The following is a 52,890-nucleotide window of genomic DNA, read 5'->3' as shown; positions in this document are numbered from 1 at the left end:
TGGATATTTTAATAGTTTGATACTGGTGTTGTGGATGTTTGCGTTTTTATTCATCAGAATGGAGTGATACAATGCACAAGAAACAAATGTATTTATATGTTGGGGTTGAAACTCACCGTTTGACCCATACTGCTGTAATTATGAATTGTTGGCATGAGATTATTAAATCTATTACCATTAAGAATAAACCTTCAGGATTTGGGGAATTAATGGATTTAGTTCGTACATATGAGATTGTTTATTCTGTTACAGCTATTTATGGTCTTGAAGATACTAACGGTGTTGGTAGAGCCTTATGTCATTTTCTTATTGATAATAATAAACAGGTGAAATTTGTTAATTCTAGTCTTAGTTCACAAGAAGCCAAGAAAAACACTACTATTCATAAGACAGATGAATATGACGCATTCTGTGTTGCAAAGGTTTTACTTGATGAATTGGACAAACTAAAAGATGTGACAAAAGATAATGGAATTTACTACAGAATTAGTCAACTGGTTACAAGACGTAATAAATTAGTAGCCCAAAGAACATCAGTCATTAATCAATTACATATGCAGTTATCCTATCATTATTAAGTTATAGCAAGTTCTTTAATGATATTTCGGGTAAGACAGCTTTATCCTTTTGGTATTCTTATCCTAGCAGTAAATATTTAGATAATGTGTCTATAGAAGAATTAGGGGAATTTCTTAGAAAAGATAGTCATAATTATTTTACTGATAGCAAAGCAGAGACATTATTAGATTTTATCAAAGTAGATAAAGACATTATTTCTCATGATGATACTAGGTGCTTCCTTATTAAAAGCTATGTTGAAGATATACGTTATAAGCAAAGGGAAATATCTACTATTGATGAATTATTACAGCAATCCATTGACGAATTAAGGGTAAATCTACAATCATTTAATGGTATAGACCTTATTACATCAGCACAGTTACTATCTGAAATAGGTGATATCAATAGATTTAAAAATTCTGCAAAACTTGCTCGTTATTCAGGTATTGCCCCAGTTACCTATAGTTCTGGCAGTAAAGAAAAGAGCTTTCGTAACCAACGAGGAAATAGGAAATTAAACAGTATATTATTTTATATAGCACTTAGGCAGATATCCGTTAATAAAAATACTGATACACCTAAGAATCCTATATTATATGAGTATTACCATAGAAAAGTATCAGAGGGTAAAACAAAGTCACAGGCTTTAGTTTGTGTATCTAGGCGACGTGTAAATAATCTGGTATACAATATACATATAGTGGCATATCATTTTTATTATCCATCTTAGACCATTAGGCATAAATAGAAAACCTCTGTGTCCAACTTCTATACCAATAGCCATTAAGTAAAAACACTAGGGTCAAAGCCTGCGATGCACTTCCTTCGGGGGAAAAGCTTTTCAGGGTATTTCTCTGGGGTTAATAAACCACGAGCCATCCGAACAAAGGAAACGAGTAATCTTTAATTACCATATGAATAATCTCAAGCTCATTCTCCCACCCATTTAACGATTAACCATATCTTATTATTAAAGGCTCTTAGGTGATAGCACGAACTATTTCCAAGAAAAAATATGCTCAACTCATAAGAAAGTACCCCTTATATATGTGGTAAATTTATATAATAATAAGAGTGTGCTTTTTATGTATTGAAGTTTGTTATGTGATATAAAATGCCACAAGCCCATCTATATAGCCCTTGTCTTTATAAGCACTATTAATTAATAGTATTTTTTTAAAATTACTTTGAGTAATTTTCATTAAGAAAAATTTTCATGCGTATGCCGTGATGGTAGGTATTTTATTTCTTTACAAAGTTGATGTTTAGGTTTATAATAATGTAATATGTAGTGGTAGACGTTAAAAAGCCCTTCATCGTAACTTGATGTAAGGGCTTGAATATAATATACCGTTTATTATGTTTATATTTTATATAAGAAAAAATGAAGAAAACATATAATTACTTAGGAGGTATAAAGGTGTACAAGAAAGTATCCACTGATCTTAATTTTAGAGATCGTGAAAAAGAAGTTCTTAATTTTTGGAATGAAAATGATATTTTTAAGAAGAGTATAGAATTAAGAAAGGACGGACCAACTTATACTTTTTATGATGGACCACCAACAGCTAATGGTAAACCTCATATTGGACACGTTCTAACAAGGGTTATCAAAGACTTGATACCTAGATATAGGACTATGAAAGGTTACAAAGTACTTAGAAAAGCTGGTTGGGATACTCATGGATTACCAGTAGAATTAGAGGTAGAAAAACTATTAGGTCTTGATGGAAAAGAGCAGATAGAAGAATATGGTCTTGAGCCTTTTATTGAAAAATGTAAAGAAAGTGTTTGGAAATACAAAGGCATGTGGGAAGATTTCAGTGGAACCGTTGGATTCTGGGCTGATATGGATGACCCATATGTAACTTATCACAATGAGTATATTGAATCTGTATGGTGGATTCTAAAACAAATCTGGGAAAAAGATCTATTATACAAAGGACATAAGATAGTTCCTTATTGTCCACGTTGTGGAACACCACTTTCAAGTCATGAAGTGGCACAAGGCTACAAAGATGTAAAAGAAAAATCTGTTATAGCTAAGTTCAAAGTTAAAGGTGAAGACAATGTATATATACTAGCATGGACAACTACACCTTGGACATTACCTTCTAACGTAGCTTTATCAGTAAATCCTATAGAAACATATATCAAGGCAAAAGTAAAAGATGAGTATTATATCTTAGCAGAAGCATTAGCAACAAAAGTACTTGGAGAAGAATATGAAGTAGTTGAAACTTACAAAGGTAAGAATCTTGAATACACAGAGTATGTACCACTATTTGATTTTGCTACACCTGATAAAAAAGCTCATTATGTAGCTTGTGCAGACTATGTTACATTAACTGATGGTACTGGTGTTGTTCATACTGCTCCAGCTTTTGGTGAAGACGATGCTGTCGTTGGTAGAAATTATGACTTGCCATTCGTACAATTAGTTGATGAGCAAGGTGAATTTGTTGAAGCTGTTACTCCTTGGAAAGGTATGTTTGTCAAGAAAGCAGACCCATTAATCATTGATTATCTAGAAGAAAAAGGTCTATTATTTGCTGCACTTGATTTTGAACATTCATATCCTTACTGTTGGAGATGTGACACTCCACTTCTATACTATGCTAGAGATACATGGTTCATCAAAATGACAGAAGTGAGAGATAGATTAATCAAGAACAATGACCAGATTAATTGGTTACCAGAATCAATTGGAACCAAGAGATTTGGAAACTGGTTAGAAAATGTTATGGACTGGGGATTAAGTCGTGACAGATATTGGGGAACTCCACTTAATATCTGGGAATGTGAATGTGGTCACCGTCATGCAATAGGAAGTATAGAAGAACTTAAGAGCATGAGTGACAATTGTCCAGATGATATAGAGCTTCACAGACCATATATTGATGATGTACTTATCAATTGTCCAGAATGTAATAAAAAAATGAAGAGAGTTACACCAGTAATTGACTGTTGGTTTGACTCAGGATCAATGCCTTATGCTCAATGGCATTACCCATTTGAGAATAAAGAGATATTTGAAGATAACTTCCCAGCTAACTTTATTAGTGAAGCTGTTGACCAAACAAGAGGCTGGTTCTATTCATTGCTAGCAATATCAACATTACTATTTGATAAGCCAGCATTCAAGAATGTAATAGTACTTGGACTTGTTCAAGATGAAAATGGACAAAAAATGTCCAAATCCAAAGGAAACGCTGTAGACCCATTTCAAGCTTTAGACAAGCACGGTGCTGATGCAGTAAGATGGTATTTCTATAACAACAGTGCTCCTTGGTTACCTAACAAATTCTATGATAATGCGGTTATAGAAGGTCAAAGAAAATTCATGGGAACATTCTGGAATACTTATGCATTCTATGTGTTGTACGCTAACATTGATGAATTTGACCCTACCAAGTATGAACTTGAATATGATAAATTATCATTAATGGATAAATGGTTGTTATCAAAATTAAATACACTTATCAAGACAGTAGATACTAACCTTAATAATTACTTAATCACAGAATCCTCAAGAGCATTGATGGAATTTGTTGACGACCTTAGTAACTGGTATGTAAGAAGAAGTAGAGAAAGATTCTGGCAGAAAGATATGCCACAAGATAAAATCAATGCCTATATGACATTATATACTGCTCTTACAACCTTAGCTAAGATTTCTGCTCCATTCGTACCATTTATGGCAGAAGAAATCTATAGAAACCTTGAGTACAATTTCAATAAGAAAGCTCCTGAAAGTGTACATTTATGTAACTTCCCAGTTGCTAATGAAGAAATCATTGATTTGGAACTTGAGAAAAACATGGAATTAGTATTAAAAATAGTTGTAAGCGGAAGAGCTTGTAGAAACAGTGCTAACATCAAGAATAGACAACCTATAGGTAAGATGTATGTAAAATCTTCATTCAACCTACCAAAGTTATATAAAAACATTGTTTCAGAAGAGCTTAATATAAAAGAAGTATTATTTACTGATGATGTAAGAGAATTTACAACTTATAACTTCAAACCACAGCTTAAGACAGTAGGTCCAAAATACGGTAGACTATTAAACCAAATCAGAACATTACTTCAAGATGGTGACGGTAATAAGATGATGGATGAATTAAAAGCAGAAGGTGCTTTGAAATTCCATATAGATGGTACTGTTGTAGAACTTGCTGAAGAAGATTTATTAATCAAATCAACTAAAAAACCAGGTTATGAATCTAATACAGATAAAGATGTAACAGTTGTTATTGATACTAACTTATCTGAAGAACTTATTGAAGAAGGTCTTGTGAGAGAAATAATAAGTAAGGTTCAAACTATGAGAAAAGAAGCTGATTTTGAAGTTACAGACCATATTAAGATATATGTTGATGATAATGATAAATTAATTGATATTATAAATAAGAACAAAGAAGAAATCTTATCAGAAACATTAGCAGATGTTCTTAATGTAGGTAAAAATGATTCATACTCAAAAGAATGGAAAATAAATAGGGAACAAATCTATTTAGCTGTTGAAAGAGTATAGAATAAATAATGATTAACAAATAAGCTGATATTAATTTATCAGCTTTTTTTATTGAAAATATTGAGGTGGGGAAATAAGAAGCAAGGACTAACAAATTTCATTTTTTTATTAAATTATAAGTAAAAAAACACAATATTAGGCATAATATGTAAAAGAAGATATGACATATTGCTGAAAGGATTGATGTTAATGAATAGATTAGATGTTACTGTAGAAGAATTAAAAGAAGCTGTCCTTGAAAATATAAAAAATCAATTTAGAAAAACAATTGAACAGGCGTCAAAAGAACAGATATTTACAGCTCTAGCTTTTGCAGTAAGAGATATTATTATAGACCAATGGATTAAAACCCATATAACTTATGATGAGAAAGACCCTAAGACCGTATATTATCTATCCATGGAGTTTCTTATGGGAAGAGCACTTGGAAATAACATAATCAATATGAAAGTAGATGATGTTGTAAAAAAAGTATGTGATGAATTAGAACTTGACCTTAATGTCATAGAAGATATGGAGCCTGACCCAGGACTTGGGAATGGAGGACTTGGAAGATTAGCTGCATGCTTTTTAGATTCTTTATCCACTTTGGAATATCCTGCATATGGTTGTGGTATTCGTTATCGTTATGGGATATTCGAGCAAAAAATAATAGATGGATATCAAGTTGAAAGACCAGATGAATGGCTTAAGAATGGTAATCCATTTGAAGTTAGAAGAGATGAGTATGGTGTAGAAGTCAAATTTCTTGGAAGTGTAAGAGTATTAAAAACAGCTAATGGAAGAGATAAATTCGTACAAGAAAATTATCAATCAGTAAAAGCCATACCTTATGATATACCCATAGTAGGTTATGACAATAATACAGTCAATACCTTAAGATTATGGGATGCAGAAGCGATTGTAGGGTTTGACTTAGAATCTTTTGATAGAGGAGAATACCACAAGGCTGTAGAACAACAGAACCTAGCCAAATCAATAGTTGAAGTATTATATCCTAATGACAATCATTATATGGGTAAAGAACTTAGATTGAAACAACAGTACTTTTTTATTTCAGCTACAGTTCAACAAGTCATTAATAAATTCAAACAAAAGCATAAGGATATAAGGGAGTTACCAGAAAAAATAGCATTTCATATAAATGACACACACCCATCTTTGACTATACCCGAATTAATGCGAGTTTTGTTAGATGAAGAAGAATTGGAATGGGAAGAAGCTTGGGATATTACAACAAAAACTTGTGCGTATACGAATCATACAATAATGAGTGAAGCACTTGAAAAATGGCCTATAGAATTATTAAGTAGATTATTACCTAGGATATATATGATTATTGAAGAGATTAACAGGAGATTCTGTCTAAAACTTGTTGATGAATTTCACCTAAATAAGGAACGCATTCATAATATGTCAATAATTATGGACGGGCAGATTAAAATGGCTTGGATGTGTATTGTTGGAAGTCACTCTGTCAATGGTGTTGCTATGCTTCATACAAAAATATTGAAAAATGAAGAGTTAAAAGATTTCTATGAAATCTATCCAGATAAATTCAATAATAAAACTAATGGTATAACCCAAAGAAGATTTTTACTAGAAGCAAATTCAAAATTAGCAGATTTTGTTACAGGTCTTATAGGAGATAAATGGATAACATATTTACCACATATCAAAAAACTGGAAGAATATGTTGATAGTGAACAAGAACAAAAAGAATTCATGAAAATAAAATATGAAAATAAAATGCGTCTAGCTGAGTATATAAAAGAGCATAATAATATTGAGATAGATCCTAGATCCATATTTGATGTGCAGATTAAGAGATTACATGAATATAAACGACAGTTAATGAATATTTTACACATAATGCATCTGTACAATAAATTATTGGAAAATCCAGAAATTGATATGATACCTAGAACATTTATATTTGGAGCAAAAGCAGCACCTGGATATTCAAGAGCAAAACTAATAATAAAACTAATAAATAATGTAGCTGATGTTATTAATAATGATATAAATATAAAAAATAAGATTAAGGTAGTTTTTATAGAAAATTATAATGTTTCTAATGCCGAAATAATTATTGCTGCAGCAGATGTTAGTGAACAGATATCCACAGCTAGTAAAGAAGCCTCAGGTACAGGAAATATGAAGCTTATGCTTAATGGGGCTGTAACTCTAGGAACTATGGATGGAGCAAATATAGAAATAGTAGAAGAAGTGGGTAGAGATAATTGCTTCATATTTGGATTATCTTCAGAAGAAGTCATTAAACTTCAACAATATGATTCCTATAATCCCTGGGATTTATATAATAATAATGCTGACATAAGGAAAGTTGTTACTCAGCTGATTAATGGATTTTATGCGCCTGATGACCCGGATTTGTTCAGAGAAATATATGATTCTCTCCTTAATGGAGATGGAGGCAGACCTGATCCATATTTCATACTAAAAGATTTTGATAGCTACCAAGAAGCTCATAAGAAAATTGATATCGCTTATGCTAATCAAAGACAGTGGGCTAAGATGGTAATGCTTAATACAGCTAACAGTGGTAAGTTTTCATCAGATAGAACTATTGAACAATATGCTAAGGAAATATGGGATCTTGAAAAAACTACTGTTGTAATGAAGACTAATTAATTTCCCCTCATAATAATTAAATAATTAGCATATAAATGTTATTGAGATTGATTAAATGAAAAACAAAAAATAGCTGAATCTCATACAAGATATTGTAATTAAAATGTTGATTACAATATCTTGTATAGAATTAAGTATACAACTTTTAATTAAATATCTCATTATAAATACTTGATGTTTTCATTTTAATTGAGTAAATACATATTGAAAGTTGGGACAAGAGGAATATAAACGCTTTGGAAGGAAAGGGTTAAGATGAGGGAAAAAATAATATCAATACTATTAATAATCCTTATAATTTGTTTTATTCCAATATTTATTACTACGCTAATCAAAGGTATACCAAGGGAAAAACAAAATGTAGAGATTAAAGAGAGTATAAAAGTTCTAGTAAAAGAAAAACAGGAAAATATGAACTTGAATGATTACCTTATTGGTGTAGTGGCAGCAGAAATGCCAGTCAATTTTTATGATGAGGCTTTGAAAGCTCAAGCAGTTGCAGCTAGAACATTTACTTTGAAAAAAATACAAAATGATTCAAATCATATATTTAATAAGAAAGAACAGGCTTATTTGACCAAGGAAGATATGGAAGCAAACTGGGGAGCAGAAAATTTTGCTAAGAATTATAATAAAATAAGAAATGCTGTTGTTAATACAAATAATGAAGTTATTGTTTATAAAGGAGATCTAATTGAAGCTGTATTCCATTCAACAAGTTCAGGTATGACTCAATCAGCAAAAGATGTATGGGGTGAAGAAATCCCATATTTAGTTAGTGTTGACAGCTTAGAAGATATTAATTCACCTGAATACTTACATAAGAAGACTTTTACTCAACAAGAATTTATTGCCAAGATCGAAGAACATATAAATGATTTTAGTACATATACTGATGAAATAATTAATGAAATCCAGATTGTAAGTAGAACCAAAGAAGGATATGTAGCTCAGATTCAAATAGGTAATAAAATATTAAATGGAGAAGTTGTTAGAAGTTATTTAGGTCTAGAATCTAGTAATTTTACTATTGATAAGATGGATGGGAACATTGAAGTATCCTGTAAGGGGTATGGGCATGGAGTTGGCATGAGTCAATATGGAGCGGATTCATTAGCACAGAAAGGATATACCTATAAAGAGATATTAGAACATTATTATACAGATACAGCAGTAAATGTGATTTCACGTTAAATACATATAGTCTAATTATATATCTTATAACTGCAAAAGAGCTATTTAAGAGCTTTTTGACAGTTTAAGATATATTTTTTTTTGTATGAATATAATATCCAATCTCTGGTAATAATATAGTTGTAACAAAAGTATAGAAATCTTTTCTAGTAATACTAACATTTTTTAATAGAAATAAGAGGTGATTTGGATGAAATTAAAGAATATAATTGCATACATAAAAAGAAAGCAATTCTATTTTGCTTTGTTTACATGTTGTGTAACACTCTTTTTAATTGCAATTTTAGTATGGGTTAGACCTAAAGAAGAAGAACAAGAAATCGCTAATCTAAATAGTGATGTGGTTAGTAATGAATCTACTGATGAGTTAACAGCTAATCTTGTAGAAAATGAAGGAACAGATAATGAGGAACTAGAATCAAATGAAGATTTTACAGAGAATGATTATGACGAAGCAGATGTCTTAGAAGCTATTAATCCTATTACTATAAATACCGAAGAGGTCGTTGGTGAGGGAGATTATGGTGCCCCAGATACTTATGAAGAACAACTTGCCCCAGAACTTGTACCACAAGAAAAACCAGTAATGGTAGAGATAGCACCAGTAGTTAAACCTAATATAAGTTATAACGCTGATAAAGAAAAGATGATATGGCCTGTTGAAGGAGATATATTAATACCTTTTAGTATGGATACACCAGTTTATTTCAAAACGCTTGATCAATATAAGATTAATCCAGCATTATTTATAGCCGCAAATGTTGGAAATGATGTTAAGGTTGCAGCTGAGGGAGTAGTTGAAACTATAAAAACTGAACCTGAATCAGGATTGACAGTAACAATCTATCATGGAAATGGATATAAAACAACTTATGGACAACTTAATAAACAGATATCAGTAAAAGAAGGGGATATTGTCAAAAAAGGACAGGTACTTGGTCAAGTAGAAAAACCTTCTAAATACCATGTATTATTAGCTCCGCATTTATACTTTAAAGTAACCAACAATGAAAAACCAATAGATCCTACAAAATTAATTAAATAATATTAATCTAGTCTCCTGAAAAGGAAATAATTTAAGGGACTGTATCATATAATATACGTTTTCTTGTGAAGTGGACGTTATAATATGGGACAGTTCCTTAATTATGTCATTAATCTTGTTAATTCAATAAACTATGTTATAATTGTACATATTAAAATCCAAAAAGCACGAATAGAAAGGATACTCAATGAAAAAACAAATCATATTATTTATAGTCTTTATATTAATTGTACTTGTTGGATGCAATAATACCATCACTCAAAAAAATAAAAAAATGTCAGATGAAACATTCTTACTTGGTACACTTGTAAAAGTTACTATATATGGTGAAAATGTTAACGAAAAAGATTTTGATGGGATATTTAAGATTATTTCTGATATAGAAAGTAAAGTAAGTAGAAATATTTCCACAAGTGAAATCAGTAAAATTAACAACAATGAAATAGAAGAAATCAAGTTATCAAAAGACACATTTAATATAATAAAAAAAGGTCTATACTACTCAAAATTATCAGAAGGAAGATTTGATATAACAATAGCTCCTCTAGTAAGCCTATGGGGGATTGACACAGAAGATGCCAGAGTACCAGCTCAAAAAGAGATCAAAGAAGTACTGAAGAAAGTTAATTATAAAAATCTATTTCTCGATGAAGAGAATTTAACATTACATATAAAAAAGGATACTCAGATAGACTTAGGTGGAATTGCAAAAGGTTATATAGCAGATAAAGTGTCAAAATATCTAAAACAAAGCAAAATGGAAAATGCAATTATTAATCTAGGCGGTAACATATTAACTGTAGGGAATAAACCTAACGGAGATTCTTGGAAAATAGGAGTTAGGAACCCTTTTAATAAAAGAGGTAGAGAAATAGGAGTCGTAGCAATAGGACAAAAATCTTTGGTTACCTCTGGTATATATGAAAGATACTTAGAAGAGGATGGAGTTAAGTATCACCATATTTTAGACCCATATACAGGGTATCCAGTTGAAAATGATTTGGCAGGTGTTACTATTATATCCGATTATTCTGTAGATGGAGATGGTTTATCAACTGTTATTTTCTCTATGGGTTTAGAAGAAGGATATAAATTAGTAGACAATATTAATAATGTTGATGCTATATTCATTACTAAAAATAAAGAAGTATATGTAACAAAAGAAGCTGGCAAAATATTTCAGCTTACAGATAGTAATTATAAATTAAAAGATTTTATAGATAAATAGTAGGTAGATAGTAGTTTATATAAAATATTGTGGATATGTGTAATTTATTAATTGGTATTTATCAGTTGATTTACTATTTATTGTAATATTTTGTAGTACTTTTGTATTATTGGTTGAGATTTTACTAAGAATGAAGTATTATATAAATAAAGTAAGTAAGACCTATTAATATCATAATAACTGATCATTATTAATTTAACATGACTGTATAGGTTTTGGTAGTGAGAAATTTGAGTTAATGATTCTATAATTAACAATAATAAAATTCTAAGGAGGATAAATATTATGATAAATAAAATGCATCGAAAATTTTTAACTAAAAAGCGATACTTGGCTATATTTTTAGTCATATCATTATGTATTCAAATATGTTTACCATTATTTACACAAACAAATGTATTTGCAGAAACACCAAGTAATCTAACTCTAAAACAAGAAATACTTAGTAAAACAATTGGAATGGATGATGAAGTAAAAGTAAAATTATACTATAGTACAAGTGGAGATTATGATTTTTATAATACTGTAATAAGTTACACATTGCCTGAAGGAGCACAGTGTACTAAATTAGTAATGCCTAATACCGTGACAAATGCTAATGATTTAAGAAATAATTATCAGAATTTGAAAAAGCTTACATTTAATATGAAAAGTTTGGATAAAAATAATAATTATGAAGGTTATTTACGATCTGGTCAATCTGGAGACATTACTATTACATTTAAAATTAAAGGTCCCAAAAGCCCTTATCCAGATGGGAGAATTATCAAATTAGATAAAAGTGCTAAGATTAGCGCTAATCTAAAAAAAACAGATGGTGAATTAATAGAATTTTATGCAGATGGAGGAAGCTTGACATATCAATTACCTTCATCATGGTACATAGAGAAATCAAGCAGTATTTCAAATGTAATTATTTCAAAAGACACTAATATAACATATGTAGATGTAGATTATAAAATAGAATTAAAAGGAGGAAATATTGATCTTAGAGATGTTGAGATAATAGATATATTGCCACAAGATGTTGTAGTTATTAACTCTGATGGTGGAGATACAACAACAAATGGTAAAATAAAATGGGAATATAGTAATGTTAATTATGGTGAAACCAAGATACAAAATATAACTCTAAGATTCCCAATTAAAGGAAGAGGTAGTAATGTAACAGGTGTAGAAGATAAGGATAAAAGAATCAATAAAGTAAAAGTATCCGGTTATCCAACGGACTTAGATTCAAATGGTAATGTAATAAAAGCTAAAAATAAGTATACCTTTAGTTCAAGCACAGACCAAGTTTCAACTAATTTTACATTATCTAACAGAATATGGGGAGTATATGCTAGTGATGACAAAACTATTAAGATACCACTTAATCCATCAATAACTACAATTCAAGAGAGCTATTATTTAGGATTCGTAAATGGAGATAGAACTATTAAAGATGTAATATTACAATATGAAATTCCAGAAATAGCATCAGTAATAAATTTTGATGGAGGTACAGAAGTTTCTGAAAAAGGAAAAAAATATATTAGATGGTCAGTAGGCTCAGTAGATTCTAATACTAGTTATAGAAAAAATATTATACTATCTTATCCTATTATAAGAAATGATGGAGATATAGGAGTTAAAAAAGGTGATGAAAAATATAACTATGTTACAGCTACTGCCAAGTTTGATTCAGGTGAAGATGTAGTATTTAATCCAACTCTTGCTCAAGTTAAAACAAGTTTTATAGAAGATGATATAAAATGGAAATTAAGTAAATCAAGTTCACCTAAGAAAGTAATTATACCAGATGATTATAGTATAGAGACGGAAACGGTCACTTATACAATAAAAGTTAAGAGTACGGGTAAAAACCCACAGAACAATCTAACATTAAAAAAACTAAAGATATCAGATAATTTACCTGATGGGGCAAAATTCATATCTTCTAATCCAGCTATTGACTCATCAAGTACAATAGATGATCCTACATGGACGTTTAATGATGTTGGGCCAAGTACTACACCTACAGTACAATTAAAAGTATCTTATCCTATAAAACGTTATGCACATGAGAGTAATGATAGTGCTGTAATGCCAGATACAAGTGTTGAGAATAAAGCCTTTGTGGAAGCTACTATTGATGATGGATCAGATACTCCTTATAATTTTACCAGTAATAATGATAAAGCAGTAACATCCTTTAAACAAGTACAAAACCCTTCACCAAGCATAAACATAAAAATATTAGACTATAATAATGATACTAATAATGGGGGTTACAAACATTTTAATATAGGAGATAAGATATCTTATGAAGTTGAATTTAATAATAATAACCATAATGGACATGAGTTAAAAAATGTCAGCCTAGAAGGAGATAATTTTCCAGAACATATTAACTTAATAGATATTAAAACAGGAGTTAGTAAGTATAATCTTCAGTATAAACTTTTGTACAAAACATCTAAAGATGGAGGATGGCAAGAATATAGCAAAACCCTAAATACAGGAGAGAAGACCACTATAAATAAAACAGACTTAGATTCACATAATAAAATATATGGATTGAAGTTTACATATATAGATGACGTACCTGTTAATTTTTCTTATTCAGATAAAATGACTATAAATGGACAAATAAATAGTAGTGCAGTTAATGGTGAAAACATAAGTTATGGTTTTAAAGCTGAAGGAAAGTATCTAGGGTTCAAAAGTAATGAGGATTTTATTAAGAATTCAAGTATATCATTTGAGATTAGAATAAATACAGCATGGATATCTAAGTTTAACAAAACTATATTCAAAGATAGTGATAGTGGAGTCCAAGAAGACTATGGAAAAGCAGAACTTATTAATTTCCAGATTGATATAACTAACAAGGATAGATGGGCAACGGGAGAGCTAATTAATCCAGTTATAATTGATATTTTACCTTACGGAGTAGAATTCTTAAGCTTTGATAATAAATGGGGAGATGATGTAACCCTAAAAACTATAGATAATTATCCCATAGACGGTAAAACAACACTTATTTGGACATTCAATAAGAATTTACCTATAGGTCAGACTTTTAGCATAAAATATAAAACAAAAGTAGCAAATTATGCTATAGCAGGAACTTATACAAATAAAATATTTTTAATGAGCTTAGGAGCATATCATTGGAAGTATAATAAAAAAAGCGATTTGGACTTTGATAATGACGGCAAGATGGATACCTATATAAAGGGTGATGGTAAGGATATAAAAATAAGGAAATCAGCTGCATTAGATGCTACGAAATGGGTTAGAGGAGAGCTAGACTATAGAGATTATATAAAAAATCTCGAAGACTCTAATATACCTGATGATCCATATGAAGGATTTAAGTATAGAGATAAAGATGGAGATTTAATAAAAGGACGAAGTACACCCGGTGGTTCAGCAGATTACAGCTTAAGAGTTAAGAATGTTGGAAGTGTTAAAGTAACCAAGATAGAACTTATTGATATATTACCAAGAATAGGGGATAGTAGCGTTCTTAATTCAAGTAAACAAAGAGATTCCATGTGGACACCTTACTTAATAGAAGAATTAAAAAAAGGAAACCTGCCAGTTATTACTGATACATTTGGAAATAAAAAAAATGCTGATGTAAAAGTTTTTTATAGCAAGGCTTTTGATCCTATTAGACAAACTAATGACGGAACAATAGGTACACAACAACCAGAATGGACAGAAATACCTCCAAAAAATTTAACCCAAGTAAAATCTCTAAAATTCGTAATTAACTTTATTCCAGATGATTACTTGAAACCAGATAGTGAAGTAAGAATTGACTGGCGTATGAGAGCACCAATTAATGCACCAACTAATAGTGATATAGTTGCATGGAATTCTGTAGGACTTTATGGAGAATATAAATTTGATAATAAAATAGATGCTCTACCTTGGAACGAACCATATAGAGTAGGAATCAAAATACTAGAAAATCCATATGGCTGTATTGGTGATTTTATATGGTATGATAAAAATGGTGATGGTATTCAAAATGATGGTTATGATAATGAATATGCAGGGATAAATGGTATAACAGTATCACTTTATAAAAAAAGATTAAATGAGCATGTATGGAAAAAAGTAGATACTACTTTAACTGGAAATAATCATGAGGGAAAACCTGGATATTATCTTTTTCCAAGTCTTGATACTGCTGAGTATTATGTAGCTTATGAAATACCAGATTATTATAAGGTTACTAGAGCAGATAATGGTGATGACATCAAAGATTCAGATGGAAAATTGGGAACCATTGAAGAAGGAGCCGCTACCAGACAAGGAATACGTTCAGGGGTAATATACATTGATGGTACTATACCAGATAAAATATATGATGTTGATTTAGGAGTTATTAAATCGGATACAATACTGGGAGAAGCTAGTTTAGATATAACCAAAAAAGCGACCCATTATCAAAAGGTTAAAGAGACTAACAAAATACCCCTAGGTGATCCTAAGATAAGTCTGAATAGAGGGGAAACCATAATATACAATGTTACAGTACTGAATGACTCTAAGTTACCTATTAATAATATTACTATTAAAGATTATAGAGAAACAGCATATTTTGTCCTAACAAATGAACAAATGACAGATAATATTATCTATAATAAAAGTACTGATTCTAATACATTAAAGATTAAACAGCTCTTACCAAATGAAACTTATAATTTTGAATGTAGATATGTGGTGAGTGATTCAGACCTTAATAATCAACCATTAATTAATACTGTAGGTATATGGGCAAATGAATTAGTAGATCAAGAAAACTCTGATGAGCCATATAAAAGAGCAACAGACACTGTTGATATTGCAGACTTATCTCTTGATAAAAAAGTAGTTAAAGTTGAAAAAAAAGATGGTACTATTATACCGATTAAGGATATGTCTTCAATGGGAGTTGAAAAAGGAGATATTTTAACTTATCGTATCACAGTAACAAATGTTGGAAGTATTGCTCTAGATGATATAATAGTTGAAGATAAAAAAATAATTCTAGAAACCACAAAAGGATGGGAAAAAATAGATGATAACAAACAAAAAATATCTTTAGGAGTAGGGGAATCAGCATTTATAGAAGGTAAATATATAGTAAAAGATAGTGATGTTGATGTAATCTCAAACATAGCAACTGCTAAAAATGATAAAATAAGAACTACAAGAGAAGTAGATATAGATGTTTACTCAAAAGGTATGGTATTGACAAAAACTGTAAAAACTATAAATGGTAAATTACCAGTAAAAATCGATGGTAAATATGTGGCAAAGGTAGGAGACGTTATTGAATACGAAGTCACATTTACCAATACGGATGATAATACAACACTAAAGAATGTAATGATTACAAAAGATGAGCTAATATCTTCTAAGAATAATCAAGTCCCTAGAGACATATTGAATCCTAAACCAAGTAAGATATCCTTATCTCCAGGGCAAAGTAGGAATTATACTTATACATATAGAGTTCAAGAAAGTGATATTAGTAAAACAGGAGCTACAGTACCTATTACAAATACAGTGTATGGTAAAAGCAGTTATACTAAATTAAGACAATCAAGTCAAGAAGTTGGGCTTGCTAATTTGGAATTAACAAAAGAAGTAGACAAAAAAGTTTTTAGAATAGGTGAGGATATAACTTATACTATAAAAGTTAAAAATAATGGAACGATACCACTACATAATGTAAAAGTAACCGATCTTATGTTAGGATTTGACGGTAATATTAAAGGTAATATTGGAGAATTAGCTGTAGATGCAGAAAAAACATTGACAGGAGTATATAGAGCTGTGGATGAAGATTCTAGAGAAGGGAAAATAGAAAATACAGCTACTGCTGTCAGTGATGAAACTCCTATTAAGAAAGTAAAGGTAACTATAAATAAATATATACCCCCAATAGAACCTAAACAAGAACCAGATATTAGTATATATAAAAAAGGAGATAAGACCAATGCAAAAGTTGGAGATGACATTACTTATACCATTACTGTAACTAATACAGGGAAAAAGATATTAACTAATGTGGTAATAAAAGATACTATGCTGTCTATTGACAAACATATTTCATCATTGGCAATTGGTGAATCTAAAACAGTTGCAGGAACTTATACTGTTACCAAAGAAGATAGTGCGTTAGGAAAGGTTGAAAATATTGCATCAGTAGCCAGTTATGAAACAGATACAAAAAAAGACAAATGGGTAGTTAGTATAACAAAAGATGAAGAGACTAATAAAGAGATAGAGTCGAATACAAAAGATAAAGATAAAGAAAAAGATAAAGATAAGAAAAAAGAAGAAAATAAGAAGAAAGAAGATGCGAAAGAAGATAAGGAAGAAGATACGAAAAAAGAAGAAAGTAAGATTATACCAAAGCATAATGTGAAACCTATTGAAATAATTGAAAAACCTGAACATGGTAAAATAGATATTGACAATGAAGGTAATATTGTTTATAAGCCAAATGAAGGTTATAAAGGTAAAGATACATTTAAAATTAAAGTTATAACAGAAGACGGGGAAGAAGAAATTATGGAAATTGAAATAGAAGATGGACAAATACCAAAAGGTATATTTGATAAATTTGTCTTGCCAAAAACTTTACCAAAGACTGGACAAAAATATCCATCTCCATATTATCCAATAGGATATTCCCTTATCGCTCTAGGACTTTATTTAAATATAAAAAGGAAAAAATAACTGGAAAACTTTAGTCTGTTACAGTTGATAGGAGTAAAAAACATGTATATTTGTAAACGAAATCCCATATACTTAACTAAGTAATGATTCGAGGGGGATTTCGTTTTGAAGCAATATATAGAGGAAAGGGCTATTGAGGTGGCTAATTATATTATTACTTCAAATGCTACTGTAAGACAAACTGCCAAAAAATTTGGCATTAGTAAGTCAACGGTACATAAGGATGTAACAGAGAGACTAAGTAAGATAAATCCAGGGTTAGCTTTAGAAGCTAGAAAGGTCCTTGACATTAATAAATCTGAAAGGCATATTAGAGGCGGTTTAGCTACTAGGGCGAAATATGTTAATATGTCTAATACAAATACAAGACCTACACTTTACTAAAACCGAGTATTTCTCGGTTTTTTTGTTTTTTATTGATAAAATATAGGCTGTTTTTAATTTTTTTTGCCTTAAGCTAATAGAATGTGCAAAAAGTGCCGATATTAATAAAAATTTAATAAATTTCCCCTTTGAAATTTTGTAGTATTTGTATATAATATTATATATGGAAATACTAGTTAATAACGTTTAAATTAATGCTTAATCAGACATAATATATTAAAATAATTCTCAAATAATATATATACTAAGTATAAAATCTAAAAAAATATAAATAATTAAACTACGGAAGGGGATTGACAAATGTTTGGTACAGATATTGGAATTGATCTAGGAACTGCAAATGTACTCGTATATACTAAGGGTAAAGGTGTTGTATTAAGAGAGCCATCAGTTGTTGCAATAGATAGAGATACTAACAAAATATTAGCGGTTGGTAGTGAAGCTAGAAGAATGCTTGGTAGAACACCTGGTAATATTGTAGCCATAAGACCTCTAAGACAAGGCGTTATTTCAGATTATACAGTAACAGAGAAGATGATAAAATATTTTATTTCAAAATCTTTAGGTAAAAGAATAAGAAAACCAAGAATCACAGTTTGTGTACCTAGTGGTGTAACAGAAGTAGAAAAGAGAGCTGTTGAAGATGCGACTTATCAAGCTGGAGCAAGAAAAGTTGAAATTATTGAAGAACCAATAGCAGCTGCTATTGGAGCAGGAATTGATATAAGTAAAGCTTGTGGAAGTATGGTTGTAGATATAGGTGGAGGAACATCTGACATAGCTGTAATATCATTAGGAGGTACTGTTGTTAGTACTTCTATTAAAGTTGCTGGAGATAACTTCGACGAAGCTATAGTTAGATATATGAGAAAGAAACATAATCTATTGATTGGTGAGAGGACTGCGGAAGAGATAAAAATTACAATAGGAACAGCCTATAAAAGACCAGAAGTATTGACTATGGATGTTAGAGGAAGAAATCTTATAACAGGTTTACCAAAAACAATAACTGTTTCATCAGTAGAAACAGAAGAAGCACTTAGAGAAGCCACTTCCAATATAGTAGAAGCAGTTCATAGTGTACTTGAAAAAACACCACCAGAGTTATCAGCAGATATTTCTGATAGAGGTATTGTCTTAACTGGAGGCGGTAGTTTATTGCAAGGACTTGATCAATTAATAGAAAATAAAACGGGTATTAATGTAATAACAGCAGATGATGCTATTACTTGTGTGGCAATAGGAACAGGAAAATACGTAGAATATCAGGCAAATCAGAAAAACTAAAGGTTAGGTGAAAGCATGATAAGAGGTTTATATACTGCTTCAAATGGAATGATAGCACAACAGGAAAAAATGGATATTATCTCCAATAACCTGGCAAATGTGAATACAACAGGATTTAAAAAAGACGGTGTAATTATTGAATCTTTTGATAGTGTGTTAACACAAAAAATAAATGATACCAGTGTACCAGGGAATGAATCTATTGGTAAAATGACTCTTGGATGCAAGGTAGGACAAGTTTATACAGACAATTCACAAGGTGGAGCAACACCAACTAATGACCCTTATAATGTTGCTATACTAGGGGCAGGTATGTTGAGCATTGGTGTAGAAGATGCAGATGGAAATTTACAAACCAAATATACTAGAGATGGTTCCTTCACTGTTTCAACAGATGGAACACTTATGACTAAAGAGGGAAACTATGTTTTAGGACAAAATGGTAAAATAGTCTTACCTAGTGGTAGTGATAACGTTAGAATATCAGAAAATGGTACTATTTTTTACAATGATAAAGAGATAGATAAGCTTTTATTAACAGACTTTGAAAACCCTGAATCCCTTAGAAAAATAGGGGATAACCTCTATAAAAAAACAGAAGAAACGAAAGAAAGTTCCTTTGGTGGAAAAATCATACAAGGATATTTGGAAAGTTCTAATGTTAATACTGTTAGAGAAATGGTCGATATGATTAGTGTAATGCGAACTTATGAAGCTAATCAAAAAGTTATACAGACCCAAGACGAGACATTAAAGAAAGCAGTAAATGAAGTAGGAAGATTGTAGAGTGGGGAATAGTATTTAAAGTATTTTAGGAATTCGAAAGGAATGAATGTAGTATGATGAGATCACTGTATACAGCAGCATCTGGTATGAAAACTCAACAGATGAATGTTGATACTATATCTAATAATCTTGCTAATGTTAATACCACAGGATTTAAAAAGGAAAGACTAGAATTCAAATCATTATTATATGAATCAATGGCAAAAGCTGGAAATGATGGACAAGGTAATGGGAAGCCAGTAAATTTACAAGTAGGACATGGTGTTAAACCTGTTGGTACAGTTAGAAGTTATACTATAGGTACAATTCAAAAAACTGATAATCCATTGGACCTAGCAATTACAGGAGATGGGTTTTTCGTAGTGAAAGACCAATCTGATGAACAAGTATATACCAAAGACGGGAGTTTCAAGATTGCATTAGTTGATGACAGACAGATGCTTATAACATCTGAAGGATATCAAGTACAAGATGTCAATGATGAACCTATATATTTTGATTCAAATATTGATATTAAAAAAGTTAGTATTAGTTCTGATGGTTCATTCAGTTATGTAACTAATAATAATGAAGTAATTGCTATGGATTCTAAAATAAAAATAGTTCAGTTTAGGAACGTTAACGGATTGGAAGCTTTGGGGAATAACCTCTTAAGAGCTACATCATCTTCTGGAGACCCTATTTTAGAACAAGATGATGAAGACTTAGTCAAAAGTCAGATTGTACAGGGTTCATTGGAAGGATCTAATGTACAAGTAGTTGAAGAAATGGTTAATCTAATTGTTGCTCAAAGAGCATATGAAGTGAGTTCAAAAGCTATACAGACTTCCGATGATATGCTATCTCAAGCAAACAACCTTAAGAGATAGAGTGAAAGGATAATGACTTATGGATATATCAAGTATTAATGGTAATACTTATAATAATATGTTACTACAAAAAAAAGAGAAGATTGAAAGTAAATCTTTTGAGGCTACATTGAACGAAGCTGTAAAAAAAGAAGATGACAAACAATTAAAAGAGGCTTGTAAAGAATTTGAACAATATTTTGTAAATCAGTTGTTCAAAGAAATGAGAAATACAGTTCATAATGGTGGTCTAATACCAAAATCTCAAGGAGAAGAACTTTTTGAAGATATGTTATATGATGAGTATTCAAAAGAAATTTCTGAAGGAAGTGGAATTGGAATTTCTGATATGATGTATAAGCAGTTATCTAAATCATTAAAGTAAAACTAAGAGGCTGTCTCACAACACATTCTTATGGCTATATTATTTTAAGACATAAAATGTATTTTGAGACAGCCCTTTTTTCCCAATTCACATAAAAGGTGATTGAATGTTAATAGTAAGATTCATTATAATAGTTAATCTAATATTGAACCTATATTCTTATAATGACCCAGTAATTTATAACAATGAGAATATAACCCTTAATAATAGAACACAGCAAATCCACACTCTGGAGGTGGATTTAGAAGAACCAGGTGTATCAATAACCAATGCATTATCTTTTAGTAAGATATATGGATTCGAGAAAACCAGTATCATGGTAAAAGATAATGATGGTGCTATAGCTGGAGTTAATGGTATGTTCTATACTATGTATGGTCATCATATTGGTCTTATGGTAAAAGACAAGAAAATTGTTAGTAAAGCTAATAATTATACCCCTGTTGTAGCTTTTCTAGAATCAGGAGAGACATTTATTGGTGATATGAATACAGAAATGAAAATTAAGAAAAAAGATGATAACAATAGTATAATAGTAAGTACAATGAATGATGGGGCTAATGAAGAAACATGGGTATTATACTCTGATATTTATGGAAATTCAACACGTATAACTAGAAAAAGTATCAATTATGTGATAGATAATAATCGAGTAATTGATAAATTAGTAACCTCTGAACCTGTAGATATCCCTAGAAATGGTTATGTTCTTAGTAGAGTAACAGAAGATACTGACAAATATGATTTGTTGGAAATAAACGAAGTTGTTGAAATAGAAACCACCTACACTCCTTATATAGGACCTGTCCAAGAAGCTTTTCAATCTGGAGGATGGCTGGTAAAAGATTCTATAAATGTTGCAAAAGATTATGAACCTCTTATGGGTAATACTAGAATACCTAATCCAAGAACAATATTAGGTGTAACTAAGGATAATAGATTAATTCTAAAAGTTATTGACGGAAGACAGCCAGATTATAGTTATGGAGTAACTGGCAAAATCTGTGGAGATTTGATGTTGAAAGAAGGCTGCATTAATGCGGTATATCTAGATGGTGGAGCATCAAGTACTATGGTATATGAAGGTAAGGTAGTCAATAGTCCATCAAACAAGGAAGAGCGTAAAGTAGCTCATAGTATATTGGTTAAGTATGAAACTAATATCATTAACAGGATATTTTCTAAGATAAAAAATTTTGCTCGTAATATTATGAAATAAATTGTTAAAATATTATTGCATTTAAATATTTTATATGCTAAGATAAAGCTAGAATTTTTATACTAAAACTAAACAAAAATAATTGATACTTATCAAGAGTTAGGGTAGAGAGTTAGCTCAGTGACCCTACGCCAGCCTGCTTAACAAGTAAGGTGGTTCTGCTAACGTCGATGAGGCTTAATATAGTTATAAACCTTCTTGACGATAGAAGGTTTTATTTTATTATAAGGAAATTTCCTTAAAATCTTTTACAAGAAATAATGAATGTAGTTACCATTTGATGTTAAATTATTGAAAAGGTATTAATAGTAAAAGTTGGTAATAATATAATTATATAAGTTTTAATTACACTTAATAAGTATCTAAGTATCATACTTAGCCCTTTTTTATCTAATAGGAGTTCTACTTTTTAAGCAAATAAAATAGATAATTAGAAGTATAAATAATAATCAGGAGGTTATATATGGTACCATTCAAAATACCTTTATCCATTATAGAACTAATGATTGTTTCGGCAACACCTCTTATAGAGCAAAGAGGAGCAGTTCCTTTGGCAGCATTAAGTGAATATGGTGTAGGGCAGGCATATTTTTGGACATTACTAGGGGCTATTATCCCAGCGCCATTCATACTATTTTTAATACCACGTGTATTAGATGTATTGAAGAAAATAAAATTATTAAGTAAATTAGCGTACTGGTATGAAAATAGAGCATTGGAAAAAAGTAAAAAGGTGAAAGATAATTATAAGTATGTTAGTATTTTTCTATTTGTTGCAATACCCTTACCTGGTACAGGAGTCTGGACTGGTTCCACAATTGCATCGTTATTAGGATTAGACTTCAAGAAATCATTGATATCGGTTATCTTAGGAGCAGCAACGGCTGGGATATTTATGATTATCATATCATATGGTATAAAAATTCTAGTAGGATAGACTAGATTTTTACGTTAGAAAAAGTATGAGTGAAGAAACGAAAGGAGAAAGATTATGAGAAAATTATTTACTTCTGAGTCTGTAACAGAGGGACATCCAGATAAGATGTGTGATCAGATATCTGATACTGTTTTAGATTCAATTTTAGCGAAAGACCCTAATGCAAGAGTTGCTTGCGAAACTGCAGTAACAACAGGATTAGTACTTGTAATGGGAGAGATAACTACTAATTGTTATGTTGATATTCCAAAATTAGTTAGAGAAACAATTAGAGGAATTGGTTACGACAGAGCAAAATATGGTTTTGACTGTGATACTTGTTCCGTACTTACTTCTTTGGATGAACAATCAACAGATATAGCTATGGGAGTTGACGAAGCTCTAGAATCAAAAGAAGGTAAAATGTCAGAAGAGGAATTAGAAGCTACAGGTGCAGGTGATCAAGGTATGATGTTCGGTTTTGCTTGTGATGAAACTGAAGAATTAATGCCAATGCCTATTTCTTTGGCCCATCGTTTAACAAGAAGATTGACAGAAGTTAGAAAGAATAAAACATTAAAATACCTAAGACCTGATGGTAAGGCTCAAGTAACTGTAGAATATATAGATGATAAACCAGTTAGAGTTGATACAGTAGTTGTATCTACTCAACATAATTGTGATGTGCAGCTTGAGACAATCAAAAAAGATATAATAGAACATGTTATCAAACCAGTTATTTCAGAAGAGTTATTGGATGATGAAACTAAGTATCTAATCAATCCAACAGGAAGATTTGTAATAGGTGGACCACAGGGAGATTCTGGACTTACAGGTAGAAAAATCATAGTAGATACTTATGGTGGATACGCTAGTCATGGCGGAGGAGCTTTTTCAGGAAAAGATCCAACAAAAGTAGACCGTTCTGCGGCTTATGCAGCTAGATATGTTGCTAAGAATATTGTTGCAGCAGGTATAGCTTCTAAATGTGAAGTTGTATTGGCATATGCTATTGGAGTAGCAAAACCAGTATCTGTTTTAGTAAATACATATAATACAGGAAAAATATCTGATGATAAAATAACTGATTTAATCAATGAACACTTTGACTTAAGACCAGCAGCGATTATTCGTGATCTTGACTTAAGAAGACCAATATACAAACAAACTGCTGCATATGGTCACTTTGGAAGAACTGATATAGACCTTCCATGGGAAAAAACAGACAAAGCAGAAGAATTAAAAAGTGTTGTAAAAGCATAATATAGAATTGATTTAATAAACATTTCCTTAGACATTAAAAAGAAGCCATACAATGTGTGTGGGTTCTTTTTATATGGTTCAACATCTTTCTATAATAATCTAATTATATCACTATATCTTGAATTTTCATGATAAAATACAAAATATAATGATATAATTAGTTGAGGAGTGGAGGGCATGAAAAAAGTAATAGGAATATTATGTAGCTTAATTGTATTATCTTTAATGTTCTTTCTTTTTGTAAACAAGAATGCTGATAAATTAGGGTTAACTGATGAGGAAAAACATTTCATTAGCGAGAATGAAGATACTATTTTTCTTGTGGGATACTATCCAACATCTGCAGAAGAGATATTTTCGAAGAAACTATGTGAGAGGATCGAAGAAGATACGTCATTAAAGCTAAGAATTTATGATGACTCATGGAATAATAGCTTGTATTTATTGGAGAAAGGAAAACTACCTATTGTAATGAATATGTGTAAAATTCCTAAGAGAGAAGAATATACATATTTTACGGATGCATTTTTACCTATTCCCTGTGGAATATATTCTAATCAGAATCATATAATACAATCATTTGAAGATATTAAGAATAAAAAGATAGGTGTGGAAAAAGAAGTCGCTTTACTGGATAAGTTTATTTTAGAATTTCCAGGATTGAAGGAATCTATTATTGTCTTTGATACATTTGAAGAAACTAGAGATGCTTATGTTCGTGGTGAAATTGATGGATTTCTAGCATCAAAAAGTTATGATTCCGATGTTAGAGGACTGTATTTTTTTCCTATTGAGAGTATAACAGATGGTAGTAATCACATTGGTGTCAGTAAATCAAATCCTATTTTATATTCGATATTAAATAAAGAAGTAACTCATTTGAAAAAAGAAAATTGGGATGTATTAGTTTCAGAAGTGATTACTTTTGAATTGGAGAAATCTCTTGTTGAATTTAATCAAGTTGAACTTGAATATTTGAAGAATAAAAGTGATTTCAAAGTTGGACTTCCAACAGAGTATTTTTTATATTCATATGGCGAAGAATACAATCCCCATGGTCCATTGCCAGAAATACTTAAAAAAATAGCTTTTATTTGTGATGTGGATTTTATTTATGAATTTGATTCACTGGATAATCTAAGATTAAGAAATGATATAGATTTTTTTGTTGATTATGATATTGGTGACAGATTTACGTCTAAAACAATATTTGTTGATGAGATTGTTATAATTGCAACGTCAAATCACCGTTATATTAATGAGATTTATGACTTAGCACATTATAATGTTGGTGTGTACGGTGTACCTAATGCAAAATCTTATTTAAAAGAGAATATGCCAAATATAAGTGTTATGGAGTATGAAGATATTAAAATTGCAGTTAAAAATATGAAGGAAAAAAAATTAGATTATATTATTATACCAAGACTATATTATGAAACTACAAAATCGGTAAATCAATTAAGTATGAGGGGAAATTTTGAAACAAATATTAATAGTTTTGTTAGTAATAACTTATTATGTGTTGAAATCATAGATAAGTGTTTAACAATTATTGATACAGAGAAAATAGTATATAATGGAGTTGTTAAAGTTACAAAAAGTAATCATTCTTTTGTTATAATGATTTATATAGTAGGCATATGTTTAATTGTGATTGCACTTAGAAAATTCATATTATGGTATAGAAAGATGTATTATTATGATGAAAAATTTGATTTATATAATTTTAGATATATTAGTAAAAAACTAAAATGTAAAGATGTATATCTAGTATTAATTGAGATATCAGAGGATGATCAAATATGGTTTCATTATGGGCAAAAAATATATGATAAGTATTTAAAAAATCTTATTTACCACTTGAAGAAAGAACAATTGGATGGACAATATATGACCTTAATAGATAGAAAGACATTGTTAATTGTTAAAGATAGTCATGAAGAGGTTGAGAAGCTTGAAAATAAACTGATGGGGATTCAAGGTTTGATGGTAAATAAAGTTATGTTAAACTATAAATATAATTTTTGTTATGTTGATTATATGAAAAATGAAGAGCTTTCATATGCTATGGATAAATTGAATAATGGTATGATATTGGCTAAGAAAAGTAATCAGATAGTTTATTATACGAAGCAACGTCATAATGTTTATCTGAATAACTTAATAAGAAATGTAGAGTTCAAAAAAATGGTAGCAAGTAAAGATATCCAACTGGACTATATGAGAATTATTGATAATAATGGTAATGTTTTAGGAAACTATGTTTATCCAAAATGTAATGGATATAGAAGAGATTTGATTTATAAGAAGGTAAGAGACCTTAACATATCAACTAAATTTGATAAAGTTGTTATTGAAAAAGTTTTGAAAAATAAACAAGCAAAAACTTTGTTTTTACATATAAGTGAAAGTACTTTAATTTCTGATAATTTTTATCCATGGCTTTCTAAAATGATGAAAGAAGATACTAAAATATATTTTGTCATAGATATGGATATTGCTTCTATGTATTGGGATGAGTTAGTTAAAAATAAGCAAATAGAATATGTTATTGATGGATTCTGCGAAAATATGGTTAGAGATTTACAGGTGAGGTATTATGATATTCCATATATAATCATTAACCAAGATTTATTTGATAGTGTCCCAGATAATGTTGATATATTGAATTTTATTACTTCATTTGCGGGTGAAAATAAGTTGAAAACTATTTCAACAAGTAGATATTACTTAGACGCTGATTATTATATTGAGGAGAAGTGAGATGAAGGTACTAATTATTGAAGATGATAAGAAGTTATTAATGACATATAAAAGAATTTTAACATGTAATTTTTTCGTCGAGACAGCAAGTAATTTGTTGGATGCTAGAAAAATAATTAACAATGAGGATTTTGATGTGGTTCTGTTAGATATAATGTTACCTGATGGCAAAGGATATGGATTGATTCCAAGTATAAAGAAAAAGCCAGAAATCATAGTTATTGTTATTTCAGCTCTTGAAGAGGAAGCCACAAGAAGAATGGCATATGAAATGGGTGCTGATGATTATATGATTAAACCTGTGACTTTATTTGAGCTTGAATATAAACTAAAAGCTATCAGCAAAAGAAGAAAAAACGAAAATTTGATTATTCGTATTGGTGACCTTATTTTAAATCTAGAAGATTTAACACTATCTACAGCACATAGTATGATCACAATTCAACATTCGCAAAGTATTGTTCTTAAAATGCTATTTGACAAGTATAAGGAAAATGATATTCTTCATAAAAATGAGCTTAATAATTTAGAGGTGGTGCGTAAGTCAGATAATTTTAGAATACATACATTAATGTCTAGATTAAGAAAGAATATCGAAGAATTGGAAAGTGACAGAGTTTTTATAGAAAATGTATATGGTAAAGGGTATAGATTAGTGGTGATGAAATGAAAAAACGTCTACTAGCTGTTATAATTATAAGTATTATGTTTAGTTTCTCATTAAATAAATTTCAGATGAATATCTCTAAACAATTGGTTAACCATAAGGAAGCTGGAAATTTCATTAATACAAAAGATATAGAAGCAAACAAAGTAACAATGTTACATTGGTTCTCTAAAGAAGTAGAGGTGTATTCAGATAATCAAAGAAGAATTGATTTTGTTATTTTTAATCCTTATGAGAATTACAATTTATACAAGAATAAGGAATATATTATACAAAATGAATCTAAAAGTTATCCCAAATATCAAGGTGGAAAGTATATATTATTTTCCATTAATGAAATGGATTATATTGATAATAGAGTTAGATTCTATTCAGAAGTCAATAGTAATTATAATGAATCATGGATTTTTAAAAATATGGATCATAAATATATATGTTTTGCAGGAAGTCATAGAATACTTAATGATTTTATCGTATTAAAAAAATCCATTGATATTATAGGTATAATCTTTCTAATAATTTCTGTTATAGTCATGGTGTTAACTCATAGAAAAGAAATAATGGGAATTTTATTATCATGTTCAGCACTAATTATATTGCTGGATTTTAGAATTGGTTTAATTCTAGTTATACATAGTTTTTACATTTACTCAGACACACTTGTAAGAAGAAAGCATAGAAAATTGTTAATCATTCCTTTGTTACTGAGCTTTTTCATTCCCACTAACTATTATATGTGGTATGTTTTAGCCCTTATTTTAATATGCACAATTAAGTATTATAAAAAATCCAATACAAAAAGTTTATTAACCTTATTGGAACTAAGTGTAATATTTGGATTATTGAATATGGATTTGGAATTTAGTCTATTTAAGTTATATTATGTTGATTTGTTTATTTTTAGTATATCTATATTTTTGCTTATTATAGGATTTATGAAAGGAAAAATGTACTTTTCTAAGGAGAAAATGATTCAGATTGATTTATTAAGAGGAGTAAGTCATGACTTACGAATTCCCTTATCCACAATTAGACTGAATATGGATATATTGGCTAAAGATGATTTTACATCGGAGATTAACAAAGACAGTGTTATTAATACTATTAATAGTGCATTGCAAGATCTTATTAATATGACAACAGGATTAACAGCTTATATTTCTAAGGAGCATTATGTACGTAGAGATATAAGCACATCTTTTCAAGATTGTTTAGCTCACAGTTTGAATTATTTTTATAATAATGAAAAGATGATTGATTTAAAGACAAAGATTTGTGAAGAAGAGATTTTTCTTCCAATTGAAGAAGTCTGGCTTAATCGCTTAATATACAATTTGATTGATAATGCTTATAAATATACGGATAATTATGGTGTGATTATAGTAGAATTGAAGAAGGAAAAGAAGACTATATATTTTAGTGTGGAAGATAATGGTATTGGTATGACTGAGGAACAAGTTTCAAAAATAATGAAGCCTTTTTATAAAGTGGATAAATCAAGAGGTGCCACAGGATTAGGATTAGGCTTATCAATAGTAAAATCCATTGTTGACCATATTGAAGGTGATATTAGTATACTATCAAAAAAAGGTGAAAGCACGAAAGTAATAATAAGAATCTAACTTATTGGTAAGTATTTCCTCTTATAGATATTAGGTGTGATATAATATGTTCAAAATTAATTAGAATTGATTTATCAAACTTAATAGGTTAAACAAGGAGGATAATAATGGTTAGAAAAAGTTCAAAAATATTTTTATTAGTATTATTAATTATTAGTTTTTCGGTAACAAGCTATGCAGGTGGATGGGATGTTTCAACTGCAAGTTCATGGGCGAAACAAGAAATTGAAGAGGCTTATTACTATGATCTTATGCCTAATCAATTAATGTCTAGTAATTTAAAGAATAAAATTACACGTGCAGAATTTGCTTCACTTGTTGTTAAAATGTATGAAACTATAACTGGTGAGAAAGTTAAGCAGGCACCAGTAAATACTTTTACAGACACAGATGATTCAGAGGTTTTGAAGGCAAATACACTTGGGATTATGCTAGGCTCTAATAAACAAGCTAAACCAAATGATCTAGTTACAAGACAAGGAATGGCTGTAATGTATTATAGAACTCTTAGTAAAGTATATAATTACTTTGGGGAAAAAATTAAAGATACAGATGGAAAGTTATCAGTGAAAGATAAAGACTTAGTTGCTAATTGGGCATCTAAAGCAGTAGATTATATTAATGAAAATAATATAATGAAAGGTAGTAATGGTAAATTTAATCCGCTTAATAATGCACCTATTGAACAAGCTGTAATTGTTATTAAGAGAATATATGTAGACGAGAAAGACTTAGCAGATGGTACTAGAAACATTGATATGTCTAAAAGCTATACATATAAACTAGATGCATATGGAGAAAATTTTACAGTTACATATAATGCAAATGGAAAATCAAATACTATAAAAGCAAAAGATAATGCAGTTCTAGGGATTTATGGAAATGATTCTATAAATGGAAAGATTTATTATAAAGAAGTTATTAAAGGTGTAAATGATGAAACAGGAGCTAATATATATAGTTATGATGTTGCAACTAACAAATCAATTTGTTTGGATGAATATTTTGGCTATGAATTATCTAGCATTGCTCTTATAAAAAGTGGTACTTACAAAGGTAATATTTTAGTATACCCATATGAAGATAGCGTAAATGTTTATACAGATAAACTTGAATTTGTTTGTTCTCTTGGGGGTATGGTAACAGCAGAAAATGCAAATACTATGATTAAGAATAAATTAAATCCACCAGTTGCTATGATGGAATTTGATAATAATCTTATATATAATGAAAATAAAGGGAATGCTACTTCTACTAATTACTTTAATCTATACGGAAGTAGTGAGACAAAAACAATACAACAACAAATGTTAGGATTAAAAGCAAATTCCACAATGGAAAGTATAGAAACAGGTACTGGCCCCGTGATGTTAGCATGTGATGCTAATGGAATGAATTATAAGCTTGATGTTTCTTTGCGTAGTATTGATTGTAGATTTAAAGTGAAGACAAAAAATATATATGCAGATGCAGCAAATGCAGGTATCGTACTTGGCGTTATTAAGCCAGGAAATGGAAATGATCAATATCATGGTTATTATATAGGTATAGCTCCAAAGAATAATAAAGTATATGTAGGAAGATCAGATTATAAATGGAAGCCTCTATTAAGTGAGAATATACCAGACTACATCGATCCATATGATTGTATAGTGCATGTAGCTATTGATGCAATCAATGCATTTGGAAGTACCAATTATAGATTAACAGTTACTTTGGAAGGTGAAATGGAAGATGCAGTTGTTATTAATAATAAATTTTTAGGTAGTACAAGAGGACCTCATTATTCTGAAGATGCAGAATATATAGCTAGTTTCTCAGGAGAATTTGGTATAAGATCTTATAAAGCGGATGTAGAATTTCCTTATTTTGAAATTACTAGGAGAAAATAATTTTAGATTTATTTAATATAATTAATATATTACTCTCTCTGCTAAATAATGTTAGTCGGGAGAGTGTTTATATTATGAAAAACCTAACTTATGGTAAGTATTTTATATTGTTGTATCTGTGTTACAATAAATTCCAAAATTATATATAGGAGGAATATATATGAAGAAATTAATATATTGTATTTTGATTTTTTTATTGGTGATGACTGGGTGTGGTTCTAATGCTGATAAAAAATCCGAAGAAGCATTAAAAGCAGAAATTAGAGCTGAAATGGAAGCCGAACAGAAAGCAAAAGATGAAATTAAGACTCATTTGAAAGATAAGAATGAAAACGGACAAGAAACTGTTGATATTAAAGATAAGAAATCTGTTATAGACTTTGTTTTTAATGAACTAAATGTAGGAGATAGTTATTCTAAAGAAAAAGGAATTAATGAACTGACATTTACATATGATGATTTTAATAATGATGGAAATGAAGATGTAGTTGTTTATTCAAAAAATAGAGAAGGATTTTATGAAGTCGCTTTCGTATCAGTTACAGAAAATAAATATAAACTAATTGATGAATTTGAAGTGATTGGACAATATGACCATAGTATTACTAAGGAAGGTAATTTCATTATATATAGAGGCTCAGGTGGAGGTACAGGTACATATAGAAAGTTTCTGAGAATTTATAGATATGTTGAGGGAGAGATTTTGTTTACTGGTACAACACTTGATATAGAGGGGCATGATACTGTACCTAAAGATGGAAATCCAAATGGTCAATCAATAATTATATCAAGTGAACTGATTGACAGGTATGGAAAAGATGATAGTAATGAAGATAAATGGTCTACTTTTGAATATACGTATATGGAAGCAGATAGAGATGATAAATTGTTATTAAAGACATCTAATGAGTATCATTATAATAGCGAATCCAACACATATGAAGTGAAAGAATTAGAATCAAAATTGGATGCAAAAGATGAAGATAAAAAACCGTTAATATCTAATGAAAAATATGATATCGAACAATTGATGGGTGTAGGTAAACTAGAAGAGTTTGTAATTAAAGATGTATCATATACAAAAAAGAATAAATTTTCTTTGGAATTAGAAGGCAAAATTTCTCTAAAGGGAAAAATAAAATTTGATGCTATGTATGAAGAGTATTGTTTTTATTCAGATGAAGCATTTTTGGATTATCCGATTAGAGTTGGTGATGATATGAGTATAAATAATTATATTAAATATGCTTATTTTAATCAAAAGTGGATTAAAGAATTATCTGAATCTGCACAAAAATCATTAAAGGATAAAGGAGTATTGAAAATAGCTTGTACCATTAATAATATTAAAGTAGTTGGTCAATGGGGATCTTCATGTGGAACGTCTGTTAAATTTGATAATTTTGAAGTTTTATCAGATAGTACATCTGAACTAAGTGAATTGGAAAAGAATTTGTCTAGGTTTAAAAATGAAATGTTATTTTCTGTAGATGAAGAGAAAAATATAGATTATTCCAAATATCATTTAGTTATTATTCCACAGCAGGAAAGTGCTAATGACAATAAGTTAGAAAATGAAATAGTGCAAGTTACTAATTCTGGTAATGAAATTTCAAGTCGATTTGCAGTTCTAGGTGAAGTGATGTCATTAGAATTTATCTACTATGAAAACCCTTTGGTTAAAGGGAGTGTAACTCAAAAAGTTAAACTTGATGGACCTATTAAAGACGAGATTATTACAGTTATGTCTAAAATGCCTTATGATCAATCTTTTGTTAAAGTTAAAGGGTTATATATGTATCAGTCTGCAATAGAAGAGTTTGAATTTTCACTAGACAGCGCAAGAGATTATGAATCTTATAAAATTCTAACATTTGATGCACAAGCTCCAAGAGGTGAATATTAGAAGTGGGGCAAAAATATTAAACAATTGTCTTTAACCTATATATATGGAGAAAACAGACAAAGCAGAAGAATTAAAAAGCATTGTAAAACCATATTGTAGAATTGATTTAATAATAAATGAATATAAAATAACATATTAGTGTATAGTTATTGACATTATTTTATTTAAGTGATATAATATAGAAAATGATAACTTTAAAGTTATTGGTGTGTTACTGTAAATAGCAGGCATAAACCATTTATTGGTTTGTGCCTTTTTTAATGTAAAATAAAAGCTTGAGGTGATTAAATGTTGATGAAGAGTTTTATTATAAGGGCTGAAACAGGATTACATGCAAGACCAGCAACATTATTTATCAATAAATCAAAAGAATTCAGTTCAGAGATAAAAGTAATAAAAAATAAGAAAGAAGTCGATGGGAAAAAATTTCTTCAACTTTTATCTCTAGGTGTATTAAAAGATGACTTGATATATCTTAAGATTAATGGCAATGATGAAAAAGAAGCAATGAATGCATTAGAGAAATTAATAGTAAATAACTTTGCAGTCTAAGGAGAAAAACTATGAAAGAGTTATTTGGAATTAATGTATCAGCAGGTTATGGTATAGGACCAGTATATTGCTATAATCCTACTGAATATATAATAACTAGAAGAAAAATTGATGATACAACTAATGAAAAAGCCAAACTAGAAAAAGCTTTAATACTTAGTATAGAACAATTACGAAAATTATACTTAGATTATGCTCATAATATTGATGATACAGCTGATATCATTGAATCTCATATTACAATGATAGAAGACCCTGATCTAAAAGATAGTATAGTCGAGAAAATTGAAAAGGGTTATAATGTAGAGTGGGCAGTAGATAAAACAATAAAAGAATATGTTGACATATTCAATAATATGGACAATGATTATTTCAAAGAAAGATCTCTGGATATAGAGGATATAGGTAAAAGGATTATAAACAACATAATCGGGAAAACAGATAAACCTCTAAGTAAACTAAAAGAAAAAGTTATACTTATTACTAAAGAGCTTACACCATCAGATACTTTATCTATGGATATAGATAAGATATTAGGTATAGTTACAGAAACGGGAGGAAAAACCTCTCATACGGCAATACTTGCTAGAACTCTTGGAATTCCTGCGGTTACTGGAATAGATACTATTACGGAAATAGTCAGCAATCAAGAACATATAATCATAGATGGAACAAAAGGTAAAATTATATTAGAACCAGAAGAGTTTCAGATAAATAAATATAAACAGATGATTGAAAGAAGAATAATTCAATTGGAAGAAGAAAAATCTTTTATAGGATGTAAGACTAAAACTAGAGATGGCTATAATTGTAAAATCTGTTGTAATATGGGTTCGCTAGATGATGTACAACAAGTATTGAATAATGACGGTGAGGGTATAGGACTATTCAGAACAGAATTTTTATATATGAATAGACAAATACCTCCTTCAGAAGAAGAACAATATGATATTTATAGTAATGTAGGCAAAAAACTAAAAGGTAAAGAACTAATAATTCGTACATTGGATGTAGGCGGGGATAAAAAAATAGAATACATAAATATTGAGGATGAATTAAATCCTTTTCTAGGTAATAGAGCCATTAGATATTGCTTGCAGGAAGAGAAGTTGCTATTGACTCAATTGAAAGGGATACTCAGAGCTTCAAAAGAATGTAATATAAAGATTATGTTTCCAATGATAACTGCATATGAAGAGATCATAGAAGCTAAAAAACTATTAGAGAAAGCTAAGGAAAAACTAATTGAAGAAGAAAAAAGTTTTAATGAAAATATTAAGGTAGGAATAATGATAGAAACCCCAGCAGCTGTACTTAATTCTGCTGAATTTGCTAGAGAAGTAGATTTTTTTAGTATCGGAACTAATGACTTAACCCAATATGTATGTGCGGTAGATAGAATGAATACAAAAGTCAGCTATTTATATTCTCCATATAATCCAGCGGTTATAAAAAGTATAAAAATGGTTGTTAAGAATGCCCATATGGAAGGTATTGAAGTTTCAATATGCGGTGAAACAGCATCAGATGAATTATTATTACCATTATGGATAAGTTTAGGAATTGATGAATTAAGTGTTATACCTAGGAATGTTCTTGGTATCCGTAAGCATATTAATAGTATTAGTAGAAATGAAACTTTAATCAATGAGGCATTAAAATGTAAAAGTAGAGATGAGATGATAAAATTTCTAAAGAATAAAAGTGGAATCTGATTGGAGGAGGCAGTTTTGAGTGGGGAAAATGCTTATCATATCATTAAAGTACTAAATAATAATGTTGTTCTAGCCAAAAAAGTTAGTAATAATCAAGAGATGATCCTTATCGGTAAAGGTATCGGCTTTGGCAAAAAAGCTGATATAGTTACTACAATATATGAAAATAAAATACAAAAGAAATATAGTAACTCAGAAGGAGTGCTCAAAGAAGAATATATTCAGCTAGTAAATGCAATAGATAGAAAAGTAATTGGAGTTGTTGAAGAAATAATACTTCTAGCAGAAAAAGAGATGGGTCATTTGGATGAACATATTCATATAGCTCTTGTAGATCACGTAGGATTTGCACTAGAACGACTAAAACAAGGTATGGTCTTTTCTAATCCATTTCTAGATGAGATAAAAACAATGTACAAAGATGAATATAATCTAGCATTAAGAGGAAAATCATTATTATATAAGCGTCTAGGCGTAATGATACCTGATGATGAAGTAGGATACATAGCACTGCATCTACATTCAGGAAGACAACGGAAAAATATTAAGAATACTATCAAAGACACCAGATTATTAAAGAATATACTTGAATTGATAGAAGATGAAATAGGATATGATATAGATAAGAATCTAACTATGTATACTAGATTGGTGACCCATCTAAAACAAAGTATCACTCGTGTGGAAAAGAAAAAAGGGATAGTGAACCCGTTGTTGGAGGATATAGTCACCAAACTTGATGTAGCCTATAAAATAGCTGAAAAAGTAGCTGTGATAATTGAAAATGAGAAAGGGATAAAAGTATCAAAAGACGAGAAAGGTTTTTTAGCACTACATATTGAAAGACTAAGAAATTAATGAGCGTGTTACTGGTAATGCAGGCATAAGCTTATGGATAGAAGATGGTATTTAATCAATATCATGTTTTAACTGTAAGTTTATGCTTTTTTAATTAATCCATAAAAAGTAAAGTAAGGATAGCTAAATTCTATACTAAACTACTTTTTTATGAATTAATCTTAATATTATATTAAAAAGATTAAAGGAGGAGTTTTTTTATGAGTAACAAGGCTGAGGCAACAAAAAAACAAAAAAGTGCATTATTGCTCCCAGTGGGTGTTCTGCTAGTAGCAGGAATTTTATTGCTGATAGGTCAACCAGGTGCTTTGAATATCGCTTTTTTTGAAGATATGGGAAAAACAGTATTTGCACATTTACCAATGATAGTTGCCATTATAGTAGCTATTGCACTGGCTGTTGATGATCATGGGACTGTTGTGTTATCAGCGGTATTAGGGTATTTTGTACTTAATAAAGGAGTTCAGACAATCAATGATGCCAGTAACATGGGGATAGTAGCAGGAATCATTGCAGGGATAGTAGCAGGATTATTATACAATAAGTACAAAAATGCTCAATTACCTACATGGTTGGCTTTCTTTGGAGGAAAAAGATTTGTACCAATTGTAACAGCGTTCACATGTATAATATTAGCACTTATATTTGGTTATGCATGGGTACCACTTAAAGGATTATTCTAAAATTATATTAAAATAAGGAGGATTCATAATGCAAGTATTCAGTAAGTTACAAAAATTAGGTACAGCTTTAATGCTTCCAATAGCAGTATTACCAGCAGCTGGTATTCTATTACGTATTGGTCAGCCAGATGTTCTTAACATTCCATTTATTAGTAATGCTGGAGATGCTGTGTTTAGTAATTTAGCTTTATTATTTGCCATAGGTGTAGCTATTGGCTTATCAAAAGATAAAAGTAGTATAGCTGCTTTTTCTGGCTCCATAGCTTATTTTATGGTAATAGCTGGAATTAATGCAATAGTTCCTGGGACTGATATCGGTGTATTGGGCGGTATAGTAACAGGTGGAGTTACTGCATTTATATATAACAAATTAAAAGATAACAAGTTCGGAAAATCGGTAGTACCTTTTGTTACATCTATAGCTTCTATTCCTTTGTCATTACTATTTTGTGTAGTATGGCCATTTATTGCTAAAGGATTAGATATGTTTGGTAATTTTGTTATTCAGTCAGGAGCTGTTGGAGCAGGGGTATATGGTTTCCTTAACCGATTATTGATACCTACAGGCTTACATCATATCCTCAACAATATATTCTGGATGAACTTTGGTGAATTCACTAATGCTGCAGGTGAAATAGTAAGAGGAGACTATGCTAGATATCTTGCTGGGGACCCAAGTGCTGGAATATACATGGCTGGATTCTATCCTATAATGATGTTTGCTCTTCCAGCGGCAGGTCTTGCTATGTATACATGTGCTAAAAAAGCAAATAAAGCTTTAGTTGGTTCAATGATATTCTCTCTTGCATTTACATCATTTTTAACAGGTGTAACAGAACCATTAGAATTTAGTTTCATATTCTTAGCACCAGTACTATACGTTATACATGCAGTTCTAGCAGGTTTATCATTAATTGTATGTAATATACTGGGTATATTGCATGGATTCATATTCTCGGCAGGTTTCATAGATTATGCTCTGTACTTCAAATTAGCAACCAAGCCATTACTGCTTCTACCAATAGGCTTATGTTTTGGAGTTGTGTATTATTTTGTTTTCGTATTCGCAATCAAAAAACTTAATCTACCTACACCAGGTCGTTTAGATGAACAAGGTGGTAATATTGATGCTCTTATTGCAGATCTTGGTATGGCAGGAATAGCAGCTGAGTTTGTAATGGCACTTGGTGGTAAACAAAATATCAAGGCAGTAGATGCTTGTATTACAAGACTTCGTCTGACTTTGAATGATTCATCAATAGTTGATGATGATGAATTGAAGAAGTTAGGAGCTTCAGGAGTTCTTAGACCTAATAATAAAAATATGCAGGTTATTGTAGGACCAAAAGCGGAATTAGTAGTTGATGAAATGAAGAAGATTGTATAGAACCCCATTAATCAGTTTTATGTTATAATAACAATAATCCTAGGAGGAAATGATGTTTAAAATATTGAAGAAACAAAAAGAGACCCTAATATATAGTCCAGCTAGAGGCAAAGTCGTAGAACTTGATAAAGTACCAGATGAAGTTTTTGCTTCTAGGATGATTGGAGATGGTATTGCTGTTTTACCAGAGGATGGTGTTATAAAAGCACCTTGTGATGGTAAGATAATTCAGATATTCCCAACAAATCATGCTATAGGAATTAGTTCTGAAGAGGGTTTGGAGATTCTTATACATATGGGAATAGATACTGTGGAGTTAAAAGGTGAAGGTTATGAGAGATTAATAGAGGAAAAACAGGTTGTTAAGAAAGGTGATCCGTTAATTAAGATGAATCTAGAGTTAATCAAAGAGAAGGGCAAGGAGGTAATAACGCCTATTATAATTACCAATATGGAAAAGGTTAAGGGCTTTTCTCTTTGTAATGTAGATGAGTTTATTGAAGATGGTGTTATAATGAAAATCAGATTAAAGTAGGGATTTATGTGATTATACAAGAAGCTGTACTTAGATATAATTTCCATGCAAGGCCATGTGCTTATTTTGTTAATCAGACGTCAAAATTTGGAGCTAATATCACTATAGTCAGGGGTAATAGAAGTGGGAATGGTAAAAGTGTTATTAGTGTGATGATGTTGGAGTTGGCTGAAGGTGATAAGGTTAAAATTGTTATTGATGGAAATGATGAAGAGGAAGCCATGAAAAAGGTAGTTTATTTAATAGAGAACCCTCTTGAAAAGGACTGGTAGAGATGAGATGAGGGTTACTTTTTTTTATTTAAATATATCTAACAACTCATTTTTTTGTTTAATCCGTTCAAGTCCTAAATCATTAAAACTTATTTCTAGATCAAAGCATTCTTTTAACGCTATACTTGTTTCAATAAATGAAAAAGAACACCAAAAATCATTACTAGTTGAAAGCTGTTCATATTTATCTATATCTTTATATAATGATTTCGCTTTATCATAATAATCTTTAGATTTAATATGATTAATTAATAGATACATATCTCCTAATAGCTCTATGTTTAATGCATAAGTATAGATAAATCTATCATCAATATCTTTTAAGTGGGTCAATAATTTTTCATTAGAGCTGGCAATATATTGTAAAAATGTATAATAATTTTCGTCTTGACCATGTTTAGAATAATAACAACTAATATTAAGTAAACTATTAGCATAAAAATTATATGTAAGAAAACTATCCAAATATAAATCATTAAGATTTCTACAATGCATTCCTAAAAGTTGATATATAGATGCTAACTCTTTATATTTTTGTTCCTTTAAAAGAGCTATTCTTGTTTTTCTCATATAATCATTTGAAAAAATCGGTGAAAGATAGTCGTTCTCATTAATTTCATGACATTCTTTAATTAAATTATATATATATTTTTTATAGTGTTCTTTATTCATAATATTAACTCCTCGTATAAATATACAGTAGGTATATTTTTTTAGATAAACATTTATAATGATAATTATTTTTGCATTTGATAAGGAGAAGCCATTGGTCCATTATATCCGTTCTTATCTAAATATTTATTATCTATACTTGGATTTCTATACATCTGTACAGACATTTGATTTTTATACCTCATAAATTCTATTTGTCTAGATGCATGAACGCCTCTTCTTATTTCTGCATGAAAAAATTTGGTTTCATTACCATCATCTCTATGGTTTAATTCAACTAAAACAATTAATTTAAATCCAAATAAATCTACATTATGATGAGTACGAAAATAAGGTATTCCCATAGGACTTGAAACATCTGAGAATATATGTTCATCAATATTGTACACTATCATTGCTTTGTCAGTAACTGGTGAATAATATAAATCAGTGTACGTATGTTTTTTTGTTATATCAATAACGGCACTTTTTTCTAAATGTTTATCTAAACTATTCGTATATACTGGTACAGTCATCTCTAAATTATTTGCTAAGTGATTATACAGAGCATATGCTCCAATTCCAGCTCCAACTAAAACTCCTCCAGCTATAATTAGAGGGTAACTAGCAGTTAAAGCAGAACATAATCCAACTCCAGATAAGACACCTTGCTCTAAAATACCTACATCACTAAAACTGCTATACATAGACTCGTTAGATATTATGTTTGAATTATCAGTTTTTTCAATTTGATGATTTTCTATTAATTTATTTGATGACGCACATACATCGAATTTAAATGTTATCGCTAATATAATTACTACCATAGATAAACTTACTAATTTATTTAATTTTTTATTCATTTTATTTTATTCCTTTCTTACTTAAAATTACGATATATCAGATCTGATGTTTAATATTATATATAATATTAAGAATTTTGTCAAATTATTATAAAAAAAATATATTAATTGTATTAAATTTTAAAAAAATAATATATTGCAATTAGTTGAAAAATCATTAAAATATAGTCGGATATATAATCTAAGATATTATTTTTTGTACTGGCTTATATTTGAGAATCTCAAAACCGACACTATTAATTGTCTTTGCTATACATATATGATAAAATAATCTAAATGACGATACAAATATTAAAGGTGATTTCATGGAAACTCAGCAAGTTATTGAAGGAATAATTGAAGAGATTATATATAGAAATGAGAATAATGGATATTGTGTGTGTGAGATTAGTATGGAAGAAGAGGATATTACCTGTGTTGGGACAATGCTTGGGGTATCTGAAGGAGAGCAGATTAGAGCGGTTGGAGAATATGTTTCTCATCATACTTATGGTAGACAATTCCAGATTGAAAGCTATCAAAGTTTTATACCACAGGATAGGCATTCTGTTTTAAGGTATCTGTCTTCGGGAGCGATTAAGGGGATTGGACCAGCTCTTGCTAAGAGGATTGTTAAGAAGTTTGGTGATGATTCTTTTAGGATTATAGAAGAGGAACCAGAGACTCTTGCTTTGGTAAAAGGCATAAGTGAGAAGAAAGCTAACGAAGTAGCTAATATTTTTTATGAGCAGAGAGAAATGAGAAAGACAATAATATTTTTACAAGAGTATGGTATTTCATTGACCTATGCAATAAAGATATATAATAGGTACAAAGAACGTACTATGGACATTGTTGGGAACAATCCTTACAAACTTGCTGAAGATATAATAGGAATAGGTTTTAAGACGGCTGATGAAATAGCAATGAAGATGGGAATTGATAAAGATTCAGTTCATAGGGTCAAGGCTGGAATTATGTTTATTCTGAGAAGAGCTTCTCTTAACGGACATACTTATCTACCTAAGAATGATTTGATAGATAAGGCAGAAGAGATGCTTTTGGTTCCTTATGAATTGATAGAGAATGCCATAATTGAGTTACAGATTAATAAACAAATCATAAGTAAGGAAGTTGAAGATAGAGTTATAACCTATAATATGATGTTTTATCATTTGGAGTTGAATGTGGCAAGAAAGATATATGATCTAGCTCAATATGATTATGATTTACCTAGTAATGTAGATAATGAGATTAAAGCTATTGAAGAAAGTTCAGATATTGTTTTTGATGATTATCAGAGACAAGCTATAAAAGAAGGAATTAAAAATGGGGTTATAGTTGTGACTGGAGGTCCTGGAACAGGTAAGACAACAACTATTAATTCCATAATAGAATTATTAGAGATACAAGGGTTAGATGTAATGTTAGCTGCACCTACAGGTAGGGCAGCCAAGAGAATGACAGAAGCTACAGGAAGGCAGGCGCAAACCATACATCGACTTTTAGAGATTTCTTTTATGAATAGTGAAGATAATAATAAATTTGAGAAACATGAGGATAATCCATTAGAGTGTGATGCTTTGATTATTGATGAAGCATCCATGGTTGATATTGTTCTGATGAATAGCTTATTAAAGGCATTAATACCAGGTACGAGGCTTATTATTGTTGGGGATAAAGACCAATTACCATCGGTAGGACCTGGAAATGTTCTAAAAGACATAATTGAGAGTAAGAAAATTAAGGCAGTAAAACTAGAAAAGATATTTCGTCAAGCCAGAGAAAGTGCAATTATTATGAATGCACATAAGATTAATTCTGGAGAACACATTGATCTATGTAATAAAAAAAGTGATTTTTTCTATATAAAAAGAGCTACATCAGGAAGTATTTTAGAAGAGATAAAAACTCTGACAAAGACTAGATTACCGAAATTTGCTAATTGTTCACCTTTTGATGGGATTCAGATACTCTCTCCTATGAGGAAAGGATTGCTTGGTACTATTAATCTCAACAAGGAATTACAAGCAACCTTGAATCCGCCAAAAAAAGATAAGAATGAGAAAGTATTCCGTGATGTTTTATTCAGGGAAGGCGATAAGGTCATGCAGATAAAAAACAATTATAACTTAGCATGGCAAATAAAAAATGAGTATAACTTTACTATTGATGAAGGTGTTGGTGTATTTAATGGGGACATAGGAACTATAATAGAGATTAATCAATATACCAATAAATTAAAGGTGAAGTTTGAAGATGATAAAGTAGTGGAATATGAATATGCTAATCTGGAAGAGTTGGAATTAGCTTATGCAGTTACAATTCATAAATCACAAGGGAGTGAATATCCAGTAGTTGTTATTCCTCTCCTTACTGGACCATCCATGCTTCTAATAAGGAACCTATTATATACTGCGGTTACTCGTGCTAAAAAGTATGTAGTCATTGTAGGACTAGATAGTACCATATATCAGATGATTGATAATGATAAAGAGATTGAAAGGTATTCTACACTTAGATTAAGAATACAAGAGATATTTGATACCATGAATGAAGTTGGTATATAGATTATAAGATAGTTAGTTTTGTTGATTAATCATAGGCAGGTTGGATTTTATGAGAATTAATAAATTAGGAGATGAATTGTTAAGTATAATTTATCCAAAACGGTGTCCCATATGTATGGATATAATACCTATAAATGAGGAAGAAAGAATTTGTGAGTCATGTGTAGAAGAGCTTCCTTATATAATGGAACCCAGATGTAAAAAATGTAGCAAGCCCCTTAATAGTGAATTAGCTGAGTATTGTTTTGATTGCACCAAAAATGAACATGATTATACAAGAGGTTGGGCAGTCTGGTTATATGAAGGTAAGCTGAAAAAAGCTCTACAAAGATATAAAAACAATAATAATAATAATTATGGTAGAATTTTCTCGAAAGAAGTAGTAACATTATATAAAAGGGAGATAGTAGAAGCATATGTTAATCTAATAATTCCTGTACCTCTGCACATAAAAAAACAGAGAAAAAGAGGTTATAACCAAGCTGAAATTATCGCCACATATATAGGAAAGTATTTAGACATACCTTGTAATACTAATTGCGTAATGAGAACAATAAATACTAAGCCTCAAAAAAATCTTTCAGATAAAGAAAGAGTTAGCAATATGAAAAAAGCTTTTAAAGTTATTAAACCTGATGAAATAACAGGTAAGACAATATTGATTTGTGACGATATATATACTACAGGAAATACTATTGACAGCCTTGCAAAGGAATTATTGATTAATGGAGCAAAAGAAGTATTTTTTATTACAATTGCAATAGGAAAAGGATATTAAACGGAGGTGTTTTTATATGAATGTAAGAAATTGTGTGAAATGTGGGAAAATATTTAATTATATAGGAGGCGTACCTATATGCCCCGCATGTAAAAGTAAATTAAATGACTTATTTGAAGTAACCAAGAAATACATAAGAGATAATCCAAATGCAAATATAGCTCAAGTAGCCGAAGAATGTGAAGTTTCTATTAAACTAATTCATCAATGGGTACGTGAAGAACGACTTATATTTGCAGAAGGGTCAGCCATAGGTATTGAATGTGAGATATGTGGCGATAATATTAGAACAGGTAGGTATTGTGACAAATGTAAATACGATATTCAACATAATTTAACAGGGGCTTATGATGAGGAAGATGCTATTAAAAAATCGAAGAAAGATGAAGTAATAGCTAAGATGAGATATCTAAATAAAGATAGCTAATCATAAAACAGTTATAATTAAAGGACTGCTTAATAATCCATTTTTATTAAATTATTAATTAGATATAATTATTTTTTTGATAATAACAAAAATAGATTATTGAGACAGTCTGTTTTTATGTTTTTTCATTTTTGGCTAAATATTATAATGATGATTGCCGATAAAATAATTGAAAACAACATATAATTAAAATATGTTAGAGAAATATAATGGAAGAGAGGGGGTTCTATCATGAGAATAAACAAAATTAACAATGTTAACAACGCTTACAAAGTTAATCAGACAGATAGAATATCCAAACTATCAAAGATTAAAAAAGAGAAAGACTCACTAGCTATATCAGACATCGCAAAAGAGTTGCAGATAGCTAAAAAAGCAGTTCAGGATGCACCTGATATCAGACAAGATAAAGTTAACGATATAAAAAAACGTATACAATCAGGTTCATATAATGTTAGTGCTAGAGAGGTAGCTGATAAAATAGTAGACAGCTATTTTGACAAGAGAGGTTAATAGCGAATAGTATTATTCTAACTGATATGTTAGATTGTTAATATTTTGAAAGGATTTGAGCACATTGGCTAGTTTAATAGAAGATTTGATAACAACTCTAGAAGAAGAAAAACAGTGCTACAACAGATTACTAACAATAGGTCAATCAAAAACAGAAATTATTATAAAAGGTGATATCTCTGCTCTTAATGAACTAACTAAGGAAGAACAGCAAATGGCTTCACGTGTTCTTAGAATAGATAAGATAAGAGAAGAAATAATTAATGATATTGCTCTAGTGACTAACAAGAATATAGATGAATTAACTATAAATAATCTCGCGGTTTTACTAGCCAAACAGGAAAAAGAACATAACCATTTAAATAATTTAAGAGATAATATCAGAGAAGTAGTTGAAAGCTTACAAGTAATAAACGATAGAAATAAGGTTTTATTAAAAGAATCGCTTGAGTATATTGATTTTACAATGAATGCTGTACAGAGTGAGAGCTATATGACAAATAGCAACTATGAGGCACAAGGAAATATATATAACTCACAAGATGCTAGAAGATTCTTTGATGCTAAACAATAAACATATACCTAACGAATAGTAGATAGATATATGATAGTTGAGTATTAAGAGGTATAGCCTAAATAATTATAAGGTTAGCTTATAACTCTTAATACTTAACTACAAAGGATAAAATTACAGTAATTAACAATAGAGGTGATAATGTGTCTTCAATAAGTAGTTTATCAAGAGCTGTATCGGGGTTGCAAGCTAGTCAATATGCATTACAAACAACAGCGCATAATATGGCTAATGTAAATACACCAGGGTATGTTAGACAACAAATTTTACTGAAAGATTCAAGGTATTATAAAATAGGCAATAATGGATATAGTAACCTAATGGTTGGTATGGGTACTGATGTACAAGCTTTACGTCAAGTAAGAGATATGTTTCTTGATGGAGCATTCAGAAATGAAGTTAGTAGATATGGGTATTATAATTCAGATGCAAAAGCATTAGATGAAATACAAGCAATACTAGGAGAAACAGAAGGAGAGAGTATGAAAAAGATACTTGAAAAGTTCTGGAAATCTCTTAATGAACTCTCTAAACATCCAGATGGTAAGGAAGCAAGAGGAACGTTTGTACAGAATGCTGTTCTTTTCGTAAATAAAGCTAATCTTGTAATGAAACAACTTAATAATTATCAATCAAATCTTAACAAACAAGTTATTGATAAAGTAGATGAAATTAATAAACTGGGCGAAGAAATAAACGCACTTAATGATAAAATAGTTAAATACGAGATAAATGGTGATAGAGCTAATGATTATAGAGATGCTAGAAATAATGCCCTAGACAAATTGGCAGAGATAATTGACATAAGTTATAGAGAAGATAAGAGTGGTAATGTTATAGTTAAAGCAGAAGGCTTTGATTTTGTATCAGATGGTATAGTTAATAAAATAGAACTGGAGCAGTCAGTGCCTAAAAGTTTTCTAGTATCACCTATATGGAAAGCAACTGGTAAAAGAGTATTCAATCTAGATACAGAGATTTCACCAGAAAAAGATAATGACAAAGGTTCGTTAAAAGGAATATTATTATCTCGAGGAACTAGGTCTGCTAACTGGACGGATACAGAAGATGCTAATATTGATGAGTATAATAAGAACGTAAAACCATCAATCATTATGAGAACTCAAGCAAAATTTGATAAGCTAATTCACTCAGTTATTACTACAGTTAATAATAAATTAGCACCAATAGGTAGAACAGGTGGACCTTATGGTTTAGATGGTTCACAGTATATTGAACTTTTTAAAAGAAAACATATGGATAGATATGACAGTAGTAATAAATATAATGGGGAAGATAAATCTAATGTTCATTCATTATATTCAGCTGGTAATATTGAGATTAATCCTGCTATATTAAAGGATTATGATAAACTATGTATTACTAAAGTTAAAGGGGAAGTTCAGAATAATGATGTAGTAGAAGATATCATTAAAGAATGGAAAAATGCAAAATGGCCAGAATATCCTGGAAGTGATTCAAAACTTAATATCAATGAATATTATGTTAGTTTTATAGGAGAAATAGGTAGTTCAGGAAAAGTTACTAAGGAACATATGAATAATCAAAAAATACTTATAACACAGATAGAGAATCAAAGAAGTACTATTATGGGTGTGTCTACTGATGAAGAATTAGGTAATATGATGAAATATCAGCATGCATATAATGCATCTGCAAGAGTGGTTACGGTAGTAGATCAGATGTTAGAGCAGGTTATAAATAGATTAGGTCTTGTAGGGAGATAGGAGGAGTTAAATGAGATCGTCATTTTTTGGATTAAATGTAGCTACACAAGGATTATATACAGCTAGGACATGGTTAGATATAACTAATCATAATATCACTAATGCACAAACTCCTGGTTACAGTAGACAATATGGAGTTCAATCAGCTTGTAGACCTCTACCTAATAATGGTATTGGTATGATGGGAACTGGTTCAGAAATACTAAAGATTAGTAGGTACAGGAATCATTATTTGGATGTTAAGTTCTGGAGTAATTCCAGTCATCTAGGAGAATATAGGGTCAAGAATTCACAGACAAGCAGTGTGGAAACAATTCTTAATGAAATAAAAAAAACTGGTATAACAAAACAGTTCGACGATATGTTTAAGTCATTACAAAAGTTATCTACAGACCCATCAAATAAATCATACAAAATTGGTTTTATTGATATGGCTAAGAGTTTTTCTAGATATTTTAATGATATCGGGGAGAAAATGAGGTCTTTGCAGAGAGAGGCTAACTACTCAATCAAATCTAAGGTTGACCAAATTAATTACTGTGCTAATCAAATAGCTACTCTTAATAAACAAATAGAAAATGTTGAGTTTTCTGGTGTGGAAGCTAATGATCTAAGAGATAAAAGAGCTAATATTGTAGATGAATTATCACAAATAATTAATGTTAAGGTTGATGAACATATAGATGCTAATGGCAAAAAAACTTTTTCAATTCTAGCTAATGGACAAAAACTTCTTGAAGGAACTAAGGTTAATCTACTAAAAACTAAATCAAGAAAAAATCTAAACAACCCAGAAGACGAGCCGGGATTATATGATATATATTGGGAAAATGGGAATAAATTCGATATGACAGATCCTGAGCTAGAAGGTGAGTTAAAAGGTTATATTGATATGAGAGATGGTAATAATGGTAATAACTTCAAAGGACAAATAGATAATTCTAATGGCAAGGTTATTGAAGTCATAGGTTTTAATAGAACTGATCTACCGGATAAAGGCAAAATTAAGATTGATAATATTGAGTATGAATATGAGAGTTATAATTATAATGAAAGTAGTGGCAAATTAACTTTTACACTAAAAACAGTTGTTCCTGCAAGTGCTGCTAATGTTAGTATGGGTGAAAATCTAAGTTACAAAGGAATCTCATACTATGTTGATAGAATGAACAACTTTGTTAGAACAGTAGCTAAGAAATTCAATGATATACACAAAAAGGGAAACGGTGCTCCATTATTTACATATGATGGTTATACTTCAGGAGATATTGATTATAGCAAAATGACCATTGATAACTTTCAATTTTCAAAAGAAATAGCAAAAGACGTAGATAAGTTAATAACAAGTTATAAAAAAGAATCAGGGGAAAGTGATAGTTCAATTATAAAAGAGCTTCTTGCACTAAAACATGATAGTAAAATGTTCAAAACAGGTGAACCAGGTAATTACATTCAAGCGGTAATTGGGGAATTAGGTATAGATAAAAGTCAAGCTGATAGTTTTGAAAAAAGTCAGTTAGCTCTTAACAAAATGATTGATAACCAGAGAATATCTTATTCTGGTGTTGATATTAATGAAGAGGCTACTAATATTGTTAAGTTTCAACAGGCTTATGTTATATCAGCCAAAATGATAAAGGTGTTTGATGAGATATTTGATGTAACAATTAATAGAATGGGAGCTAACTAGCTAGATAGAGAATAGTTATGTGAGATGATATAAGTGAGGAAGGTGTAATCTATATGCGAATAACGAATAATATGGTGTCAAATAATATATTACTAAGTCTTAATAGAAGTAAATATGCTCTTAGTATTTATCAAGGTCAATTAGCTTCTGGCAAAAAGATTCAAAGACCCTCTGATGATCCAATAGTTGCAGTAAGAGCATTAAGGTTAAGAAGTAATGTTAGAGAAATTGAACAATACAAATCTAATGCCAAAGATGCATTATCTTGGATGGATGTTTCAGAAAATTCGATTTCAAATATTATTGAAATAGTTAAAAAAGCTAGAGGATTATGTGTACAAGCAGCTAATGGAACATTAGGTACAAATGAAAGAAAGAGTATCATTACTTCTCTAAAACAGTTAAAAGAGCAGCTTGCTAATGAGGGGAATGTGGATTATGCAGGGAGACATGTTTTTTCAGGATTCAAAACTGACAAATCTTTAACATTCACAAAAGCAGTAAGTATGGATTATAAGATAACTGAAAAATTCACTAAAGATGATGTAGAATCAATTAAGAAGATAGTAAATGGTTCACCTAATCCAAGAGTTATTAATGTGGATAGGATAAGATTAGGATATTCAAATATAAAAGACACTAGTATCTCTAAGTTAAAGATAGATTCAACATCTGGAACTGAACTTGATGTTAAAGATAGGTTATCTAAGGATGCAAAAGCATATGAACCAGCTGAGGGAGAGGTTTATTTTCTTAAGGATACAGGTGAATTAATATTTAATTCAAAAGATAAAGGTAATATTAAAGATATAACTTTTGAATACAATAAGGATAAATTTGAGAAGAATGATCTTAATCCTATACATTATTTTGAGTGTGATCATACTGATGCTATTGGTAATATAACACATTATGATAATAAAAGAGATAATATTAGTTACCAAGTAAGTTATAACCAGAGTATCTCAATCAATGCTCTTGGAAAAGATCTAATAAGTGTTGATTTAATGAGAGATTTAGAAGAAATGATAAATGAAGTTGGTAAAGTATCACAAAATGGTTCCAAATATGATGACTTATTAAAAGATAGTTTAGGAGATAAGTTTAATAAACTTATTGGTAAAATTGATAAGCATAAAGATAATCTACTTAAACAACAAGCTGATTTGGGTACTAGAATTAATCGCTTAGATTTAACAATTAATCGCTTGGATGATGATAAAGTAAATCTTACTGATTTGATGTCTCAAAACGAAGATATTGATATTGCAGAGGTAATAATGAAAATGAAATCTCAGGAGATGGTTTACAATGCAGCGTTAATGTCATCTAATAAGATAATACAGACTACTTTGTTGGATTTTATTAGGTAGATAATTATAGGATAAAGATTTTATTATTTATTATAGACGCATGAAGATATGCGTCTATAATATTATCAAGTGGAATAAAATACCAAGATAATTTATATATTATATGTTTATATGTTAAATAATCAATGATATAATAATGTAATGGCATATTTTGTATGAATTACTTATTTATTCCTAGATTAAAAGCATGTTATAAATAAACTCATAAGGGGTGGTAGAATGCTAGTTGATACAAAGCATTTTGGTAAAATAGAAGTTGATAAGGAACAAATTAATACATTTGATGAAGGAATATTTGGATTTACTGAATATCACGAATTCACTATTATACACGAGAATGATATCTTTTGTTGGCTACAGTCAATAGAAAATAAGGATATAGTGTTACCAATGATATGCACACCTTTAGTATTTCCTGATTATACTCCAGAAGTTAATGATGAATTAATTTTACGCATTGGAGAATTAAAAGAGGAAGATTTACTTATATATACTATAATTGTAGTTCCAACAGATATTGAAAAGATGACTACTAACTTAAAAGCACCAATCATCATTAATACTAAGACTAAAAAAGGCATTCAAGTTATACTAGATAGCGATAAATACGAAATTAAGCATAATCTATATGAACCCCTAAAACAATTAAAGCAAAAGGTGGGTGAATAATATGCTAGCATTATCTAGGAAAAAAGGTGAAGGTATTATTATTGGGGATGATATTGAGTTAGTTGTTCTTGAGGTTTATAAAGATGGTGTAAGGATTGGAATAAAAGCACCTAAAAATATTTCTGTACATAGAAAAGAGATTTATTTGCAAATTCAGGATGAGAATAAAAAGGCGATTGAAACTTCAAATGGTGCAACAGATATTTTAAAGAAAATGTTTGAGTAATATATTAACAATAACCTACAAGTTTATATAATAATTCTAAAAAAAAATATATAAAAGTATAAAGTTGTTTAAAATATTACCGATATATTAAATGAGACTATAAAAAGTCATTTAAGTTGGGCCCAGACTTTTTATAAAAATTAATAAAATGACAAAGGAAGGTCAATAAAAATTCAAGGAGGAATTAACTATGATTATTAATCACAATATGTTAGCTATGAATACTCATAGACAAATGGGATCTATAGGAACAAATCAAGCAAAATCAACAGAAAAATTATCATCAGGTATGAGAATTAATCGTGCAGGTGATGACGCAGCAGGTCTTGCAATCTCAGAGAAAATGAGAGGACAAATAAGAGGACTTAATCAAGCATCAAGAAATGCTCAAGATGGTATCTCGTTAATTCAAACTGCTGAAGGAGCACTTACAGAAACACATGCAATGTTACAAAGAATGAGAGAATTAGTTGTTCAAGGAGCTAATGATACAAACTCTGATGAAGAAAGAGCTAATATAAAAGATGAGTTAAATCAATTATCTACAGAAATTACTGAAATCACTACAAAAACTGAGTTTAATAAGAAAAAATTATTAAATGGTAGTTTTGCTACATCAGCAATAACACTACAAGTAGGAGCTAATAATGCACAATTCATAGGTTTTAATGTTGCTACAATGGATGCTAGTTCATTAGGTGTAACTTCTGCTAGTATTGGAGATGTAGTAGGTTCAGCTACTCAAGCTACAACTATTAGTGCATTAACTAATACTATAGATACAGCTCTTAAAAAGGTTTCCACTGAAAGATCAAAATTAGGTGCTGTACAAAATAGATTAGAACATACTATTAAGAATGTAAATAACACATCAGAAAATCTTCAAGCTGCAGAATCAAGAGTGAGAGACGTAGATATGGCTAAAGAAATGATGAAT

General features: G+C 30.0%; 41 protein-coding genes. 39 read left to right on the top strand and 2 right to left on the bottom strand.

All coding sequences use genetic code 11. The features are described from left to right. The first annotated feature begins 71 nt into the window (after window positions 1-71). From N4A55_RS11915 to N4A55_RS11780, 28 genes are all read left to right on the top strand, one after another. Entirely contained in the window at window positions 72-578 is a 507-nt protein-coding gene (locus N4A55_RS11915) for an IS110 family transposase (protein WP_293756602.1), read from the top strand. Window positions 579-664: 86 nt separating this feature from the next. Further along, window positions 665-1,291 carry a transposase gene (locus N4A55_RS11910; RefSeq protein ID WP_293756599.1) on the top strand — a complete coding sequence of 209 codons (627 nt, stop codon included), beginning with the start codon at window positions 665-667 and terminating at the stop codon, window positions 1,289-1,291. Between the two features lie 690 nt (window positions 1,292-1,981). Next, the gene (gene ileS, locus N4A55_RS11905) at window positions 1,982-5,098 is read left to right on the top strand and encodes an isoleucine--tRNA ligase (protein ID WP_293756597.1); all 3,117 of its coding nucleotides are present in this window, start codon (window positions 1,982-1,984) and stop codon (window positions 5,096-5,098) included. A gap of 189 nt (window positions 5,099-5,287) precedes the next feature. Continuing rightward, window positions 5,288-7,753 (top strand): glycogen/starch/alpha-glucan phosphorylase, encoded by a 2,466-nt coding sequence (locus N4A55_RS11900; protein ID WP_293756596.1) that lies wholly within the window; start codon window positions 5,288-5,290, stop codon window positions 7,751-7,753. A gap of 255 nt (window positions 7,754-8,008) precedes the next feature. Continuing rightward, window positions 8,009-8,947 carry a stage II sporulation protein D gene (gene spoIID / locus N4A55_RS11895; protein WP_293756593.1) on the top strand — a complete coding sequence of 313 codons (939 nt, stop codon included), beginning with the start codon at window positions 8,009-8,011 and terminating at the stop codon, window positions 8,945-8,947. A 190-nt stretch (window positions 8,948-9,137) separates the two neighbouring features. After that, on the top strand, window positions 9,138-9,992 hold the full coding sequence (locus N4A55_RS11890) for a M23 family metallopeptidase (protein WP_293756592.1): 855 nt from the start codon (window positions 9,138-9,140) through the stop codon (window positions 9,990-9,992). Window positions 9,993-10,179: 187 nt separating this feature from the next. Further along, window positions 10,180-11,220: an FAD:protein FMN transferase gene (locus N4A55_RS11885; protein WP_293756589.1), complete on the top strand. Its 1,041-nt coding sequence runs from the start codon at window positions 10,180-10,182 to the stop codon at window positions 11,218-11,220. Between the two features lie 285 nt (window positions 11,221-11,505). Then, on the top strand, window positions 11,506-17,949 hold the full coding sequence (locus tag N4A55_RS11880; RefSeq protein WP_293756588.1) for a DUF7507 domain-containing protein: 6,444 nt from the start codon (window positions 11,506-11,508) through the stop codon (window positions 17,947-17,949). A 105-nt stretch (window positions 17,950-18,054) separates the two neighbouring features. Further along, on the top strand, window positions 18,055-18,333 hold the full coding sequence (gene spoIIID / locus N4A55_RS11875) for a sporulation transcriptional regulator SpoIIID (RefSeq protein WP_293756586.1): 279 nt from the start codon (window positions 18,055-18,057) through the stop codon (window positions 18,331-18,333). Between the two features lie 300 nt (window positions 18,334-18,633). After that, window positions 18,634-19,620: a rod shape-determining protein gene (locus N4A55_RS11870; protein ID WP_293756584.1), complete on the top strand. Its 987-nt coding sequence runs from the start codon at window positions 18,634-18,636 to the stop codon at window positions 19,618-19,620. Between the two features lie 15 nt (window positions 19,621-19,635). Continuing rightward, window positions 19,636-20,406, top strand: a complete 771-nt coding sequence (locus N4A55_RS11865) for a flagellar hook-basal body protein (protein WP_293756582.1) — start codon at window positions 19,636-19,638, stop codon at window positions 20,404-20,406. 53 nt (window positions 20,407-20,459) lie between these two features. After that, window positions 20,460-21,275, top strand: coding sequence for a flagellar basal-body rod protein FlgG (gene flgG / locus N4A55_RS11860; RefSeq protein WP_293756579.1), 816 nt, complete (start codon window positions 20,460-20,462; stop codon window positions 21,273-21,275). A gap of 19 nt (window positions 21,276-21,294) precedes the next feature. After that, window positions 21,295-21,639, top strand: coding sequence for a rod-binding protein (locus N4A55_RS11855; RefSeq protein WP_293756576.1), 345 nt, complete (start codon window positions 21,295-21,297; stop codon window positions 21,637-21,639). A 106-nt stretch (window positions 21,640-21,745) separates the two neighbouring features. Next, window positions 21,746-22,858 carry a phosphodiester glycosidase family protein gene (locus tag N4A55_RS11850; protein WP_293756574.1) on the top strand — a complete coding sequence of 371 codons (1,113 nt, stop codon included), beginning with the start codon at window positions 21,746-21,748 and terminating at the stop codon, window positions 22,856-22,858. A 463-nt stretch (window positions 22,859-23,321) separates the two neighbouring features. Then, entirely contained in the window at window positions 23,322-23,795 is a 474-nt protein-coding gene (locus N4A55_RS11845) for a COG2426 family protein (RefSeq protein ID WP_293756573.1), read from the top strand. Window positions 23,796-23,846: 51 nt separating this feature from the next. Next, a complete protein-coding gene (gene metK / locus N4A55_RS11840) occupies window positions 23,847-25,037 on the top strand; it encodes a methionine adenosyltransferase (RefSeq protein ID WP_293756604.1) in 1,191 nt (396 codons plus the stop codon). A 177-nt stretch (window positions 25,038-25,214) separates the two neighbouring features. Beyond that, window positions 25,215-27,803, top strand: coding sequence for a transporter substrate-binding domain-containing protein (locus tag N4A55_RS11835; protein WP_293756571.1), 2,589 nt, complete (start codon window positions 25,215-25,217; stop codon window positions 27,801-27,803). A gap of 1 nt (window position 27,804) precedes the next feature. Further along, window positions 27,805-28,473 carry a response regulator transcription factor gene (locus tag N4A55_RS11830; protein WP_293756569.1) on the top strand — a complete coding sequence of 223 codons (669 nt, stop codon included), beginning with the start codon at window positions 27,805-27,807 and terminating at the stop codon, window positions 28,471-28,473. Then, a complete protein-coding gene (locus tag N4A55_RS11825; RefSeq protein WP_293756567.1) occupies window positions 28,470-30,092 on the top strand; it encodes a sensor histidine kinase in 1,623 nt (540 codons plus the stop codon). Before N4A55_RS11830 ends, N4A55_RS11825 begins: the two co-directional genes overlap by 4 nt. 107 nt (window positions 30,093-30,199) lie before the next feature. Continuing rightward, complete coding sequence (locus tag N4A55_RS11820) at window positions 30,200-31,984, top strand: S-layer homology domain-containing protein (RefSeq protein WP_293756565.1); 1,785 nt, start codon at window positions 30,200-30,202, stop codon at window positions 31,982-31,984. A gap of 160 nt (window positions 31,985-32,144) precedes the next feature. Beyond that, window positions 32,145-33,890 carry a hypothetical protein gene (locus tag N4A55_RS11815; protein ID WP_293756564.1) on the top strand — a complete coding sequence of 582 codons (1,746 nt, stop codon included), beginning with the start codon at window positions 32,145-32,147 and terminating at the stop codon, window positions 33,888-33,890. A 294-nt stretch (window positions 33,891-34,184) separates the two neighbouring features. After that, window positions 34,185-34,442: an HPr family phosphocarrier protein gene (locus N4A55_RS11810; RefSeq protein WP_293756562.1), complete on the top strand. Its 258-nt coding sequence runs from the start codon at window positions 34,185-34,187 to the stop codon at window positions 34,440-34,442. A gap of 11 nt (window positions 34,443-34,453) precedes the next feature. Continuing rightward, entirely contained in the window at window positions 34,454-36,157 is a 1,704-nt protein-coding gene (gene ptsP / locus N4A55_RS11805) for a phosphoenolpyruvate--protein phosphotransferase (protein WP_293756560.1), read from the top strand. Window positions 36,158-36,172: 15 nt separating this feature from the next. Beyond that, complete coding sequence (locus tag N4A55_RS11800; protein WP_293756558.1) at window positions 36,173-37,015, top strand: PRD domain-containing protein; 843 nt, start codon at window positions 36,173-36,175, stop codon at window positions 37,013-37,015. A 200-nt stretch (window positions 37,016-37,215) separates the two neighbouring features. Further along, window positions 37,216-37,698 carry a PTS transporter subunit EIIC gene (locus N4A55_RS11795; protein ID WP_293756557.1) on the top strand — a complete coding sequence of 161 codons (483 nt, stop codon included), beginning with the start codon at window positions 37,216-37,218 and terminating at the stop codon, window positions 37,696-37,698. 28 nt (window positions 37,699-37,726) lie between these two features. Beyond that, window positions 37,727-39,085: a PTS transporter subunit EIIC gene (locus N4A55_RS11790; RefSeq protein ID WP_293756555.1), complete on the top strand. Its 1,359-nt coding sequence runs from the start codon at window positions 37,727-37,729 to the stop codon at window positions 39,083-39,085. A 52-nt stretch (window positions 39,086-39,137) separates the two neighbouring features. Further along, window positions 39,138-39,620, top strand: coding sequence for a PTS sugar transporter subunit IIA (locus N4A55_RS11785; protein ID WP_293756553.1), 483 nt, complete (start codon window positions 39,138-39,140; stop codon window positions 39,618-39,620). Window positions 39,621-39,628: 8 nt separating this feature from the next. Beyond that, complete coding sequence (locus N4A55_RS11780) at window positions 39,629-39,892, top strand: HPr family phosphocarrier protein (RefSeq protein WP_293756552.1); 264 nt, start codon at window positions 39,629-39,631, stop codon at window positions 39,890-39,892. Between the two features lie 24 nt (window positions 39,893-39,916). On the opposite strand, the gene N4A55_RS11775 is transcribed toward N4A55_RS11780, so the two are convergent. After that, the gene (locus tag N4A55_RS11775) at window positions 39,917-40,564 is read right to left on the bottom strand and encodes a hypothetical protein (protein ID WP_293756550.1); all 648 of its coding nucleotides are present in this window, start codon (window positions 40,562-40,564) and stop codon (window positions 39,917-39,919) included. Window positions 40,565-40,629: 65 nt separating this feature from the next. Continuing rightward, the gene (locus N4A55_RS11770; RefSeq protein WP_293756549.1) at window positions 40,630-41,406 is read right to left on the bottom strand and encodes a hypothetical protein; all 777 of its coding nucleotides are present in this window, start codon (window positions 41,404-41,406) and stop codon (window positions 40,630-40,632) included. Window positions 41,407-41,711: 305 nt separating this feature from the next. Between N4A55_RS11770 and recD2 the strand changes: the two genes are divergently transcribed. The 11 genes from recD2 to N4A55_RS11715 form a co-directional block, all read left to right on the top strand. After that, window positions 41,712-43,955 (top strand): SF1B family DNA helicase RecD2, encoded by a 2,244-nt coding sequence (recD2, locus tag N4A55_RS11765; RefSeq protein ID WP_293756548.1) that lies wholly within the window; start codon window positions 41,712-41,714, stop codon window positions 43,953-43,955. A gap of 49 nt (window positions 43,956-44,004) precedes the next feature. Then, window positions 44,005-44,733: a ComF family protein gene (locus N4A55_RS11760; RefSeq protein ID WP_293756547.1), complete on the top strand. Its 729-nt coding sequence runs from the start codon at window positions 44,005-44,007 to the stop codon at window positions 44,731-44,733. Window positions 44,734-44,749: 16 nt separating this feature from the next. After that, entirely contained in the window at window positions 44,750-45,160 is a 411-nt protein-coding gene (locus N4A55_RS11755) for a flagellar protein (RefSeq protein ID WP_293756546.1), read from the top strand. Between the two features lie 231 nt (window positions 45,161-45,391). Next, complete coding sequence (gene flgM / locus N4A55_RS11750; protein WP_293756544.1) at window positions 45,392-45,673, top strand: flagellar biosynthesis anti-sigma factor FlgM; 282 nt, start codon at window positions 45,392-45,394, stop codon at window positions 45,671-45,673. Window positions 45,674-45,737: 64 nt separating this feature from the next. Beyond that, window positions 45,738-46,247 (top strand): flagellar protein FlgN, encoded by a 510-nt coding sequence (locus N4A55_RS11745; RefSeq protein ID WP_293756542.1) that lies wholly within the window; start codon window positions 45,738-45,740, stop codon window positions 46,245-46,247. 143 nt (window positions 46,248-46,390) lie between these two features. Then, the gene (flgK, locus tag N4A55_RS11740; RefSeq protein ID WP_293756539.1) at window positions 46,391-47,995 is read left to right on the top strand and encodes a flagellar hook-associated protein FlgK; all 1,605 of its coding nucleotides are present in this window, start codon (window positions 46,391-46,393) and stop codon (window positions 47,993-47,995) included. 10 nt (window positions 47,996-48,005) lie between these two features. Beyond that, window positions 48,006-49,685 (top strand): flagellar hook-associated protein FlgK, encoded by a 1,680-nt coding sequence (gene flgK, locus N4A55_RS11735; protein ID WP_293756537.1) that lies wholly within the window; start codon window positions 48,006-48,008, stop codon window positions 49,683-49,685. 53 nt (window positions 49,686-49,738) lie between these two features. Beyond that, window positions 49,739-51,058: a flagellar hook-associated protein FlgL gene (gene flgL, locus N4A55_RS11730; protein ID WP_293756535.1), complete on the top strand. Its 1,320-nt coding sequence runs from the start codon at window positions 49,739-49,741 to the stop codon at window positions 51,056-51,058. A gap of 219 nt (window positions 51,059-51,277) precedes the next feature. Further along, window positions 51,278-51,727, top strand: coding sequence for a flagellar assembly protein FliW (gene fliW / locus N4A55_RS11725; RefSeq protein WP_293756533.1), 450 nt, complete (start codon window positions 51,278-51,280; stop codon window positions 51,725-51,727). 1 nt (window position 51,728) lies between these two features. Next, a complete protein-coding gene (gene csrA / locus N4A55_RS11720) occupies window positions 51,729-51,953 on the top strand; it encodes a carbon storage regulator CsrA (RefSeq protein WP_293756530.1) in 225 nt (74 codons plus the stop codon). Between the two features lie 190 nt (window positions 51,954-52,143). Next, the coding region (locus tag N4A55_RS11715; protein ID WP_293756528.1) for a flagellin N-terminal helical domain-containing protein at window positions 52,144-52,890 on the top strand (747 nt) is incomplete at its 3' end.

It is taken from the genome of Vallitalea sp. (assembly GCF_025211055.1).
Classification (GTDB): Bacteria; Bacillota; Clostridia; order Lachnospirales; family Vallitaleaceae; genus Vallitalea.
Note: the sequence above shows the minus strand (reverse complement) of the source record. Positions and strands in the feature narration are given on the sequence as shown.

Coding starts and splice junctions, on each gene's coding strand:
- N4A55_RS11915 (WP_293756602.1), top strand. CDS start 72: ATGCACAAGAAACAAATGTATTTATATGTTGGGGTTGAAACTCACCGT.
- N4A55_RS11900 (WP_293756596.1), top strand. CDS start 5,288: ATGAATAGATTAGATGTTACTGTAGAAGAATTAAAAGAAGCTGTCCTT.
- spoIID (WP_293756593.1), top strand. CDS start 8,009: ATGAGGGAAAAAATAATATCAATACTATTAATAATCCTTATAATTTGT.
- N4A55_RS11890 (WP_293756592.1), top strand. CDS start 9,138: ATGAAATTAAAGAATATAATTGCATACATAAAAAGAAAGCAATTCTAT.
- N4A55_RS11885 (WP_293756589.1), top strand. CDS start 10,180: ATGAAAAAACAAATCATATTATTTATAGTCTTTATATTAATTGTACTT.
- N4A55_RS11880 (WP_293756588.1), top strand. CDS start 11,506: ATGATAAATAAAATGCATCGAAAATTTTTAACTAAAAAGCGATACTTG.
- N4A55_RS11870 (WP_293756584.1), top strand. CDS start 18,634: ATGTTTGGTACAGATATTGGAATTGATCTAGGAACTGCAAATGTACTC.
- N4A55_RS11865 (WP_293756582.1), top strand. CDS start 19,636: ATGATAAGAGGTTTATATACTGCTTCAAATGGAATGATAGCACAACAG.
- flgG (WP_293756579.1), top strand. CDS start 20,460: ATGATGAGATCACTGTATACAGCAGCATCTGGTATGAAAACTCAACAG.
- N4A55_RS11855 (WP_293756576.1), top strand. CDS start 21,295: ATGGATATATCAAGTATTAATGGTAATACTTATAATAATATGTTACTA.
- N4A55_RS11850 (WP_293756574.1), top strand. CDS start 21,746: ATGTTAATAGTAAGATTCATTATAATAGTTAATCTAATATTGAACCTA.
- N4A55_RS11845 (WP_293756573.1), top strand. CDS start 23,322: ATGGTACCATTCAAAATACCTTTATCCATTATAGAACTAATGATTGTT.
- N4A55_RS11835 (WP_293756571.1), top strand. CDS start 25,215: ATGAAAAAAGTAATAGGAATATTATGTAGCTTAATTGTATTATCTTTA.
- N4A55_RS11830 (WP_293756569.1), top strand. CDS start 27,805: ATGAAGGTACTAATTATTGAAGATGATAAGAAGTTATTAATGACATAT.
- N4A55_RS11825 (WP_293756567.1), top strand. CDS start 28,470: ATGAAAAAACGTCTACTAGCTGTTATAATTATAAGTATTATGTTTAGT.
- N4A55_RS11820 (WP_293756565.1), top strand. CDS start 30,200: ATGGTTAGAAAAAGTTCAAAAATATTTTTATTAGTATTATTAATTATT.
- N4A55_RS11815 (WP_293756564.1), top strand. CDS start 32,145: ATGAAGAAATTAATATATTGTATTTTGATTTTTTTATTGGTGATGACT.
- N4A55_RS11810 (WP_293756562.1), top strand. CDS start 34,185: ATGAAGAGTTTTATTATAAGGGCTGAAACAGGATTACATGCAAGACCA.
- ptsP (WP_293756560.1), top strand. CDS start 34,454: ATGAAAGAGTTATTTGGAATTAATGTATCAGCAGGTTATGGTATAGGA.
- N4A55_RS11795 (WP_293756557.1), top strand. CDS start 37,216: ATGAGTAACAAGGCTGAGGCAACAAAAAAACAAAAAAGTGCATTATTG.
- N4A55_RS11790 (WP_293756555.1), top strand. CDS start 37,727: ATGCAAGTATTCAGTAAGTTACAAAAATTAGGTACAGCTTTAATGCTT.
- N4A55_RS11785 (WP_293756553.1), top strand. CDS start 39,138: ATGTTTAAAATATTGAAGAAACAAAAAGAGACCCTAATATATAGTCCA.
- N4A55_RS11775 (WP_293756550.1), bottom strand. CDS start 40,564: ATGAATAAAGAACACTATAAAAAATATATATATAATTTAATTAAAGAA.
- N4A55_RS11770 (WP_293756549.1), bottom strand. CDS start 41,406: ATGAATAAAAAATTAAATAAATTAGTAAGTTTATCTATGGTAGTAATT.
- recD2 (WP_293756548.1), top strand. CDS start 41,712: ATGGAAACTCAGCAAGTTATTGAAGGAATAATTGAAGAGATTATATAT.
- N4A55_RS11760 (WP_293756547.1), top strand. CDS start 44,005: ATGAGAATTAATAAATTAGGAGATGAATTGTTAAGTATAATTTATCCA.
- N4A55_RS11755 (WP_293756546.1), top strand. CDS start 44,750: ATGAATGTAAGAAATTGTGTGAAATGTGGGAAAATATTTAATTATATA.
- flgM (WP_293756544.1), top strand. CDS start 45,392: ATGAGAATAAACAAAATTAACAATGTTAACAACGCTTACAAAGTTAAT.
- flgK (WP_293756537.1), top strand. CDS start 48,006: ATGAGATCGTCATTTTTTGGATTAAATGTAGCTACACAAGGATTATAT.
- flgL (WP_293756535.1), top strand. CDS start 49,739: ATGCGAATAACGAATAATATGGTGTCAAATAATATATTACTAAGTCTT.
- fliW (WP_293756533.1), top strand. CDS start 51,278: ATGCTAGTTGATACAAAGCATTTTGGTAAAATAGAAGTTGATAAGGAA.
- csrA (WP_293756530.1), top strand. CDS start 51,729: ATGCTAGCATTATCTAGGAAAAAAGGTGAAGGTATTATTATTGGGGAT.